This window comes from Thermococcus gorgonarius (genome assembly GCF_002214385.1).
In the GTDB taxonomy this organism is placed as follows: domain Archaea; phylum Methanobacteriota_B; class Thermococci; order Thermococcales; family Thermococcaceae; genus Thermococcus; species Thermococcus gorgonarius.
Genome location: NZ_CP014855.1, coordinates 1,481,244 through 1,534,584 on the forward strand (window position 1 = coordinate 1,481,244; position 53,341 = coordinate 1,534,584).

General features: G+C 52.7%; 64 protein-coding genes and 1 tRNA gene (2 of these 65 only partly in view). 41 read left to right on the top strand and 24 right to left on the bottom strand.

Annotated features, from left to right (window positions below; translation table 11 throughout):
* Positions 1 to 157 carry the beginning of a nitroreductase family protein gene (locus A3K92_RS08260; RefSeq protein WP_088885802.1) on the bottom strand. 383 nt of this gene lie to the left of the window's left edge, so the window shows 157 of its 540 coding nt (coding positions 1–157); it begins with the start codon at positions 155 to 157; its stop codon lies off the left edge, out of view.
* Between the two features lie 223 nt (positions 158 to 380).
* Here A3K92_RS08260 and A3K92_RS08265 point away from each other — a divergent pair, with 223 nt between their 5' ends.
* Positions 381 to 1,355, top strand: coding sequence for an SLC13 family permease (locus A3K92_RS08265; RefSeq protein ID WP_088885803.1), 975 nt, complete (start codon positions 381 to 383; stop codon positions 1,353 to 1,355).
* A gap of 82 nt (positions 1,356 to 1,437) precedes the next feature.
* Here A3K92_RS08265 and A3K92_RS08270 read toward each other — a convergent pair whose 3' ends face one another.
* From A3K92_RS08270 to A3K92_RS08280, 3 genes are all read right to left on the bottom strand, one after another.
* Positions 1,438 to 2,346, bottom strand: a complete 909-nt coding sequence (locus A3K92_RS08270; RefSeq protein WP_088885804.1) for an SDR family oxidoreductase — start codon at positions 2,344 to 2,346, stop codon at positions 1,438 to 1,440.
* 97 nt (positions 2,347 to 2,443) lie between these two features.
* The gene (locus tag A3K92_RS08275; RefSeq protein ID WP_088885805.1) at positions 2,444 to 3,010 is read right to left on the bottom strand and encodes an NADPH-dependent FMN reductase; all 567 of its coding nucleotides are present in this window, start codon (positions 3,008 to 3,010) and stop codon (positions 2,444 to 2,446) included.
* A 298-nt stretch (positions 3,011 to 3,308) separates the two neighbouring features.
* Entirely contained in the window at positions 3,309 to 3,920 is a 612-nt protein-coding gene (locus tag A3K92_RS08280) for a hypothetical protein (protein ID WP_088885806.1), read from the bottom strand.
* Between the two features lie 304 nt (positions 3,921 to 4,224).
* Here A3K92_RS08280 and A3K92_RS08285 point away from each other — a divergent pair, with 304 nt between their 5' ends.
* From A3K92_RS08285 to A3K92_RS08335, 11 genes are all read left to right on the top strand, one after another.
* On the top strand, positions 4,225 to 4,746 hold the full coding sequence (locus A3K92_RS08285) for a ferritin (RefSeq protein ID WP_088885807.1): 522 nt from the start codon (positions 4,225 to 4,227) through the stop codon (positions 4,744 to 4,746).
* 37 nt (positions 4,747 to 4,783) lie between these two features.
* Complete coding sequence (locus tag A3K92_RS08290) at positions 4,784 to 6,391, top strand: polyprenyl synthetase family protein (RefSeq protein WP_198361938.1); 1,608 nt, start codon at positions 4,784 to 4,786, stop codon at positions 6,389 to 6,391.
* A 114-nt stretch (positions 6,392 to 6,505) separates the two neighbouring features.
* Entirely contained in the window at positions 6,506 to 7,975 is a 1,470-nt protein-coding gene (locus A3K92_RS08295; RefSeq protein WP_088885809.1) for a hydrogenase 4 subunit D, read from the top strand.
* Positions 7,975 to 9,852: a complex I subunit 5 family protein gene (locus A3K92_RS08300; protein WP_088885810.1), complete on the top strand. Its 1,878-nt coding sequence runs from the start codon at positions 7,975 to 7,977 to the stop codon at positions 9,850 to 9,852. Before A3K92_RS08295 ends, A3K92_RS08300 begins: the two co-directional genes overlap by 1 nt.
* Positions 9,849 to 10,133, top strand: coding sequence for a monovalent cation/H+ antiporter complex subunit F (locus A3K92_RS08305; RefSeq protein WP_088885811.1), 285 nt, complete (start codon positions 9,849 to 9,851; stop codon positions 10,131 to 10,133). Before A3K92_RS08300 ends, A3K92_RS08305 begins: the two co-directional genes overlap by 4 nt.
* Positions 10,130 to 10,585: a monovalent cation/H(+) antiporter subunit G gene (gene mnhG, locus A3K92_RS08310; protein ID WP_088885812.1), complete on the top strand. Its 456-nt coding sequence runs from the start codon at positions 10,130 to 10,132 to the stop codon at positions 10,583 to 10,585. Before A3K92_RS08305 ends, mnhG (A3K92_RS08310) begins: the two co-directional genes overlap by 4 nt.
* Positions 10,582 to 10,839, top strand: a complete 258-nt coding sequence (locus A3K92_RS08315) for a hydrogenase subunit MbhD domain-containing protein (RefSeq protein WP_014121710.1) — start codon at positions 10,582 to 10,584, stop codon at positions 10,837 to 10,839. Before mnhG (A3K92_RS08310) ends, A3K92_RS08315 begins: the two co-directional genes overlap by 4 nt.
* Positions 10,836 to 11,603 carry a Na(+)/H(+) antiporter subunit B gene (locus A3K92_RS08320; RefSeq protein WP_088885813.1) on the top strand — a complete coding sequence of 256 codons (768 nt, stop codon included), beginning with the start codon at positions 10,836 to 10,838 and terminating at the stop codon, positions 11,601 to 11,603. The genes A3K92_RS08315 and A3K92_RS08320 overlap by 4 nt, the downstream gene beginning before the upstream one ends.
* Positions 11,596 to 11,982 carry a sodium:proton antiporter gene (locus A3K92_RS08325; protein ID WP_088885814.1) on the top strand — a complete coding sequence of 129 codons (387 nt, stop codon included), beginning with the start codon at positions 11,596 to 11,598 and terminating at the stop codon, positions 11,980 to 11,982. The genes A3K92_RS08320 and A3K92_RS08325 overlap by 8 nt, the downstream gene beginning before the upstream one ends.
* Positions 11,979 to 12,482 carry a Na+/H+ antiporter subunit E gene (locus A3K92_RS08330; protein ID WP_088885815.1) on the top strand — a complete coding sequence of 168 codons (504 nt, stop codon included), beginning with the start codon at positions 11,979 to 11,981 and terminating at the stop codon, positions 12,480 to 12,482. The genes A3K92_RS08325 and A3K92_RS08330 overlap by 4 nt, the downstream gene beginning before the upstream one ends.
* A gap of 9 nt (positions 12,483 to 12,491) precedes the next feature.
* Complete coding sequence (locus A3K92_RS08335; RefSeq protein ID WP_088885816.1) at positions 12,492 to 14,078, top strand: proton-conducting transporter transmembrane domain-containing protein; 1,587 nt, start codon at positions 12,492 to 12,494, stop codon at positions 14,076 to 14,078.
* Positions 14,079 to 14,260: 182 nt separating this feature from the next.
* Here the strand turns inward: A3K92_RS08335 and A3K92_RS08340 are convergent, their stop codons facing one another.
* The gene (locus tag A3K92_RS08340) at positions 14,261 to 14,911 is read right to left on the bottom strand and encodes a peroxiredoxin (RefSeq protein ID WP_088885817.1); all 651 of its coding nucleotides are present in this window, start codon (positions 14,909 to 14,911) and stop codon (positions 14,261 to 14,263) included.
* Between the two features lie 239 nt (positions 14,912 to 15,150).
* Between A3K92_RS08340 and A3K92_RS08345 the strand changes: the two genes are divergently transcribed.
* Together A3K92_RS08345 and A3K92_RS08350 are read left to right on the top strand one after the other, a co-directional pair.
* Positions 15,151 to 16,035, top strand: a complete 885-nt coding sequence (locus A3K92_RS08345) for an Mrp/NBP35 family ATP-binding protein (RefSeq protein ID WP_088885818.1) — start codon at positions 15,151 to 15,153, stop codon at positions 16,033 to 16,035.
* Positions 16,036 to 16,166: 131 nt separating this feature from the next.
* A complete protein-coding gene (locus A3K92_RS08350; protein ID WP_157722448.1) occupies positions 16,167 to 17,216 on the top strand; it encodes a hypothetical protein in 1,050 nt (349 codons plus the stop codon).
* On the opposite strand, the gene A3K92_RS08355 is transcribed toward A3K92_RS08350, so the two are convergent.
* Both A3K92_RS08355 and tfe read right to left on the bottom strand, forming a co-directional pair.
* The gene (locus A3K92_RS08355) at positions 17,213 to 17,941 is read right to left on the bottom strand and encodes a DUF2110 family protein (RefSeq protein WP_088885820.1); all 729 of its coding nucleotides are present in this window, start codon (positions 17,939 to 17,941) and stop codon (positions 17,213 to 17,215) included. The two genes, A3K92_RS08350 and A3K92_RS08355, sit on opposite strands and share 4 nt — an antisense overlap.
* A gap of 34 nt (positions 17,942 to 17,975) precedes the next feature.
* Positions 17,976 to 18,572 (bottom strand): transcription factor E, encoded by a 597-nt coding sequence (gene tfe / locus A3K92_RS08360; RefSeq protein ID WP_088885821.1) that lies wholly within the window; start codon positions 18,570 to 18,572, stop codon positions 17,976 to 17,978.
* Between the two features lie 197 nt (positions 18,573 to 18,769).
* Between tfe and A3K92_RS08365 the strand changes: the two genes are divergently transcribed.
* The 4 genes from A3K92_RS08365 to A3K92_RS08380 all read left to right on the top strand — a co-directional run bounded on the left by A3K92_RS08365 (position 18,770) and on the right by A3K92_RS08380 (position 21,770).
* On the top strand, positions 18,770 to 19,321 hold the full coding sequence (locus tag A3K92_RS08365; protein WP_088885822.1) for a [protein ADP-ribosylglutamate] hydrolase: 552 nt from the start codon (positions 18,770 to 18,772) through the stop codon (positions 19,319 to 19,321).
* Between the two features lie 5 nt (positions 19,322 to 19,326).
* Positions 19,327 to 19,695, top strand: a complete 369-nt coding sequence (locus A3K92_RS08370; RefSeq protein ID WP_088885823.1) for a hypothetical protein — start codon at positions 19,327 to 19,329, stop codon at positions 19,693 to 19,695.
* Between the two features lie 117 nt (positions 19,696 to 19,812).
* A complete protein-coding gene (locus A3K92_RS08375) occupies positions 19,813 to 21,255 on the top strand; it encodes an NAD(P)H-hydrate dehydratase (protein WP_088885824.1) in 1,443 nt (480 codons plus the stop codon).
* Between the two features lie 83 nt (positions 21,256 to 21,338).
* Complete coding sequence (locus A3K92_RS08380) at positions 21,339 to 21,770, top strand: translation initiation factor 2 (RefSeq protein WP_232460867.1); 432 nt, start codon at positions 21,339 to 21,341, stop codon at positions 21,768 to 21,770.
* 111 nt (positions 21,771 to 21,881) lie between these two features.
* Here the strand turns inward: A3K92_RS08380 and A3K92_RS08385 are convergent, their stop codons facing one another.
* Genes A3K92_RS08385 through A3K92_RS08395 form a run of 3 tightly spaced genes read right to left on the bottom strand, consistent with a single transcriptional unit; the run spans position 21,882 to position 23,341 of the window.
* Positions 21,882 to 22,439: an ArsR/SmtB family transcription factor gene (locus tag A3K92_RS08385; protein ID WP_088885825.1), complete on the bottom strand. Its 558-nt coding sequence runs from the start codon at positions 22,437 to 22,439 to the stop codon at positions 21,882 to 21,884.
* 9 nt (positions 22,440 to 22,448) lie between these two features.
* Positions 22,449 to 22,754: a DUF211 domain-containing protein gene (locus A3K92_RS08390; RefSeq protein WP_088857323.1), complete on the bottom strand. Its 306-nt coding sequence runs from the start codon at positions 22,752 to 22,754 to the stop codon at positions 22,449 to 22,451.
* Positions 22,755 to 22,756: 2 nt separating this feature from the next.
* A complete protein-coding gene (locus A3K92_RS08395; RefSeq protein ID WP_088885826.1) occupies positions 22,757 to 23,341 on the bottom strand; it encodes a winged helix-turn-helix domain-containing protein in 585 nt (194 codons plus the stop codon).
* Between the two features lie 178 nt (positions 23,342 to 23,519).
* On the opposite strand from A3K92_RS08395, the gene A3K92_RS08400 reads away from it, so the two are divergent.
* Positions 23,520 to 24,929, top strand: coding sequence for an acetate--CoA ligase family protein (locus tag A3K92_RS08400; protein ID WP_088885827.1), 1,410 nt, complete (start codon positions 23,520 to 23,522; stop codon positions 24,927 to 24,929).
* A 30-nt stretch (positions 24,930 to 24,959) separates the two neighbouring features.
* Here the strand turns inward: A3K92_RS08400 and A3K92_RS08405 are convergent, their stop codons facing one another.
* Both A3K92_RS08405 and A3K92_RS08410 read right to left on the bottom strand, forming a co-directional pair.
* Entirely contained in the window at positions 24,960 to 25,892 is a 933-nt protein-coding gene (locus A3K92_RS08405) for a dipeptidase (RefSeq protein ID WP_088886071.1), read from the bottom strand.
* Positions 25,893 to 25,901: 9 nt separating this feature from the next.
* Positions 25,902 to 26,990 carry a tetratricopeptide repeat protein gene (locus tag A3K92_RS08410; protein WP_088885828.1) on the bottom strand — a complete coding sequence of 363 codons (1,089 nt, stop codon included), beginning with the start codon at positions 26,988 to 26,990 and terminating at the stop codon, positions 25,902 to 25,904.
* Between the two features lie 61 nt (positions 26,991 to 27,051).
* On the opposite strand from A3K92_RS08410, the gene A3K92_RS08415 reads away from it, so the two are divergent.
* The 4 genes from A3K92_RS08415 to A3K92_RS08430 all read left to right on the top strand — a co-directional run bounded on the left by A3K92_RS08415 (position 27,052) and on the right by A3K92_RS08430 (position 29,041).
* Positions 27,052 to 27,627 carry a DUF531 domain-containing protein gene (locus tag A3K92_RS08415; protein WP_088885829.1) on the top strand — a complete coding sequence of 192 codons (576 nt, stop codon included), beginning with the start codon at positions 27,052 to 27,054 and terminating at the stop codon, positions 27,625 to 27,627.
* A complete protein-coding gene (locus A3K92_RS08420; protein ID WP_088885830.1) occupies positions 27,576 to 28,046 on the top strand; it encodes a signal peptidase I in 471 nt (156 codons plus the stop codon). The genes A3K92_RS08415 and A3K92_RS08420 overlap by 52 nt, the downstream gene beginning before the upstream one ends.
* Positions 28,047 to 28,156: 110 nt before the next feature.
* Positions 28,157 to 28,684: a cob(I)yrinic acid a,c-diamide adenosyltransferase gene (gene cobO / locus A3K92_RS08425; RefSeq protein ID WP_088885831.1), complete on the top strand. Its 528-nt coding sequence runs from the start codon at positions 28,157 to 28,159 to the stop codon at positions 28,682 to 28,684.
* Positions 28,685 to 28,786: 102 nt separating this feature from the next.
* Entirely contained in the window at positions 28,787 to 29,041 is a 255-nt protein-coding gene (locus tag A3K92_RS08430) for a UPF0147 family protein (RefSeq protein ID WP_088885832.1), read from the top strand.
* Between the two features lie 16 nt (positions 29,042 to 29,057).
* Here the strand turns inward: A3K92_RS08430 and A3K92_RS08435 are convergent, their stop codons facing one another.
* Both A3K92_RS08435 and A3K92_RS08440 read right to left on the bottom strand, forming a co-directional pair.
* On the bottom strand, positions 29,058 to 29,618 hold the full coding sequence (locus A3K92_RS08435; RefSeq protein WP_088885833.1) for an aldolase: 561 nt from the start codon (positions 29,616 to 29,618) through the stop codon (positions 29,058 to 29,060).
* Positions 29,615 to 30,187, bottom strand: coding sequence for a zinc ribbon domain-containing protein (locus A3K92_RS08440; RefSeq protein WP_088885834.1), 573 nt, complete (start codon positions 30,185 to 30,187; stop codon positions 29,615 to 29,617). The genes A3K92_RS08435 and A3K92_RS08440 overlap by 4 nt, the downstream gene beginning before the upstream one ends.
* 77 nt (positions 30,188 to 30,264) lie before the next feature.
* On the opposite strand from A3K92_RS08440, the gene A3K92_RS08445 reads away from it, so the two are divergent.
* The 3 genes from A3K92_RS08445 to A3K92_RS08455 all read left to right on the top strand — a co-directional run bounded on the left by A3K92_RS08445 (position 30,265) and on the right by A3K92_RS08455 (position 32,802).
* Positions 30,265 to 30,342 (top strand) — tRNA-Tyr (locus tag A3K92_RS08445).
* 25 nt (positions 30,343 to 30,367) lie between these two features.
* Complete coding sequence (locus tag A3K92_RS08450) at positions 30,368 to 31,492, top strand: transglutaminase-like domain-containing protein (protein ID WP_088885835.1); 1,125 nt, start codon at positions 30,368 to 30,370, stop codon at positions 31,490 to 31,492.
* Between the two features lie 131 nt (positions 31,493 to 31,623).
* Positions 31,624 to 32,802: a M20 family metallopeptidase gene (locus A3K92_RS08455; RefSeq protein WP_335755190.1), complete on the top strand. Its 1,179-nt coding sequence runs from the start codon at positions 31,624 to 31,626 to the stop codon at positions 32,800 to 32,802.
* Here A3K92_RS08455 and A3K92_RS08460 read toward each other — a convergent pair.
* Positions 32,795 to 33,631: a radical SAM protein gene (locus A3K92_RS08460; protein WP_088885837.1), complete on the bottom strand. Its 837-nt coding sequence runs from the start codon at positions 33,629 to 33,631 to the stop codon at positions 32,795 to 32,797. The genes A3K92_RS08455 and A3K92_RS08460 overlap by 8 nt on opposite strands.
* 89 nt (positions 33,632 to 33,720) lie before the next feature.
* The gene (locus A3K92_RS08465; protein ID WP_088885838.1) at positions 33,721 to 37,839 is read right to left on the bottom strand and encodes an MMPL family transporter; all 4,119 of its coding nucleotides are present in this window, start codon (positions 37,837 to 37,839) and stop codon (positions 33,721 to 33,723) included.
* A 133-nt stretch (positions 37,840 to 37,972) separates the two neighbouring features.
* Here A3K92_RS08465 and A3K92_RS08470 point away from each other — a divergent pair, with 133 nt between their 5' ends.
* Entirely contained in the window at positions 37,973 to 38,470 is a 498-nt protein-coding gene (locus tag A3K92_RS08470) for a PadR family transcriptional regulator (RefSeq protein ID WP_088885839.1), read from the top strand.
* Here the strand turns inward: A3K92_RS08470 and eno are convergent.
* Positions 38,451 to 39,743 carry a phosphopyruvate hydratase gene (gene eno / locus A3K92_RS08475; protein ID WP_088885840.1) on the bottom strand — a complete coding sequence of 431 codons (1,293 nt, stop codon included), beginning with the start codon at positions 39,741 to 39,743 and terminating at the stop codon, positions 38,451 to 38,453. The genes A3K92_RS08470 and eno overlap by 20 nt on opposite strands.
* A gap of 83 nt (positions 39,744 to 39,826) precedes the next feature.
* On the opposite strand from eno, the gene A3K92_RS08480 reads away from it, so the two are divergent.
* Both A3K92_RS08480 and A3K92_RS08485 read left to right on the top strand, forming a co-directional pair.
* On the top strand, positions 39,827 to 40,138 hold the full coding sequence (locus A3K92_RS08480; protein ID WP_335755191.1) for a hypothetical protein: 312 nt from the start codon (positions 39,827 to 39,829) through the stop codon (positions 40,136 to 40,138).
* A 73-nt stretch (positions 40,139 to 40,211) separates the two neighbouring features.
* Positions 40,212 to 41,483 carry a CGP-CTERM-anchored Cys-rich protein gene (locus A3K92_RS08485; protein WP_088885841.1) on the top strand — a complete coding sequence of 424 codons (1,272 nt, stop codon included), beginning with the start codon at positions 40,212 to 40,214 and terminating at the stop codon, positions 41,481 to 41,483.
* Here A3K92_RS08485 and A3K92_RS08490 read toward each other — a convergent pair whose 3' ends face one another.
* The 3 genes from A3K92_RS08490 to A3K92_RS08500 form a co-directional block, all read right to left on the bottom strand.
* Entirely contained in the window at positions 41,484 to 41,750 is a 267-nt protein-coding gene (locus tag A3K92_RS08490) for a ubiquitin-like small modifier protein 1 (RefSeq protein WP_088885842.1), read from the bottom strand.
* Between the two features lie 105 nt (positions 41,751 to 41,855).
* The gene (locus A3K92_RS08495; RefSeq protein ID WP_088885843.1) at positions 41,856 to 42,071 is read right to left on the bottom strand and encodes a TRAM domain-containing protein; all 216 of its coding nucleotides are present in this window, start codon (positions 42,069 to 42,071) and stop codon (positions 41,856 to 41,858) included.
* Between the two features lie 97 nt (positions 42,072 to 42,168).
* Positions 42,169 to 42,627 (bottom strand): hydrogenase maturation protease, encoded by a 459-nt coding sequence (locus A3K92_RS08500; RefSeq protein ID WP_088885844.1) that lies wholly within the window; start codon positions 42,625 to 42,627, stop codon positions 42,169 to 42,171.
* A 111-nt stretch (positions 42,628 to 42,738) separates the two neighbouring features.
* On the opposite strand from A3K92_RS08500, the gene A3K92_RS08505 reads away from it, so the two are divergent.
* Positions 42,739 to 43,479: a hypothetical protein gene (locus A3K92_RS08505; RefSeq protein ID WP_088885845.1), complete on the top strand. Its 741-nt coding sequence runs from the start codon at positions 42,739 to 42,741 to the stop codon at positions 43,477 to 43,479.
* A 42-nt stretch (positions 43,480 to 43,521) separates the two neighbouring features.
* Here A3K92_RS08505 and hydA read toward each other — a convergent pair whose 3' ends face one another.
* The 4 genes from hydA to hydB are packed head-to-tail and all read right to left on the bottom strand — an operon-like array spanning position 43,522 to position 47,603.
* The gene (gene hydA, locus A3K92_RS08510; protein ID WP_088886073.1) at positions 43,522 to 44,808 is read right to left on the bottom strand and encodes an NADPH-dependent hydrogenase/sulfhydrogenase 1 subunit alpha; all 1,287 of its coding nucleotides are present in this window, start codon (positions 44,806 to 44,808) and stop codon (positions 43,522 to 43,524) included.
* A gap of 2 nt (positions 44,809 to 44,810) precedes the next feature.
* Positions 44,811 to 45,614 (bottom strand): NADPH-dependent hydrogenase/sulfhydrogenase 1 subunit delta, encoded by an 804-nt coding sequence (hydD, locus tag A3K92_RS08515; RefSeq protein ID WP_394335174.1) that lies wholly within the window; start codon positions 45,612 to 45,614, stop codon positions 44,811 to 44,813.
* 4 nt (positions 45,615 to 45,618) lie between these two features.
* The gene (gene hydG / locus A3K92_RS08520; protein WP_088886074.1) at positions 45,619 to 46,497 is read right to left on the bottom strand and encodes an NADPH-dependent hydrogenase/sulfhydrogenase 1 subunit gamma; all 879 of its coding nucleotides are present in this window, start codon (positions 46,495 to 46,497) and stop codon (positions 45,619 to 45,621) included.
* 2 nt (positions 46,498 to 46,499) lie between these two features.
* A complete protein-coding gene (hydB, locus tag A3K92_RS08525; protein WP_088885847.1) occupies positions 46,500 to 47,603 on the bottom strand; it encodes an NADPH-dependent hydrogenase/sulfhydrogenase 1 subunit beta in 1,104 nt (367 codons plus the stop codon).
* Positions 47,604 to 47,908: 305 nt separating this feature from the next.
* On the opposite strand from hydB, the gene A3K92_RS08530 reads away from it, so the two are divergent.
* The 11 genes in view from A3K92_RS08530 to A3K92_RS08580 are tightly spaced (at most 6 nt apart) and all read left to right on the top strand, a layout consistent with a single transcriptional unit that may run on beyond the window.
* Positions 47,909 to 48,412: a monovalent cation/H+ antiporter subunit E gene (locus A3K92_RS08530; protein WP_088885848.1), complete on the top strand. Its 504-nt coding sequence runs from the start codon at positions 47,909 to 47,911 to the stop codon at positions 48,410 to 48,412.
* Positions 48,409 to 48,672 carry a cation:proton antiporter gene (locus tag A3K92_RS08535; protein WP_088885849.1) on the top strand — a complete coding sequence of 88 codons (264 nt, stop codon included), beginning with the start codon at positions 48,409 to 48,411 and terminating at the stop codon, positions 48,670 to 48,672. Before A3K92_RS08530 ends, A3K92_RS08535 begins: the two co-directional genes overlap by 4 nt.
* Entirely contained in the window at positions 48,669 to 49,040 is a 372-nt protein-coding gene (gene mnhG / locus A3K92_RS08540) for a monovalent cation/H(+) antiporter subunit G (protein WP_088885850.1), read from the top strand. Before A3K92_RS08535 ends, mnhG (A3K92_RS08540) begins: the two co-directional genes overlap by 4 nt.
* Positions 49,037 to 49,300 (top strand): DUF4040 domain-containing protein, encoded by a 264-nt coding sequence (locus tag A3K92_RS08545; protein ID WP_088885851.1) that lies wholly within the window; start codon positions 49,037 to 49,039, stop codon positions 49,298 to 49,300. The genes mnhG (A3K92_RS08540) and A3K92_RS08545 overlap by 4 nt, the downstream gene beginning before the upstream one ends.
* Positions 49,297 to 49,602, top strand: a complete 306-nt coding sequence (gene mbhE, locus A3K92_RS08550) for a hydrogen gas-evolving membrane-bound hydrogenase subunit E (RefSeq protein ID WP_088885852.1) — start codon at positions 49,297 to 49,299, stop codon at positions 49,600 to 49,602. The genes A3K92_RS08545 and mbhE overlap by 4 nt, the downstream gene beginning before the upstream one ends.
* Positions 49,589 to 50,044, top strand: a complete 456-nt coding sequence (locus A3K92_RS08555) for a Na(+)/H(+) antiporter subunit B (RefSeq protein WP_232460868.1) — start codon at positions 49,589 to 49,591, stop codon at positions 50,042 to 50,044. The genes mbhE and A3K92_RS08555 overlap by 14 nt, the downstream gene beginning before the upstream one ends.
* Entirely contained in the window at positions 50,041 to 50,400 is a 360-nt protein-coding gene (locus A3K92_RS08560) for an NADH-quinone oxidoreductase subunit K (RefSeq protein ID WP_088885853.1), read from the top strand. Before A3K92_RS08555 ends, A3K92_RS08560 begins: the two co-directional genes overlap by 4 nt.
* On the top strand, positions 50,397 to 51,932 hold the full coding sequence (locus tag A3K92_RS08565) for a proton-conducting transporter transmembrane domain-containing protein (protein ID WP_088885854.1): 1,536 nt from the start codon (positions 50,397 to 50,399) through the stop codon (positions 51,930 to 51,932). Before A3K92_RS08560 ends, A3K92_RS08565 begins: the two co-directional genes overlap by 4 nt.
* A gap of 1 nt (position 51,933) precedes the next feature.
* Positions 51,934 to 52,281 (top strand): hydrogenase, encoded by a 348-nt coding sequence (locus A3K92_RS08570; RefSeq protein WP_088885855.1) that lies wholly within the window; start codon positions 51,934 to 51,936, stop codon positions 52,279 to 52,281.
* A gap of 6 nt (positions 52,282 to 52,287) precedes the next feature.
* Positions 52,288 to 52,806, top strand: a complete 519-nt coding sequence (locus tag A3K92_RS08575; protein ID WP_088885856.1) for an NADH-quinone oxidoreductase subunit B family protein — start codon at positions 52,288 to 52,290, stop codon at positions 52,804 to 52,806.
* Positions 52,803 to 53,341, top strand: partial view of an NADH-quinone oxidoreductase subunit C gene (locus tag A3K92_RS08580; protein ID WP_088885857.1) — the 5' portion only. The gene runs 28 nt beyond the window's last position; 539 of the gene's 567 nt are visible here — the first part of the coding sequence; the start codon lies at positions 52,803 to 52,805; the stop codon falls past the right edge of the window. Before A3K92_RS08575 ends, A3K92_RS08580 begins: the two co-directional genes overlap by 4 nt.

The following is a 53,341-nucleotide window of genomic DNA, read 5'->3' on the forward strand; positions in this document are numbered from 1 at the left end:
TGTTGTCAACCACGATGAAGTGCCAGGGCCTCCTGTTGAAGGAGCTCGGTGAGAGGAAGGCCGACTCTAAGAGCTTCTCCACAAACTCCTCTGGAACGGGCCTGTCCTGGAAGCGCCTCACGCTCCTCCTTCTGCGAAGAACTTCGAAGAACTCCATAGCACCACCGTGAAGGATTCTCCAAGGGCTTTAATACCCTTACGCCGCTTCCCATAAGTTCTGGCTACCCGCAGTATCCCATCTCACTGAAAAGCTTTATAATCCGCGTCTGTGTCTCGGAGGCGAGGGGAGATAGTGGCTAAGGGCCTGGCGGAATTCATAAAGCGGGAACGTAGTCCTACTTCTCAGGGACGGCTCGCTCCTCAAAAGGACGCCTGCTCTTATAGACTGGGGCGGGCTTTCACTGATAACCTCGCTTATACTCGTCTCCCGAGGACTCGAACTGTCGGGGGCCTTCGGGAAGCTTTCGCTCCAAATCATTGCCCTCTCCCGCGGTTCGGAAAGGAGGCTCGCCATGATTCTCCTCCCGACCATAGCGCTGTCTTCGGCAATCATAATGAACGACACCGCCATGCTCATTTTCATCCCCTTTATTGTAGCTCTCTCGCGCCTCATTGAGAAAGACATGACGGCTTTGGTCGTCTTTTCGGCCATAGCGGCGAACGTCGGCTCCGCCCTGACCCCGATAGGAAACCCCCAGAACATAATAATCTGGAGACATTACGGCGTTCCCTTCCCAGACTTCGTAGCCTATATACTCCCCTTCGTCCTGCTCTGGTTGATCCTTCTCCGCCTCTTTGCCTTTGTGACCTTCAGGGGTTCCCTCCCCGAAAGAAAGCTCCACCAGGTGAAGGTCCGTGAAGGCCTGCTCTGGAGTTCGCTCTTTCTGCTGATAGCTAACATCGTGCTCGCCCGGGAAGGAAAGGCCCTCTGGACGTTGCCCCTCACCGTGGTGATTCTCTCCCTGGTCGGGGGGGACGTTTTACTCAGCTTCGACTGGGCCCTGGTGTTGACCTTCGCGTTAATCTTCGTGGACTTCGGCGAACTCTCAAGGATTATGGCCTCGCTGGGTTTCCATCCACCTTCGTCCAGGATTGGGCTGTTCATCTCTTCAGCACTCCTCAGCCAGGCGGTGAGCAACGTGCCCGCCACTGTCCTGCTCCTTTCCGCAGAGAACTGGGGCCCGCTCGCCGTGGGAGTTAACGCCGGCGGAACGGGCTTCATGGTGGGCTCGCTGGCAAACCTGATAGCGATAAGGATAGCGCGGATGAGCATAGAGGATTTCCACCGCTATTCGGTGCCGTACTTCCTTCTGATCCTTCTCCTGTCCGCTTTACTCCTCTGGATTCTCCCTTAGGCGGATCGCCCCGTAAGGCAGAGCAGGTGAAAATGAAAGAAGAGAGGTTGCCGGGTTTTAGCTATGGAGCTTTCGAGTGCTATCAGTCCCAGCCTTCAAGGATCTCCTTCAATACCTCACGCACCCCGTCCCTGTCCTTCCTTGCCCTCTCTATGAGCGTCCTTATCATTGAAGCCAGCTCTGTATCCTGGAGGAGCATCTTAATGGAGTCCGCTATCACGTTTTCGTCAATGTATATCATCTTCTTCGTCATTCCGCCGTCTATGACCACGTTGACACCCGTCATCCAGCCGGCTTCGTCGGAAGCCAGAAAAGCAACGAGCGCGGCAACATCCTCCGGCCGCCCGACCCTTCCGGCCGGATGCTGTCCGTGGTCAAGGGGGCTTAACTCAGGTCTTCTTGGGGGTATCTGCCACTCACTCGTGTCTATCCAGCCGGGAGAAACTGCCAGAACCCTTATCCTGTAAGGTGCGAGGCTCATCGCGAGGGCGTGCGTCAGTGCGAGCAATCCCCCCTTGGAAGCCGAATATGGCTCCGTGTTCGGCTCGGACTGGAGTGCCCTCGTAGAGGCTATGTTTATTATCACACCTCCTCTCTCCTTCATGTATCTGACGGCATGTTTGGCACATAGATATGGCCCGGTGAGGTTGACGTCTATTACTCTCCTCCACTCATCGAGCGTCTGGAGCTCCAGAGGTTTTTCGTATCCTATGCCGGCATTGTTCACAAGGACGTCGATTGAGCCAAAAGTTTCATAAACCTTGTCAATGGCTTTGGAAACTTCTTCCTCAACGGAGACATCCGCCTTGAAGAACTTGACCGATAAACCCATTGAAGTGAGCTGCTTCTCCCTTATCCTGCCGGCCTCTTCGTCAACGTCCAGGATGGCCGTTTTACAGCCCTCAGATGCGAGGCGGTGGGCTATCGCCGCGCCTATACCCCTTGCACCCCCGGTTACGATGCAGGTTTTGCCCTCAAATCTACCGGACATTTTAACACCTCCCAAAGCTCTTCCTGCTGTTTAAGGCATTTCCAAGCCCATACTCCTAAAGTATACTTCTCCTTTTAAGAAGGTTTACGCCGTAGGCTTAGAGGTGCTCCTCCTTCTCTCTAAGCTTTTCCCTTACCTCATCCCTTATCGGCCCGAGGGCCCTTGCGTACTTCTCAAGGGTCCTGAAAAGCCGTTCAACTCTCTCTTCGTACTTCTCGTCTCTAAGCTCCTCGCCCTCAAAGATATCATCAACGTTGTAGAAGAGCACCTGGCCAACGGGGAGCATGCGGTAGTTGAGCATCGCGGTTCTAAGCTCCATCAGGAGCCTCGTCCCTCCGGTAACGACTGAAACCGTGACTATCCCAACGGGTAAAGCCTCGTACTCGTCGTAAATCGTGTCGAGGAGTATCTTAAGCTCGCCGGGATAGCTCCCGTTGTACTCAGGTGCAACTATAACCAGGGCATCAGCCTCAAGGATTTTGGCCCTGTAACGCTCCATCTCCGGAGTTACCTTCCAGCGGTGGGTGTAGCAGAGGAGGTAGTCCTTTACATCCATCAGCTCCGCTTCCCAGCCAAGCTCGCTCGCCTTTCTGGCGAGATATCTCGCTACCTTCTCGCTCTTCCGCCCTTCCCTTGCCGTCCCGAGAATTATCTTAACCTTCATACCATCACCGGAGAGGGCTCGTTCAGGGGGTTATTTAAATTTGCTTCCCACATCGGAAAGCACCGAATTTCGAAAGTTCATCCCTCGGCCAGAAGCAGGCCCTGCTCGTTGTAAGCCCTAATTTTCTCAAATCCCGCGTTTTTGAGGACTGAGATAACATCCCTCAGAATCCGATTTTGGAGGTTTATGGCCAGCATCTCGTAGAGAGGTCAATTTACCATTTGAAGATTGCGATTCTCCGCGGTAAAAGACTTTACAGATGAGCCTTCACTCAATAAGACAGAAAAGAAAAAGGAGTTCAGGCGAAGGTAACGCTCCTGTCCTTGAGGGAGCGGTTGAGCAGGTCGGCGTGCTCCAGCGTAACCTGGTACTCCGCTATCTTCTCGAGCTTGATCTCCTTGCCGTCGAGGATTATCTTGTTGACGTAGACCTTGCCCTCGTCGAAGCCGACGGTGTAGACGAAGAGGTCCTTCTTGCTCAGGTACTCCCTGATCTTCTCGTCCTCCAAAGCTTTGGCAAGGCCTCCAGCCGCGAATATCCTGACGTGGACGACGAACGCTCCAGGAACGTCCTTCTCGGCGAACTGCCTGAGTGTCTCGACGAATATCTCCTTGGTCTCCTCGATTGGGGTCTCACCGCCGAACTGGAGAACCGTAACCTGCGGGGCGAACTCCTTCACGCGCTCCGCTACCTCAGCCTCCTTGCCCTTCTCGGCGAGGAAGTGGTAGGTAACGCCTCCGCTGAGGGTTATGAAGGTCGCCTCGGTAGCCGTCGCTATGCTGGAGCAGATTATGTTCCTGCTGGCAACAACCGCGACCTTGTTGAGTCCGAGGTCGGCAAGGGCCTTTCCGACGAGCCTTCCGGTCAAAGCCCTCAGGTAGATCTCCTCCTCAAAGGTTGTCTTCGCCATTTCACATCACCTCCATACCCACTTTTGTGGGTTTGTTCTCGATATTGTCCAATGAAATTCGGAAATATAACTTTTTCGGTTTCCCTAATGAACTTTTATCAGCCGAAATAAATTTTGCTTTTGACAAGATGACAAAAACATGCCTTAATTTGACCACTTTTTTGACATTTTGATTGTACAAAAATGTAAACTTGCCAGAATTTCAATCACTCGCGGTGGTGATGGGCAAAGATTTTAGTCTAGAGTTAAGTTTGATAGATAAACTTATAAGGTTCGAAAACAAGAGTAACCTGAGGTGATGTTAATGCTCAGCGAAAGAATGTTAAAGGCCCTGAACGAACAGCTCAATAAGGAGCTCTTCTCGGCGTACTTCTACCTTGGCATAGCAGCCTACTTCAGGGACAAAAGCCTCGACGGCTTCGCCAGCTGGATGGAGGCTCAAGCAGAGGAGGAACTTGGCCACGCGCTCAGGATATACGACTACATCTTCGACCGCGGCGGGAAGGTCGAGCTCGAGAGGATAGAGAAGCCAAAGCAGGAGTTTGAGAGCCCGCTCAAGGCCTTTGAGGCGGTTTACCTTCACGAGGTCGGCGTTACCCAATCGATCTTCAAGCTTGTTGACCTGGCCAAGGAGGAGAACGACCACGCGACCTACAACTTCCTCCAGTGGTTCGTGGAGGAGCAGGTCGAGGAGGAGGCCAGCACCAAAGCTATCCTCGACAAGCTCAAGATAATCGGCGACCATCCAAACGGTCTCTTCATGCTCGACAGGGAGCTCGGAGCCAGGAGCTCTCAGCTCAGGGCTTTAATAAACCCCAAGGCCTGATTTCCTTTTTCTCATTTTGATGTTCGGAGGTTCCTCAATGCGGGTTTTTCTCCTCGGTGGAAGCGGCTTTATAGGTGGTTACGTTCTCAGGGAGCTTCTCCAGAGGGAGCACGAGGTCGTTGTCCCAACGAGGAGGGACTTAAAGCACGATAAGGTCAGGACGATTAAGATTTCCGGAAGGCCGGAGGAGTACGCCCGGCTCGTGGAGAAACTAAGCCCTGACGTCATCATAAACCTCATTGGAGTCCTCAAAGGCGATTATTTCGTCCACTACGAAATCCCCCGAGCTCTCTCCGATGCCATCAAAGGAACGGGCATCAGATTGATTCAGATGAGCGCCCTCGGTGCCGATGAGAACTCTTCCATAGAGTACTTCAGGAGCAAGGCCCTCGGCGAGCGGGAAGTTAGAAAGCTCGAGGACTACGCGATAGTCAAGCCCTCTCTCGTCCTCGGGCCTGGACAGAGGCTTTTCAAAGAGGCTCTCCGCTGGAGGGTTTTTCCAAATCTTAAGACACCCGTCCAGCCCGTTGACGTTCGAGATTTAGCAAAGCTCCTCGCGGACCTCGCTGAAGGTAATGGAAAGAGCGAGGTCAACGTCTGCGGGCCGGAAGTGGTTCCGCTCGGCCAGCTCGTGAAGCTTGTTGTGGATAAAGCTGGAAAGCGGATTTTCCTCATTTCCCTGCCCGAGTCCCTCTTAAGGGTCATGGGAAAGCTCGATAACTCCCTTTTAATGGCCTTAACTCCCAGCGTCTGCCCGGAAGAGGGAAGCGTTGAACTCGCGAAGAAGATAAGGGAGTACATGATACGGAGTGGAGGGAAGAGGATAAGGCCGAGGATAACTTTGGCGGTTTCAAAGGGCCTCGGCCTCGACGAGGAAGACGCCCTCGACCTCGCGTCTGCCGTTGAACTCATCCACACTGCCAGCCTTATCCACGATGACGTCATAGACCTGGCTGAAAAGCGGAGGAACAGTCCAACGGTGCCCATGCAGTGGGGGCCGGAGTTGGCCGTTCTCAGCGGCGACTTCCTCTTCGTGAGGGCACTCAGGATAATCGCCTCGAAGAGGGTTGAGATGGTTGACTACGTCGCCAAAGTCGTTGAGGACATGGTGAAGGCTGAAATCCTGCAGGAGGCTGTGAGGGGGAGCGTCCACCTCGACATCGAAACCTACTACAAGATAATCGACGGAAAAACCGGTAAGCTCTTCGGGGCGTCCTTTGCGCTGCCCGCTTACTACATCGGGAAACCTTTCTGGAGGGAGCTTGACAGGGCTGGAACCCTCGTCGGCAGAGCCTTCCAGATAGTTGACGACGTTCTCGACTACTTCCCGGGAACCGGCAAGGATCGCTTCAAGGGCTTACTCAACGGGAAGACGACTCTCCCTCTCATACTCTACTCCGAGCGCTACGGCTCCGCAATCGTCCAGAGAACCCTGCTCCAGCCTACGGAGGAGAATCTCCTCGACCTCTTTGAGAGGATGAGCAACGCCGGCGTCTTCAGGGAGGCCATGGAAACGGCGAGGGGCTTCCTGCGGGAGGCGTACGAGTCCATTAGGGCACTCCCCTTTGACTCCTCCGGTGTCATCTCGCTAGTCGATGAATACTTCGAGGGGGTCTTTGCGAAGTTCGAAAAAATTAGCGGTTAGCCTATCGGATTTCACGTATTTGTGCATCCGTTAAAAGGACTTTCGAAAATCGCCGAAAAACTTTAAAAGGTTAATTAGACCAACCTAATGGGTTTAGGTTCAGGGGGGCGGGAGATGATAGGGCTTCTCACTACGCTAACTTTCACGGTTCCACTGATTGGAGGCTTGCTCCTGTTCAGGCTCGACGAGAGAAAGGCAGATGCGGTTATGTTAGGCTCGTTTCTAATCGCTATGCTCCTGCAGTTTAGCGTTTTAGTTGAGTACCTGCTCCACCACAACCACGAGACCGTTCACATCGCCTACATAACCACAGAGAGGCTCGGCGAGGCCTACGGCATTATAGTCGACCCGATGAGCGTTTTAATCGGCACTGTCGTCGCCCTAGCCGGCTTCATCTTCATGTTCTATGGCATGGAGTACATGAGCGGGAGAAACGTAGGACATCCGGTTGGAAAGGGGCGCGGTCTCTTCTACGCCTGGATGACGCTCTTTGAGGGGGCAACACTCGGCTTCATTTACTCCTCCACATTCCTCGGCCTGCTCATCTTCTTCGAGCTGATGGGCCTGGCCTGTTGGGGTGTGGTGAGTTACTACAACACTCCTGCAGGGAGGAGGGCAGGCTTCAAGGCCTTCATAATCCCGAACGTCGGGGCGATGATAGGCTTCTACACGGCCATAGGGATTGGAATAACCCAGCTCCACGATTTAAGCCTCTTCTCGCTCTCCCACGTTTCCGATTCGGTAAAACCCTGGCTGTTTCTGGCTCTGCTCATAGCCGGCTACACAAAGAGCGCCCAGTTTCCGACCTACTCGTGGATTCCCGACGCGATGGAGGCCCCAACTCCAGCGAGTGCATTCCTCCACGGCGCGGCGATGGTCGAGATGGGCGTTTATCTTGTTGCAAGAGTGCTACAGTTCATCGGGACTCTGCCAACGTGGATCTTCTACTTCATGGCCGTGATGGTCTCGCTCACTCTGCTCATCCCGATACTCAACTACCCTGTCCAGAACGACGCCAAGAGGCTTTTGGCTTATTCAACGGTCGCTGAAGCTGGAATAATGTTCGTCGGCCTGACCTTTGCCTCCCTTGGCCTCGAAGTGGGCCTCAAAGCGGCCATGTTCCAGCTCACCACCCACGCCTTCGTCAAGGGATTGGCTTTCCTCACCGCAGGAACCTTCACCTACTCCCTCGGGACCCTCGACATGAGGAAGATCAGCGGTCTAAAGGAGGTTCTCCCGATCAACGCCCTCGCCTGGAGTGTTGCCCTTCTCGGTCTTGCGGGCCTTCCGCCGATGGCCATAGCCTTCAGCAAGGCGGAGCTTTTAACGGGCTTGGATGCCCTCAAGACAACTCCCGTTGCGTGGCTCCCAATCCTCATGGTCTTAGCTGATTCGGCAGTGTTCCTCTGGGTCGGCGTCAAGTGGATAACCCGGAACGTCTTTGGAAAGAAGAGTGTCGAGATGGCCAGTACGCACCCAATAATAACGGCCTCGCTGATAATGCTTATCATTCTCGTCTTCATCGTTCCCTACCTGGCCTATCCTCTCGTCCATGAAATAGGCTTCTTCGGGGGTGGGCACTGATGGAGCCACTCACGATGCTCAACCTTGCCCTCCTCCTTCTCTTCACGGGCGCGCTCGTTGCCCTCTTCAAGGGTGGCAGGATAGCTTACCTCTTCACGCTCTCCGCATCTATCCCCATCTTCCTTGTCTCAATAGCCGGCATTGACGGCTTTAAGGGTGAAATACTTCCCTTCCTGCCGACTGGCGTTGACGTTGACCCCCTCTCCGCTCTCTTCCTGATGGTTCTGGCCTTTCTCACCTTCTCCATATCGCTCTACCTCCTCGATTATAGAGTCAGGGGAGACGAGCGCTACCTCGGCCTCTCCGTCAACATGGCGCTGCTCTCTGCCCTGCTCTTCATCACCACAGACGACCTCGAGAGGCTCACCCTCGCCTACGAACTCTTCGCCGTCTTCACCTTTGTCCTGATTCTCACGTCAGAGACGAAAGGCTCGAGGAAGGCGGCGTGGAGGTACATCGTCTTAACCCAGCTCTTCGGCATAATCCCCCTTCTCACAGCGACCTCCCTGGCTCACGCCGCCGGTGCTTTAACCTTTGAAGAGCTTAGAGCAAACCTCGCGAACCTCCCGGTTGGCCTCTGGGTCATGTATGCCCTCTACCTCTCGGCCTTCCTCGTTAGGGCTGGCGTTTTTCCCTTCCACACATGGGTTGCTAGAACCTACCGCTCGGTCCCTAGTCCCCTCATCCCAGTCTTCATCGTCGGTGAGGGCTTCGGCTTCTATGGCATTCTCAGGATGACGGAGTTCGTCCTTCCGACCTCGAAAACTGTGGGATACGTTATAGCCTCTCTCGGTGCAGTTTCAGCCTTTGCAACGCTCTACTCCTTCCGAGAGATAAGACTCAAGAGGAAGTTCGCCCACCACAGCATAATGGACGTTGGAATCGCTTTCTTTGCCTTGGGTGCTTCTATGGTCCTCGGCGGAACCGCGGAAACGATAGTCCTCATCGGAGCACTCCTCCACATTCTCTACCAAGCCCTTTACAAGAGCGCGGTTTTCTTCGGGCTTGGTGCGATAGAGCACTACGGCGAGGAACCCAACATCTGCTCGATTAGAAAGCTCCTCAAGGGGCACGTGATTTCCCTCCTCATCTCGCTCTCGGTCTTCTCAATGGCGGGCGTTCCCCCCTTAGCCGCCTTCGTCTCCAAGTGGCCGATATTTGAAGGCATAGCAACCTCAAAGGACATTCTCCTCTGGCTCATGATGCTGACTGTGGCCTTCCTCAGCCTATTCCCTATGGCCTCGATACTCCAGATACGGCGCCTCAACAGGGAGCTGTGCAAGAGAGAGGTCGAGAGAGAGGAGATACCGCTCATGATAAGAACGGTCACGGGAATAGTCGCGATAGCTGGCTTCACCGTTGCCGTTTTCCCGCTCCTCATCCACCCATGGCTGGCCTCGGCCATAGAGGAGATAGGCGGTCCGATTCCCGAGACCCCAACTGGAGTCTTCTTTGCTTCCCCGTCTTTCCTGGTGGCGATAACCCTTCTCGTTGCTGCCCCGCTGGCTGGCTGGAGGGTCGGCAGGGTTCCAACGGACAGGGTTAGCGAGCTCCTCCTTATCTTCTATAACATGGGGGACATACTGAAGGAGGCCTTCGGCTTTTTCCTTGACGAGTTCAGGAAAGCTTACATTCGCTACGTTCTCCCAATCATAAAAGTTGTTCCAAGGTACGAACTTCCGCTGGTGAAGGACGTTGACGACGCCTTCGACTATCCCGTGAGGCACCTCGACGAGGCCATGTTCATGCCGCTGATAAGGGCCGTAGAGCGGCTCGCTCGCTGGGGTAAAAGCAGAAACCTCGACATGAACGCGCTCATAGGCGGTTTTGCGGTGGCGATGGCCGTGTTAATAGTCCTGCTGGGGGTGTTTGCATGAACTTTGAGAGTGCCTTCCTAAACGTCCTGTACTTTTCAGCCGTCATCTACGCCTTAGCTTTCATCCTATACGGAATAAGGGCAATCAAGGGGCCGACGACGGCGGACATTATCTTGGCCGTGGACTGCCTCTCCTTTGACATGGCGGCGTTCATGGTGGTTCTCGGCATCTACTTCAAGTCGATAATGCTCGCGAGCGGTGCGATAATCCTAGCCCTCTGGGCCTTCATGCTCGACGTCTACTACACCAAATACGTCCTCTACGGGGAGGTGGAGGTATGATCGAAGAAATCATCTTCATCCTCGGCTCAATCGCGATACTTCTCGGGGCAATATATGACCTCATAGCCGCGATAGGTCTCCTCCGCTTTCCGGATTTCTATATGAGGAGCCACGCCGCTACCGTTGGAACCATCGGGGGTGCCGCTTTACCCGTCTTTGGTGCTGGACTGGTTGCACTCGTCTATCACCCGCTCGGGGAGCAGAGGTTCTTCATGGCGGGAATAGCGTTCACAGTTGGTGCCCTCATACTCCTAATAGCCCCGACCGGCTCACATTCTCTTGTCTCCGCTGTGTACTTCGGAAAGGTCGGCAAAAAGCCCAAGTTAGTGGTTGACCAGCTGGAGGAAGACCTTCCGAAGAGGAGCGACGTTGCTGAACTCGTGAGAGAGCACGAGGAGGTTCCCGGGGAAGAGGAGGAGCCCAAGTTCTCATTCAGGAGGGTTGAGAGATGATAGAGCTTCACCTTCTTATACTGGCAATAGTCGTTTCCTTCGGTTTCGTGTTCAGCTACTTAGCTATGAAGGAGCACGACTTGCTGAAGGCATTAGCTTTAAGCTCTGTCCAGTCCACTTTCTTCGCCCTCGGCTTCTACATCTTAGCTGCTCCGGACATAGTCTTAGCATACCTCGCCATAGCGGTTGGAGCCTACACCGCCCTCGTCATCCTCGCGATAAGCAAGACCGAAAGGTACGAGGTGGGAGAATGAAGCGAGACGTAATAGTTGCTCTTTCATTCCTCATAGCCTTCCTCTTCATAGCCTACGCCGTAACGGCCAGAAACGTCCTCGGCATCGGCGGAGCCGAACTCAGACCCCTCGGCGAGTTCTATTTAAGCCACTCCTTCGCCCACGAAGGCCTGACCAGCCACAGTCCAGAGGTAGTTACTGCCATAGTCTGGAACTACCGCGGCTTCGATACGCTCTTCGAGACCTTCGTGTTCTTCCTGGCCATAATGGGCGCCCTGAGCGTTCTCCGCCTCGATGGAGAGCAACTTAAGCAGGCGAGGGAGCTTGAGGCAGCGATGCCTCACAGGATGATGGACCTTATTGTTAGGGCAACGACCAAGCTGGTCGTGATAATGATCGTCGCGATTTCAGCCTCGATAGCCCTCCACGGCCACCTAACCCCCGGCGGCGGCTTCCAGGGCGGTTCTGCTATGGCGGTAGCAGCTCTGCTCCTCTTCGCGGCCTTCAGCAAGTTCACGCTGGAAAGAAAGGGACTTACACTTAAGCACACTATCTCGGCCTACGCGCTTGGTTTAGCCATTATCCTTGCGACCGTCTTAGCTCCTGTCTTCCTCTACGGTGGCAAAATCCTTGAGATAAACCTCCTGCCGGGAGAGACTGGACTCTTTAACCTCGACGTTGGCGAGTACACCGCTGTCACCTTCGGCTTCCTCACGGTGTTCCTCGTCCTCGGAATCCCGGAGTGGGTCTTCAAAGCTGTTTTAAGGAGGGAGCTGAATGATTAGCCTCCTGCTGGCCTACATCACAATAACGCTGTTCGCCATGATACTATTAGGGATCTACGGCGTCGCTACCCGCTCCAACCTGATCAAGAAAATCATCATGCTCAACGTCATGGGAGATGCGATAAACATGCTGTTCATCCTCATAGGCTACCGCCTCGTCTTCCCGGTCTTCCCGCCCATCTACGAGAGCCACATAACCTTCGAGGAATTTCTGAGCAGGGCAGTTGACCCGGTGCCCCAGGCACTGGTTCTCACCGCGGTCGTCATAGGCATGGCCATGAACATACTCCTAACAACTTATGCGATACAGTTCTACCGCCTCCACGGAACCGTTGATGCGAGGGACATGGCCGAGGTGGTTGGGGGTGAGGATTTATGAACCCGCTCAGGAGGTTCTCTCCGGCGACATTCGTCATAGTCCTCGCGGTTTACCTGTTCTACACTGGCTCAGTGAGCGAGTACGATCTCGTAACGGGATCGATAGTGGCTTTAATCGTTTCCTTCCTCGTCGGCCACTGGCTTGTGAAGAACGAGCTTAAGTTCTTCTCTCCAAGGAGATGGTTCTACGCGATAATCTACGGTCTCCGCTACTTCCTAATCGAAGAGACCAAGACCCACATTGACGTCGCCAAGAGGGTCTTCACACTCAAGGCCAACCCCGGCATAGTGAGAATCCCGCTTGAGGTGGAGAACGACTACGGAAAGGTGCTCGTTGCCAACTCGATAACAAACACCCCGGGAACCATTGTAGTTGACATAAGCGACGACGGAAAGTGGCTCTACGTCCACTGGATAGACGTTTCCACGCTCGACGAGAAGGAAGTGAAGGAGAACGTTGTTTCCTACTTCGAGGACTACGCGAAGAAAATATTCGACTGAGGTGAGAGCATGGAGGTTGGAATAGTCCCGGTCATACCCCTTGGCTTCGCCTTCTTCCTGCCGTTCCTATCAATAGCAACGAGGAAAAACAAAAAAGTCATCGTAGGTTACGCTTTGACGGTCCTCACCACGGCTTTCTTGGCTTCACTCTGGCTCTTTGAAAGGGTTTACTCCTCAAACGAACCCCTCGTCTACGCCTTCGGAAACTGGATAGCTCCGATAGGTATAGTCTTCGAGGTTGACAGGTTCTCGGCAACGCTCGTCCTTACCGCTTCGCTCGGCTTCCTCCTCGCTGGAATCTACTCGGCCAAGTATCTGTCGGAGTGGAACGGTTTAGAGTTCTTCTACACCTTCCTCCTGGGCTTAGAGGCCGGAAACCTCGGCGTCTTCATGACGGGAGATGCCTTCAACGTCTTCGTCATGTTCGAGGTCATGGGGGCGAGTGCGTACGCGATAGTGGGCTTTTACAGGACGAGGAGCGAGGCAATAGAGGGCGCCTTCAAATACGGCGTCAGCGGTGCCGTAGCTACCAGTCTCTACTTCTTGGCCCTGGGCTTCGTCTACGCATCCTTCGGAACGCTCAACATGGCCGACTTAAGTGCCAAGTTCCACGGGATGAGCTTCCCTGTAACGACTAGGCTCTTCGGCGACCCGACGCTCGCCTTAGCCCTCTTCTTTGCACTGACGATCTCGATGGTGATAGTCAAGAGCGCCATCTTCCCGGGCCACTACTGGCTTCCAGACGCTTACCAGGGTGCTCCAATACCGGTTGGAGCGGTGCTGAGCGGCTTCATCGAGGCAGCTGGAATATACGTTTTAGCTAGATACCTCTACACGCTCTTCCACGGCCTTCCATTTGACTGGACCCTCTCGCTCGTCTTCTTCACCCTTGGAGCGGCAACGGCCTTCCTCGGCTCCATAATGATGCTCGTTCAGAAGGATGTGAAGAGGCTCATCGCTTACTCAACGATACTACATATGGGGTACCTTTTCATGACCCTCGGCGTCGGAACCCAGCTGGCCCTCATCGCGATAGACTTCCACCTCGTCAACCACGCCATAGCCAAGATGCTCCTCTTCTTCACGGTAGGGGCATTCATATACCGCGCCGGCACGAGCAGAATTGAGGAGCTGGCTGGAATAGGAAGGGCCATGCCAGTAAACACCTTCCTCTTTGGAATAGCCACGCTAAGCCTCGTTGGAGTGCCGCCGCTCAACGTCTTCTTCGGGAAGATGCTCATCTTCGACGCTTTGATGCAGGTGAGTCCATGGCTGGCCTCTGTCGTTGTTATAACGAGCGCCATAGCGGCGTGGGCCTATTTCAAGGCCTTCCTCTACCTCTGGCGCGGGAAGCCGAGCGAGGGCCACGGACACGGTCACGAGGAGCATGGAGGTAAGGAGAAAGCGAAATGGGACGTTGGGGAAGTCTGGACCTTCAACGCCGTCGGGGTGGTTTTGGCGGCTCTGGTTATCGCCCTCGGCATATTCGCTCCGGTGCTGATAGACAGGGTCTTCCATCCTGCTGCGGCCCAGGCGATGGACTATCAGGGTTACATAGAGGCTGTGAAAAAGCTTGCCGAAGCTGTTCTTCATTAGATGCTTTTGATCTTTCTTTTCTCAAGTCGATAGGTCGGGCTTCGAGGTTTTCCATTCCTCCGGGAACTCGCCTGTGAAAGGAGTTGCATCAAAACTGCAATTGAGTCAAACAATAGGATGTTTGGGGGCGATACTGGAATCAATCTTCAAATGAGACAGAAGAACAGAAAAGGAAGAAAAGCTCACTCGAGCTTCTTGTAGCAGAACCACCAGTCGTAGCACTCGATCTCGCCCTTGGCCTTGGCCTCCTCGCGCTGCTTGACCTCTTCGACGGTGCTGGCCGGTGGGACGATGGCCTTGTCCCCGATGAGCTCGTTGTTGGGCCACTTGTGCGGAAGTGCAACGCCCTTCTCGGTGCTTATCTTGAGGGCCTTGACGAGCCTGAGTATCTCGTCCCAGTCCCTGCCGACCTCGGCCGGGTAGTAGACGATGGCCCTGATGACACCCTTGTCGTCAACGACAAAAACGGCCCTAGCGGTGTTCGTTGAGCCGCTCGGGATCATGCCGAGCTTGTCTGCGAGCTCGCCGCGGTCGTCGGCTATGACCGGGAAGGTTATCTCCTCGCCGAGGTTCTCCTTTATCCACTCCATCCACTTGATGTGGCTGAAGACCTGGTCAACGCTCAGTCCGATGGGCTCGACGCCGAGCTTTCTGAATTCCTCGGCGCGCTTCTGCATGGCGTAGAACTCGGTCGTACAGACCGGGGTGAAGTCGGCCGGGTGGCTGAAGAGCACGAACCACTTGCCCTGCTCGGCGAAGTAGTCCGGGAGTTTTATTACTCCGTGGGTGGTCTTGACCTCAACCTCTGGGAACTTTTCTCCTATGACGACCATCTTTCATCACCTCTCGTTTTTCTGTGTCGTCTTCACTATAAACCTGGTGGGTTCGAATATATAAACCTTTCGGTTTGATATCGTCCAAAATTGAGGATTTAAAAGAACATGAAATAGCCCCTTATCCCGGAATCAAAGGCATCCTAGGCCCTCTAAATACACACATGTGGGTAAGATTGTCCGAATTTTGGACAAAGCTTTTAAAGTTCCAGCCCAATGGAAAGTTGAGGTGGTTTAAGATGACTATCAAAGCTCCAACCTTAAACGTCGGTGGTCTCGGGGCCGATCCACTCACCGAAAGGATAAAAGAAAAGCAGCAGAAGTGGAAGTACAAGGTAGCGGTCTTAAGCGGCAAGGGGGGAGTAGGTAAAAGCACTGTTGCCGTGAACCTGGCAGCGGCATTGGCAAAGAAAGGCTACTACGTGGGCATACTGGATGCCGACATACACGGGCCGAACGTGGCAAAGATGCTCGGCGTCGATAGGGCCGACGTCTTGGCCGAGAGAACGGAAGATGGAAGATTTGAGATGCTGCCTCCAATGACAGACTTCATGGGACAGATCACCCCGATAAAGGTCATGAGCATGGGTTTCCTCGTTCCAGAGGATCAGCCGATAATATGGCGTGGCGCCCTCGTAACCAAGGCGATAAAGCAGCTTCTCGGGGACGTTAAGTGGGGCGAGCTGGACTTTATGATAATCGACTTTCCTCCGGGAACCGGCGATGAGATACTCACCGTCACCCAAAACCTCCAGCTGGATGCGGCCATAATCGTTACCACTCCACAGGAGGTCGCCCTACTCGACACAGGCAAGGCAGTCAACATGATGAAGAAGATGGAGGTTCCCTACATAGCCGTTGTCGAAAACATGAGCTATCTCATCTGTCCGCACTGCGGCAACGAGATAGACTTATTCGGCAGGGGCGGTGGCAAAAAACTCGCCGAAAAAGAGGGTGTTGAGTTCCTGGGTGAGATTCCGATAGACCTCAAGGCGAGAGAGGCAAGCGATGCTGGAATCCCGATAGTCCTCTACGGAGACACGATAGCGGCGAAAGCATTCATGGAGCTTACAGAAAAGCTCGTGAGGAAGCTTGAAGAGATGAAAGGGGAAGAAAAAGAGTAAACTTTTAAAATTTCACCTTTTTTAGTATTTTTAGCGCGGCTCAGACCGGCAGGAGCCGATGCGATGGGGCCGCGCTGGACCAGGCTATTTTCAATAACTTTTTTAACCTTCTTACGAAGTTCAAGCCCAGTATGAGTCAAAAGGGCTCTGTAACAATGCTGGCACTCATTATAGTTACCGCAGTTTTGCTTAGTCTGAACTCCGTAAACGTCCCAAAAGGTGTCGCTGTCTCGGATGCAAATGTAACGTTCAGCCACACTAACTTAATCCTGTTCGGGGGAATATACCTCATAACCGTGGCAGTTTTCACCTACCACTTAGGACGTAGGGGGGAGTATGCAGATGTTTTGTACATCATGGTGGTTTCCCTTCTGGTTCTGTGGGCCTTAAACTCCCAATCAGAGCCAGCCGGACTTCAGGAAGAGTTATCCAACTTGATCGGCAGGCTGAACCTTCACCTGAAACCATCGCCAGAAGGTGTTTTCTATCTTTACGTTTATGCCTCCCTCCTCCTTGCCACATCAACCTTCTACATAGCCCCCCGCCATTCAAGGGAGCTTGGGTTCCTCATATTCGGCATGACGTTCTCAATGCCGCTGTTCAGGGAATTTATAACCTCAACGGAACTCGTTGGAATAGCCGCGTTTTCGATAACGCTCGCACTCTCAAGCTCGTTCTTTTCGTATTCAAGCCCATTAAGGGCCGGTTTAGAAGGGATTTTGCTGGCGATCTCAACGGTGATAGTTTTTTCCGTGAGACCTATAGCAGTACTCATTCCTGTGGCCCTTATCTTGACTTTCCCAAGAAAAAAGAGAAACCTCCTGTACCTGGCCCTTGCCCTCGCGGGTTTTTTGGTTGTGCAGAAAAACGATCTGTGGCTGAGGCCAAACTTTGTCGCAGTTCCCCTTGAGGATGCCATAATTCAACTGCTCCTACCAACGCTGCTTTTTATCTATCTCACAATCGGGAAATCTAGAGCGATAAGAACCGTGCTCAGAAACACTAGGGGCCCAACCCCGTTTTTGATTTTCCTGACCGTGGCTTACGCTGTAGGCTTTGTTTACGATAGAACGATTTTTCCATACCTGCTTCTCCTGATAAGTTCGGTATCAACAAGGATAATCTATCAGGTCAGAAACCTGGAAAAGGGAACAGCAGGGGCGAGGGCAGGGATTTACTAGAACTTTATGGCCCCAAACACCGCGCCCTTAAGATGCGGCCCTATCTCCTTGATTATTCCCGGGGCCTGCGTACCCTTTTTCAGCACTAGGAGTGTCTCCATAAGGCCGAGTTCTTCAAGTCTCTTAACGTCCCGGCCATGGCCCGTCTTCACGAGGGCTTTCTCGACGTTCTCGCTTATCGTCCCAACCACGAATATCTTATCGTGTCCGTCCTCCAGCCACCCTCTAAACCGCTCCAGCCAGCTTTCCTCAAAGGTTAAGTCAACTTCTCTTGCTCCGAACTCAACTCTCGCAACCCTCACCTTAACGGGAAGGTTGTCAACCCATCCAAACTCCCTTATCATCTGCCTAACCGGCTTCTCACCAAAAACGCTCTTGAGGTAGTAGAGGGGAAGAAGGGCATCCTTTGGCCTGGGCCTGAGGATCCCAATGTCAACGTAGGCACCATAGCCTACTTTACCCAGGTCAATAAAGCGGCCAACGTAAACTTCTCCCTCTTTAATGGATCTCAAAGAGTAAGGGATCTCACCGAATTCTTCCCTGACCAAGTTTGCGCTTACCTCTTCGTCTTCTTCGGAGAGAGAAACTTTGACCCAGTTCTTCAGAGTTGCTGACAGCTTCCACTCAACTTCCAGATCTCCCAGCAGAGCCTTGAGTTTTTTGTCAAGCTTCAAAAAACCACTCCTGTCGCCGTAAACCTTCTCTGGAACGACAACTTCAATCATCTTCACCATCCCCGAAGTTCATTAAAAAGACCATTCAAGCTACCGCCTCTGCCTCTTTGGAAGAGGCCTCAACTGATTTATTCTTGCCTTTCTTCGATTGAGATTTCGGCTTTTTGCGGAGACCCAGCTCGATTTCAAGTTCTTCAATACGCTTTTTGAGGTCTTCAACTATTGCACTGTTGTCGTACTCCATCAGGATGTCCCCACAGATCGGGCACTGGAACTGATACTCCATGGCCTCATCAAAAGTCATCCTTGGATGGCCGGGTTTCCCGCACCAGAAATACATCTCACCGGTCTCCTGCTCGAGCATTTTCCTAAGTTCTTCGAGTTCTTTCATCTTTCTGTTTCTGATTATCTCGTCCAGCCTCTTTGTCTCAAGGAACCAGTAGTAATAGTACCATCCAGTTTCCTTATCGCGGATGCGCTTAAAATCAGCCACCCCAACGTCATAGAGCTCGTAGAGTATCTTCCTAACGTTGTTTACCCGAATCCCGGTCATCTCAGCTAATTCCTCGTCAGTTATCTCCTTCTTTTTCTGGAGAGCCTTAACTACCTCAACGGCCTCCTCGCCTCCGATCTCCCTTGCAAGTTCGATGAGCTCTTTGCGCACGCTCTTTCTCCTTGCCACGATGAAACCCTCCAGGCCTTATTCCAGCAGTCACGAAATTCCAATTAGTTTTTATGTTCCTCACAGTATATATAGATTTTTGTCGAAACGACAACGCTGATGTCTTATAGTGTTCATTGGGATTGAGAATACTAACTCCAGGAAAATCAACCACAAAAGGAATAAGTGGCCGGAACTATTCAAAAATGGTGAGGACAATGCTCGAGATAGTTAGGGGAGACATAACGCGCTTCCCTGCCGAGGCCATAGTGAACGCGGCCAATAGGTACCTTGAGCACGGCGGTGGCGTCGCATACGCCATAGCCAAGGCAGCGGCAGGAAACGTCCGCGAGTACATCAGGATAAGCAAAGAAGCCATGAAAGAACAGCTCGGTAAGGACTCGATAGAGCACGGCGAGGTCGTAGTAACGCCCGCATTAAGGCTGGAAAGGTTTGGAATCAAGTACGTCATACATACCGTCGGCCCCTACTGTGGCGGGGTTTGGGACGAAGACAAAAAGGAGAAGCTCAAAAAAGCCATCCTCGGCGCGCTAAGGAAAGCGGAAGAGCTGGGAGTCAAGAGCATAGCCTTTCCGGCGGTAAGCGCCGGCATCTACGGCTGCCCGCTTGAGGAGGTTGTGAAGACGTTCAAGGAAACTGTTGAGGAGTTTGAGCGAGAAGCAAAAAGCGTGGAGAGGGTTTACCTCGTGTTGTACTCGGAAGGAGATTATGAGGGGGCATTAAGGTATCTGGAAGAAAATTTAGGGTGAGACGATTGAAGGAATACATCCGTCTCCTACTCCTTCTGAGGCTCTTCCTGAGGCTTTTTGCCTTTACTTATCCCCTGCTCCTAACGGTTATGTATAACTTCTGGGTCTTTGAGAGACTGCCACTGGCCCTTTGGGTTGTCTATGTGGTCATCATAGCCCTTTGGGAGCTTCTCTCGGGAATTTTCGCGGACAGGCCTTTGCCAATGACTCTCTTGAAGGCTTACGCCGCCTTAACCATCTTCCTTGAGTTTCCCTCCGTCCTTTTGAGTTCTCGCCTTTCCACTGCCTTTGCCTTTCTCCCCTGGGTTTCGCTCTGGTACGGTTCTCTTATGGTCCTGGCGCTCCTGGTTGTCCTGACGTCCAGACGTCGATGATTTTCTTTTCCATTCGTCCTCTTGGCCTTTCCCGTGATTTTCCTCGCATAAACCCCCACGCGTAGGAAAAAGGGTAGCCTTTTATCCTTCCCCCTCCAAGTTAGACCGGTGGTGCCTATGCACATCGAGGACGTCTACATCTGGGACATCAACGCCAAGTGGCTCGGGATTTCTCCACTTCAACTCATGGAAAACGCGGGCTCTGGAGTTGCGAGAGTTATTGAGGAGAAGTTTGGAAGGAACCTTAAGATCGCGGTTTTCTCGGGCACCGGCAACAATGGCGGCGACGGCTTTGTCACTGCCAGACATCTCAGCTTCGAGAACGAGGTTACCCTCTTTCTCGTGGGTGATGAAGCTAAGATAAGGAGTGAAGAGGCGAGGCACAACTGGGAGATACTCAAGAGCCTCGACTTCGTGGAAATTAAAGTCCTCAAGGACTCCTCGTACATAAAGTCTCTCGACCTTTCCGGCTTTGACGTCATCGTCGATGCACTCCTAGGGGCCGGCACGAGGGGTGAACCTCGCGAGCCCATACGCTCCGCGATAGAGAAGATCAACGAGTACGCGGGGAAAGCCAGGATCGTCAGCATAGACCTGCCAAGCGGTTACCCCTCGAAAATCCGCGTCAAAACGGACTTCGCTGTGACGTTCCAGTGGGACAAGGAGGAGTATGAGGGCTTTGAGCGAATTGTGGTTAAAATAGGCTATCCGAAGGAGCTCTACCACCTCGTTGGCCCCGGCGATGTAAAGTTCGTGCTGAGGAAGAAAGGCCAGCACAAGGGGCAGAACGGGAAGCTGCTCGTGATAGGTGGAAGTGAGGACTACTTTGGGGCGCCTTACTTGGCATCAAAGGCCGCTTCCTACATCGTTGACCTCGTTTACCTTGCGATGCCAGAGTATTCAGCGAGAAGGATAAGCGACCCCGACTTAATTCTCCGCCCTGTCGAGGGGAAGAACTTCAGGCCGGAGTACGTTGAGGGTTTGATTGAACTTGCCAAGAGGGTTGATGCCGTGGTGATAGGGCCTGGAATCGGTCTCAGGGAGGAGACCAAAGCCTTCGTCCGCGAGTTCGTTAAGCGCTGTGATAAGCCGCTCGTTATAGACGCCGACGGGCTGAAAGCCATTGCAAAGGACTTAAGCGTTCTCAGGGGCAAGACCTTTGTCCTAACCCCCCACGCCGGCGAATTCAGGGTGTTATTTGGCTCGTCGCCTGAAGGCTCACTAACGGAGAAGGCTGAACTCGTGATTAAAAAGGCCAGAGAAATTGGCGGTGTGATACTACTCAAGGGCCCCTACGACATCATAAGCGACGGAAAAACCTGGAAGTACAACAAAACCGGCAACAGGGGAATGACCACCGGAGGAACGGGGGACGTCTTGGCGGGCCTCGTAGGTGCTCTGCTCGCCCTCGGAAACGAACCTTTGAGGGCCGCATCGGTTGGAGCGTTCCTCAACGGCCTCGCAGGGGACATGGTGAAGGAAGAGCTGGGGGAGAACTTTACGGCTTTAGAGGTTGTTAAAAAGGTTCCAAAGGCCGTGAGGTGGGTGGAGGAGTTCTGAAGGAGCACAGGGGCCACGATTATGGGTTACTATGGCTCCGTTATTTTTAAATACTTTTGCGGTATAATCCACTGGGGGATACAATGATGAGGGAGTACCTTCACAACAGGAAGTTTCTCCGTAATTTCCTTACCCGGTTGGTTGCGGCTGAGGTTCTGGTAGTGCTCTTCGGAAAGTATGGCCCAGAGATTGGTGTAAAGTTCGGCATTCTGTGGTTGCTCGCCATGACCCCCTTCATTTTGTATCTCTACCGCGAAGAGTGGCAAAAGTTCTCCAAGGTGTACTCTCCAAGGGAGGCCGACAGAATAGCTACTAACCTCCTGATGGTGCGCTATATGATAGGATTCATACCGATAACGGCCGCACTGCTGGGAAGGTGGTTTGATGGAAACCTCATCGTACTCGGCTTGACAGGTTTTCTCTTTGCGCTTCTGGCTGCAAAGCTCCTCACAGATGCCGGTTATCCCCTCAGCAGGGAGGAAAGAGAGAAGATACTTAAGGCGCAGTTCGCATGACAGTGGTTGTGATGGGGGCTCTAGGGATCAGAGGCCCCTTCTGTCCTATTTCTCCGCTGGTGTTGGCCCTCTTCGGTGGGCACTTTGGATTCTTTTTAGAATAAAGAGAGTTTAAAATCTGATGAGAGTTTTAACTTCCCTGGCCTTTTCACAGAGCTCGCAACTCTGGAGGAACACGAGCATATTCAAAAGGTGAAAGAGCTCAACCTCGGTTAGGTCAACATCTGCCTCAGAAATTCTCTTTATTATTGGCTGTGATCTAATTTCGATCTCGTCTAAAACTTCCTTTGCAATCTTCTCCAGCTTTTCCCGATCCCTGATTTTAAAGCCGGCCCTTTCGAGTATCTGGACGAGTTTCCTAGCCTCTACCTGTAGATAAGCCTGTCGGAATTCCGCTATGCTCTCATCGGGTTCGACCTTTATGAGAAACATCCTCGCCGTCCTGCCATAAATCTTTTCGTTGCCGTGAGACTCAACTTCCTCAACGAGACCCTCAGATTCGAGAGCCTTAATATGACGGTAAATAGTTGTTCTATCCTTCCCAATAGCCATGCTAAGCTCGTTAATGCTCATCGGACGCTCCCTGAGGAGAGTGAGAATTTTAAACCGGGTCGGCTCCGAGAGTACCTTAACTGTTTCAGGGTTTGTTATTATGAGGACCTCTTTCATATCTGACCCTCAATACTCTTCCAGTTTATCCTGGGGAGTCTCTTCTTCCTCCACTATTCTCTTCCCGGCAGCCACCATGTCGATGCTGTGCACCACGCCGCCGAACTCCTCTATTGTCTGGACTATCTCGTCGTAGTCCAAGTTGTCCCCAACAACGGTTATCTTAACGTTCTCCGTTTCCTTATCGATTTCAACGAGGGTTATGTTAACTCCCTCGACACCCTCAAGCTCGCTCAGTCCGAGTGCCAGTTCAGTAACGATTGGCTGGTGGGGCTTGAGAACGTCGAGAACGAGGAGCCTTATTCCCTTTCCCATCCTTACTCATTCCTCCTTTTGAGTATCTCCCCGAGTTCCCTAAGAAGGTTCAAAACCTCTCCGTCCCGGCCCATCCTGGCCATGGCCAGCCACTCTATCGCGTGGATTATGTCCTCGTCGGAGAAGTTCTTTAATTTCTCCTCGTTGGCCTCTATCTCCTTTGAGATCTCCGTCTTGTACTCGTGTTCCTTCTTGAGGAGTGCGTCCATCACGTTGAGCAGCTTTTCTTCATCAAACTCATAACCTAATGCCTTGAATATCTCAAGCTTTGTTTTCAGCCTTGAGCGGGCGAAGTAGCGGAGCTCCTCGTCACCGAGGTATAGGTTGATGTAGAAGGCATCCGCAGTTCTGCCGTAGTACTTCTCCACGAGGTTGCCCTTCATCTCCGTCCTCTTGACCTCTACTAAGCCAGCCTCCTTGAGCTTCTCGATGTGGTGGTATATCGTCTGGGGTGTCTTCCCCAGTATCTCGCTCAGCTGTGATATCGTCATCTCCCTGTTTCGAAGCAACTGAAGGATCTTCCTCCGTGTATCTTCAAGCATGAGTTTTATTATATCTGGATCGGTAACGACTTTCACCTTTGCCATTGGCACCACCAATTTAAACGCTCTAATTTCCTTTTTAACGTTCCGGGATTTAACTCTTTTGCTTCCTTTAGCATCCGGCAATTTTATATATGTAAACCTCAACTGGAGAGGGATATAAAATCCAGCCCCAGGAACCCTTAAAAACATAACTCAAAAAAGTCGGTGGAGGTGGTAGGGTATGGAAAAGCCGAATCTGGACTTTCTGTTCTATCCAAAGAGTGTTGCCGTTATTGGTGCTTCCCACGTCCCTGGAAAAGTTGGAAACGCCATAATGCGCTCCATAACGCTTCGCTACGATGGGAAGGTCTACGCCGTCAACGTCAAAGGCGGTGAAATTGAGGTCAACGGAAGGAAGTTCCCGGTTTACAGAAGCATAAAAGATGTCCCGGATGAAGTTGATGTTGCAGTCATAGCGGTTCCGGCAAAGTTCGTCCCAGATGTCATAGACGAGTGCGGTGAGAAGGGCGTTAAAGCCGCCGTTGTCATCTCAGCTGGCTTTAAAGAGGCTGGAAGAGCTGACCTTGAGGAAGAGCTCGTGAGACGGGCTAAGAAGTGGGGAATCCGCGTCGTCGGCCCGAACTGTCTCGGCGTCACAAACCTTGAGAACGGCTTCGACTGCAACTTCAACCCGCCTGAGAGGCAGGCGAGACCGCCCTTCGGAAAGGTTGCTTTCATGAGTCAGAGCGGTGCCTTTGGGGCGGCAATCCTCGACTGGGCCGCGAGTCACAAGATAGGAATGAGCAAGTTCATCAGCCTCGGCAACATGGCAGACCTCGACGAGAGCGACTTCATGGCATACCTCGGCGACGATCCGAAGACCGGCGTTATCACTGCCTACATTGAGGGGGTAAAGGACGGCAGGAAGTTCTTCAACACGGCCAAAGAGGTCACCCTGAAAAAGCCCGTCGTGGTGCTCAAGAGCGGCAGAACCGAGGCCGGAGCAAAGGCCGCCGCGAGCCACACAGGTTCTCTCGCCGGTTCCTACAGGATATACCAGGCGGCTTTTGAGCAGGCTGGCGTTCTGGAAGCGAAAAGCATGCGCCAGCTCTTCAACTACGCCAAGGCTTTGGCCATGCAGATGCCAGCAAAGGGCAACCGCGTGGCTATAGTCACGAACGGTGGCGGAGCTGGCGTTATGATGAGCGACGGCCTGCTTGAGCGCGGAATGAAGCTCGCCGAGCTGAGCGAAGAAACCAACGAGAAGTTCAGGAGAGATATCGAGGCAGGAAAGCTCCCCGAGCACATGAGCTACAGGAACCCGATAGACGTCATCGGAGACGCTCCATCCAGCAGGTACGAGATAGCCATGCGCTACGCTCTGGAGGACCCAAACGTTGACGTTCTGGTGGTCATAGCGCTCTTCCAGAGTCCGGCTTTGGATGAGGGTATCGTTGGGGCCATGGAGAAGATGAAGGTCTACGGCAAGCCGATAGTCTTCGTTGCTCCGGGTGGGGATTATCCACACAAGATGGCCAGGAACATCGAGCTCAAAGGAATCCCGGTCTACGAGACGGTCGAGGATGGGGTTGACGCCGTCTATGCCCTTGTTAAGTATGGAGAATGGTTGAGGGAGAACGGAAAAATTTAATTCCAATTTCCTTTTTCCCTACGACATTATTTAGCCAACGACCTTTTCAAAGACCCTCTCAAAGTTTTTGAAGGTTATTCCCTCTATTTCTCTTCTGCTAAAGTTCTCCTCGAGTTTCTTGAGAAGGTTGGGTATGTCGCTTTCATCCCTCAGTCCAACAACGCTCCTTCCGCTCCATCCCGGGAGATAATAGACAAAATCGAAGCCAAGGCCAACGTGTTCATAGCCCAGAAGATCAACCATGTAGGCAATGTGGCCAACGTATTTTTCCAGCGTGGGGTTATTCCGATCCACAAAGCTGAATATGGCCACTGCCCCAACGACACCATCCCTCTCAGCTATGGCCTTTAGTTGCTCATCGCTTAAGTTCCTAGGATGATCGCAGAGAGCCCTTGCGTTGGAATGGGAGGCGATAACAGGGAACGAAGTAACATCCAGAGCGTCCCAAAAGCCGGCCTCGTTTATGTGACTCAAGTCTATGAGAATTCCAAGTTCCTCAGCTTTACCAACGACTTCGACTCCAAAGTTAGTCAGACCCCCGTTGGTTCTTTCAAAGACTCCGTCGCCTATCTGGTTCCTTAGGCTCCACGTAAGAGTAAGAACCCTGAGTCCGAGGGAGTAGAACACCTCAAGGAGGTCCAGGCTCTCAATGGGCTCCCCTCCTTCAAGACCAACCCACAAAGCAACCCTGCCAGATCTAATTATCTCATTCATTTCCGAGACATTTCTCGCTATTTCAAAACTCTCGCTTTCGTGGACGTCTGCCCTAAGCCTGTTAAGGGCCTCCAGAGCATACCTTAGAGCCCACGGTCTTTTGTCGGGTGGCGTCCAGATCGATGTAACCCTCGACCGGATATACTCACCAAAGAATCTCTCGTAGTTCCGTTCAAGGACGAAAGCCTGTCCCTTACCCCTTTCCTCCCATAGGAAGGTGGGAATATCAGAGTGAGCATCAAAAATCATGGAGTCCATCTAGAACTCCTCCTCAAGCTTTTTCTTCAGTTCAGAGATATTCTCAACGAGATCCCTCCTTTTCTTTGGATCAGACACTAGAGCTGCCACTTCAAAAGCCTCAGAGAAATCTTTTCTCTCGGCCAGCTTCAAAGAGATAGTCCTCAGTGCCTCGTCCCTCTTCGCAGGATCGGCTATCTTCATAGCAAACTTAAGGGCCCTCTCCAGCTCATCCATGTCAGTTAGTATTACCGCTGCCTTCTGGACGTTCTTCTCGGACAGGCCGATTCTGTCAAAGAGCCTAAAAGCAACTCCCAGTACGTCCAGGTATTCAGGGGACCCGACCTTTTTCGCCCAGGAAGAGACCTCTAAAAGGGCTATAAATAGATCCTGGGGATCTTCAATTGACTTTTCGAGAAGGGAAACAACGTACCGATAACGTCCCTCCAGAAGGACCTTTCTTATTTCAGGAGTTCCAAAGAAGTAGACTGTTTTAGCCAGGTTTAGCTTTTTCTCGGCATCTGCAGCCTTCTGGCTCACGTAAAGTTTATCGAATATGTCGTAAGCTATTTTGTAGAATTCTATGGCATCTCTTGAGTGAAGGAAGTCAGCAGTGTTCTCTATGATGCTGGCCACCTCTATTAGGAGGTCTATTTTACTCCTATAGTCAATGTTGGCTGAAACTGCTAGCTCGAAGGCATCGTTGAACTGAGCCAAAGCCTCCTCAAAAAAGCCGGATCTGGCCAGATAGTGGGCTAGAACGCATATTCCCAGGACCTGCTCACGGATGTCCTTTATCCTGGCTATTTCGTCAATTGCAATCTCAAAGAACTCATTTGCGGTATCGTAATCCCCAAGAAGAGAGTAAACGTGGGCTATCTTCGAGGAGAGGTACGCTCTATCGTAAGGATCCTTTATCTTTCTTAACAGTTCAACTGCCTCCTCAAGCGCCTGGTGCTGTGCTATTCCATTAACGCCATTCGCTTTAATAGCTATTTCAAGGAGAGCATCCGCCCGATCAAACGGATCTTCGAGTTTTCTAGCTTCCTCAAGTGCCTCATCAAAGAGACCCTTCGATGCAAGAAGAAGTATGTTGTCAAGTTTCTCCATCGCCCTCGCCTTAAGAATTTTGGAAGGGAAAGTTTATAAAATTCCCGGAAGGGGGAGTTTTATGCTAACACTGGCCCTGTACAACACTTACGACACAAGAAGGCTTCACGAAGCCCATCTCAGGGCAATAGCAAGGGCTGGACCCGTAGCGTATGCCTTCGACTTTCACCTGGCTCTGGTGGGATTTCCACTGGAAGGAAAGCCCACTGATGTAGCAGAGGAAATAGCCAAAAATACCACAATAGGAAAAGGAGGGAAGTACCTGCTGGAACTCGCCCAAAACAACAAGTTTCACCTCCTCGATTTTCCAAAAGGGGGATTTCCTCCTCAGTTCGGGATCCCAGTAGCAACCACGAGAAAGCCCTCAGAAGAAAAGAAGATAACTCCACTCGAAGTCGCCGAGAGGTCTCTTAGGGGAGAAAGCTTCATACTCCTAGTTGGCCTGGGGAGACACGGGCTACCAAAGGAAACGTTTAAGTTGGCACGATACCATATGGACATAACCGGAAGGGGAGTAAGCCTTGAAACCTGCACGGCCATAGGGGCGATTCCCTCCAAAATAAGAACTCTGATGGAGGCCCTGCAATGGAAGACGGATGGGCAAAAGAACTGGCGTGGATACTCATCTCGATTATAATAGTGGCCGGAATAAACTACGGCCTCAAGATCGTTATGAATACAGACTCCCCGCTCGTCATAGTCATAAGCGGTTCTATGGAGCCCGTGTTTTACAGGGGCGATGTAGTGCTTCTCAAAGGCGTGTCCCCCGACGACATTAAGGTTGGCGATGTGATAGTATACAACGCCCCCATGTATGCTTATCCAATAATTCACCGAGTTCGGGAGATAAAAACGGTTGAGGTAAACGGGCATGAGGAAAAGTGCTTCGTTACATGGGGGGACAACAACCCAATTCCGGACTGGGGGGAGTACAGGCTCTACCCAACGCCCAACGGCGGAGTTCCCTGTGTGCCTGCCTATGCCGTGGATGCCAAGGCTGTTATGGTGTTCCCCAAGATAGGGGTAATACCCCTGTGGATCAGGGAGCACATGTAAGAGGAAACGGGATGATGTGAGGGTAGGTGGCTGAGGGATGATGACCTAATCGGCCCCTGACCGGCTAGAAACTACTAAAAACCTGGGATTGCATTTAAGGGGTACAGCATATGGGCTGGAAGGACAAACTCGGATTGGTTCACATATACACCGGAAACGGCAAGGGAAAGACAACGGCTGCCCTTGGTCTCGCCGTCAGAATGCTTGGTTCGGGGGGAAGGGTCTTCATAATACAGTTTATGAAGGCCCCTAATGTTTATGGTGAACAGAAAAAGATAGCCGAGTGCGGGGCAGTTATCGAATCCTTCGGTCTTCCAAAATTCGTCCACGGGAAGCCGGAGAAGGAAGATATAGAGGCCGCAAAAAAGGCACTGGAGCGCGCCAAAGAAATAGTTTCCAGCGGGGAATGGGATCTGGTAATCCTGGACGAGATATGCGTTGCCCTCGGTTTTGGAATGCTGGAATTGGAAGAGGTTAAAAAACTCATAGAGAATAAGGCAAAGAACACTGAAATCGTTCTCACCGGTCGTTACTGCCCGGAGGAGCTCTTTGAGCTTGCGGACTACGTAACTGAGATGAGAGAAATAAAGCATCCGTACCAGAGGGGGATTATGGCAAGGAAAGGGGTGGAGTTTTAATTCGGAGATTTCGACGATCAACCGAAAAGCTTTTTAGCTAAGAACGATTAAGATAAGCTGGGAAAGTTTTAGTAACAATTTTTTAAGAAAGGAGGTGAGATCATGAGTAGCGAGCTGATCCAGCAGATAGTTCAGGTTCTCAAGGAGCAAGTTGTTCAGGATACCGTTGTTCCCAGAAACATTAGAAGGGCCGCCGAGCAGGCAATAGAGGTTCTTCTGGATGAGAACAAGGATCCCTCGGTTAGAGCCGCCGATGCCATAGCCATTCTTGAAGAGATAAGCGAGGACCCGAACATGCCAATGCACACTAGGACAATTATCTGGGAAGTTCTCGGGGCACTTGAGCAGGTTAAGTGAGCTTTTTCTTTTTAGATTACAAACTATTTCGAGTCAGGTACCACAGTTTGGAGCTTTCCTCCACCAGTTCTGCCTTGTAAAAAGCTTCTCTAAGTGTTCTCCCAACGGTAACTACACCATGCCGCTCCATTAAAACAGCGTCCACCTCGCTAAGCCCTTCGGCAACGGATTTAGCCAGTTCAACGCTTCCTGCAGGCTTAAACGGGATCACCGGAATTCTGCGAAGATAAATTTCAGCTTCAGGAGTTATTATGGGGAGTTCTTTCTTTAGAATGGAAGACGCGGCTATCGCGTAAGGTGGATGAAGATGAACCACGGCACGTACTTCGGGTCGTTTCTTGTATACCTCCAGATGAAGCCTGTACTCACTCGATGGCCTAACGGGGCTCAGGACTTTTCCGTCCAGGGTAATGGAGGCTATCTGGCCGGCAGTCATATCATCCATGACCGATCCAGTGGATTTTATCAGGACCAAGCTTCCAGTCCTGACGCTGAGATTGCCGCCAAACGCTGCTGTCAGACCCCTCTCATGCGCTTTTCTTGAATACTTTATAAGCTGGAGCTTTAGACATCTCATTTTCTCACCACCTTTATTTCGTACCCGCAGTCGAGACAAACGGCCCGATCGTTCTTCCATCTCAGCTCTCCACCGCACACTGGACACGTGTCGAGCTTACCACTTTTGCTCCACCTCTCGTACGTCTCACCATCGATTACTAAAACCACTCCACCCTCTTCTTCATTCACTTCACCCAAAACGGGATTGCTGAGGAGTTCTCCCGTTTCAGCATCGATTATAACGGGCTCCAGACCGATGTTCCCTTCATACTCTATGTCGTTTGCCGGAAGAATCTCCAGAATGAGGGCGTTCAGTTTCCTATCGCGGTAGACAACGATCTCCAGAGCGTCACTGAGGTCGCCGCTTGAAGAGATAACGTCAATCACGAGACTCTCCCTGGGAATCAGCAGGGCAATTAAATCTCTGGACCGATAAACACCTATTCCACCCCTGAGACACAGCTCCTCCAGTCCGAGGTTTTTCAAGATATCCCCAACTTCATCACCGGAAGGCAACCTCAGGGTGGATAGCATTATCTTCATTATCTTTTCTGCGAGCGAAATCGCCAGTGCAACTGGCTCCATCATGATCCCCACCATCCCCACTCATCAGAAAAATTTATAAACCTCTCCCAGACACTAAAGGACGGGCTGAACTGTAGGGTCCCGCGGTAGCCTAGCCTGGGAGTGGCGGCGGACTGTAGATCCGCAGGTCCCCGGTTCAAATCCGGGCCGCGGGACCACCAGAATTCTTCTTGGTGGGACATAATGGGGTCACGCGTGTTAAAGGCCATTTCCCTGATTTTGATTGGACTGGTTGTTTTCGTTGGTCTGGATATAGCTTACAACGATGGACAGCTTTCAAGGAGATACCTTCCGCCTCAGATTTTCAATCTCTCCAAAGAAGCAGATGATGCAATAAGAGGGAAAATACTGGGCGAACTCACTGGAGACCCAATAGAAGAGGCACTGGAAAAACACCTCAACAACAGGAGCGAGATCCAAACCGTTGAATATCTAACAGATGAACTCAAAGGTTCCAATATACTCGAATCAGCGTGGAATATCCTTAGATGGGAAGATGAACACATATCTTATGACTTTTCCAGGCGTGAACCCCTAATGAGACCGATTCCACAAATCATCACGAGCGGGAGAGGTATCTGCGGGGACTACACTCTGTTAACCCTGGCTATTCTGATTCAAATGAACTACACCGAGCTCTATGCCATGGCCATAACGTTCAACGAGTCCGATGTGGGGCACCTAACGGCTGTCATTAAATACGGCGGAAAGTTTTTGGTCGTTGACCAGCACCCCCCGGTTATGGATCTGGGCTCATACTACTGGTACTGGAGTGTTTACAGATTGGAGTACCTAAACGAAAGTCCACAACACATTAAAACCGCAACACTCTACAGAATCACGGTAGAAAACAGCAAAAAGATAAAGGTCGAAAAAGCTGGAGAACTGGAAGCCGGCGACTTTCTGAAAGAAGACTATAGTATCAGAGACTTAGACCTTGAGAGGGTAAAGACCAAGCTTCTTTCTAGGTTCAAAAGAGATTATGGATTGATTGAGGATCCCGGCCTGCAAAAGTACGGGGAAAACGAGGCGGTTCCTCCACGTTATTCGCGTCTCTACGTGTTCAAGGCCACTTTTCCAGGATATGCAGAATTCTACTTTCCCGAAGGGGAAGACTGCTTTGTACAGGATCTCTACGAAAAGTTGAGAAATCATGAGAAACTGAAGGACATTCTCCCCAGCTCAAAGGCAATCTGGATAGATGTAACAGAAAGCAAGGGGTCCCTGGTTATAGGGCTATATACAGCAACTCGACTGGATATTTTCCAACTTTTGATCAAATCTTTGGGATTATTTAATTCCCAATAGTTTATTTACAAACTTTGCAAACCAATAATAGAACTTTTCCAAGATTTTCATAACATACCTGGATAATTCCTAAAACAAAACCATCTAAATCTAGAAAAATATTTAAACATTAAGTTCTAGATATGTATTTGGTGAAGAGCGTGGAGGAAGAGCTACTGAAAAAATTGGTTTCAATACCTTCTCATTTCGAGAGCACCAGTGACATTTCAAACTTCGTGGTATCTTTTCTTGAAGAGCACGGACTAAGTGTTGAGTACCAAGAGGTGGAAAGTTTTGGCAGCAATGTGGTATCCCGCATCCCTGGGAAAAGGCTCACAGTCATTCTCAACGGCCACATGGACACCGTTGGGATTTCCCATGGATGGACAAAAAACCCCTGGGGCGAGATTGAAGGAGATAAGTTCTACGGTCTCGGAAGCGCCGATATGAAAGGTGGACTGGCAGCCTTAATCTCCGCTTACATTGAGATATCAAAACTTCCCAGAAAAAAAAGACCCACTGTGATTTTCACGGCAGTGGTTGATGAAGAAGGCTATTCCAGGGGAACCTGGAAACTGATAGAGAGCGGACTGGCTAAGAACGCCGATGTAGTGTTTATAGCAGAACCGACAAACGAGAAAGTCATGCTCGGGGCAAGGGGACGCTTTGTGATAAACTTAAAAGCTAGAGGGAAAAAAGCCCACGCAGCACGCCCTGAAAAGGGAATAAACGCCATAGAACAACTTGGCATGCTCGTTTCAAACCTTCCAAAGATAAAGACCAAAAAACACAGATACCTGGGAACAGGTTCTTACTGTACCCTTCAGTTCACGGGGAAATCAGACGGTCTCAGCGTGCCTGATTACGCAGAAGCTATCGTAGACAGACACATCGTCATTGGTGAAGACTGGGAGAGGGTAGAGAACGAGATAGAGAGGCTTGTGAAAAAACTCGGCATAAAGGCAGAGATCGAAATCTCAAAGTTTCCACGGCCAACCCCCGAAATGTTGCCATACACGGTAAGAGAAAACAGCAGGTTCGTATCGCTAATGAAGGCTACCTACTACGTCCTCTTTGGGGAGGAACCTCAAATAACCTACGGACAAAGTGTTGGGGACTTCAATTACTTCGGAGCTTACCTCAGGGTGCCCACAATAGTGTTCGGGCCGAGAGGGGCAAACTGGCATTCAGCTGATGAATGGGTAAGCCTCTCCTCAGTGAGAAGGGTGAAAATGGTCTACACCGAATTGCTCCAGATCCTCGGAAGCAGAAAGAGGTTCAATGAGCTTTTGGAGATCAAAGAACGAAAAACAGAAAACGCTGTCACATAACGCAGCACTCATAGATTATCTCGACGTCTCTGATGCTTTTTGCCCACTCGATTATCTTTCTCGGCGGGTTCGTCAGCCTGTCTACCCCAACCAAAACCGCCCCCCTGTCAAAATCGAGCCTCCACCTTCCGAGTGGCCGCATGCAACCTATGCTTAGCTCACCCTTAAAGCACTCTCTGGCGTATTTCACGACCTTCAGGCTCTCCTCCACGCTCGGTTTTGGGACGTTCTCCATCTCGGTTCCCTTCGTCGGAATGAGCACGTCAAGGACGAGGACGTCTATCGGATAGCTCAGCAACAGGTCTATGGCTTTGTATTCCCAGTGGATTTTTCCAAAGTCCAGGCCGATGGTTATGTGGGGTGCAACCCTTATTCCGTTCTCCGTGAGCAGGTCGAGGATTCTGAGGTAGTCTTTCACGGTCTTGTCTATTTTGTAGACCCGCTTTATCACATTGTCGTCGCCGACGAAGTCGAGGGAAACAACATCAACCCAGCGGAGCCACTTCAAATCGTTCTCGTCTATAAAGCCGACGTGGGCGTTGAGCTTGAGGTTGGTTCTCCTCTTTATCTCCCGGATTTCATCGGCGTAGAAATCCAGCGGGACCTTCAGCCTTCCGTCCATCCCGCCGCTCAGCAAACAGCCGGCGTAACCCTTTCTGGAAAGGTCGAGGCAGTAATCCAAAAGCTCTCCCCGCTCCGGCTTTCTCATGCCCTCAAGGTAGTGTTTCCCACAGTGGGCGCAGTTTAAAGCGCAGGCGCTGCCGGTGACGGAGATAGATGGAAATTTGATGCCGGGGATGTAGATTTTGAGCTTTTTTCGTTCCGTCATCTGGAACACCGGTCGAGTTCCTCTTTTGGCATCTGGAGAAAAGTTGGGAAAAATATAATGGTTTTGGAACAAAAATGGGAAGAGGGAAGTCACTTCTTTTCTGCTTCCCCGCGGTTCTTGAACAGCGGCCACCAGGCCTTCTCGCTAAAGAGGCTCATGAAGGCCGGGCCAATGAGGTAGACCGCCATCGTCGCCGTCAGGAGTATTCCGGCCGCCAATGCGAAGCCCATCTCCCTCGTTCCCCACGTGCTGCTGAGCATCAGCGCACCGTAGGTGCTCGCGAGAACCACTGCCAAGCCTATGACGAGGATGTCCATCGTTCCGGCGGCAACTATCAGCGCCTCGTCTGGTTTCCTGCGCTCGAACTCGTCCCTTGCCTTCACGAGGTAGAAGCTGTTGTAGTCTATGCCGACTCCCATGAGCACGACGAAGACCATCAGCGGCAGGAACCACATGACCTCCTGCCCAAAGACCTTCTCGAAGAGCCACGTCGAGACCCAGATGCTCGTCATGACACCGAGGAATATTGTGATCATCGTGGAGGCCACTGCCGGCAGTCCCTTGAGGGTCGGTATGAGCGAGAGGAACATGAGCACTAAGGCCACTGGGATTATCCTGTGCCAGAAGATGTCGTTTATCCTGTCGGTTAGGTCCATTGAGAGCGCCGCGCCTCCTCCAACAAGGCCGGCCTTGATCCTCGGGTTCTTCTCGGCAACTTCCCTAACGTAAGTCCTTAATGCTTTCACGAGGTTCTTGGCCTCCTCGTCGGTCGGTCTGTACCTGCTCTCGACCTGAAGCAGTACCTTGTCACCCTTTGAGGAAATGAATCTGTCGCCGCCGAGGGCCTTCACCGCCGAGAGGGTTAAATTGCTGACTGGCTCTCCATAGGGCCTGGTCGGTGAATAGACGGCTTTAACACCACCCATCGTGGCTATGTGGGCGGTTATTTCGTCTATGAGCTTGAGGTCGTCGTCGCTAACGTTGCCGCTGAACTCGATTATCACGTAGTTGGGCGACATGAGCGACGCGCCGAGCTTCTCCTCGCTGAGCGTCATGAACTTGAGGGTATCGCTGTCCTCAGGCAGGAAGAGGCTCATATCGTGGGTTCCCTTGAAGGTCACGAAGGTGTAAGTTGCTGGAGCCGCTATGAGGAGCGCTATTATGAGGACCACCTTGGCGTGCTTGACCACCCACTCGGCAATCCTGCTCCTCTCGTGGACGTCCAAAGCGCTGGCGTGCCTGATGTGCCTCGGCCACCAGAACCAGCTCTTGTCGCCGATGAGGGCGGTTATTGCCGGGATGAACGTTAAGCTCGCGATGAGGACCGAAACGACCGCGAGCGGTGCTATTATGCCCATCTGCTGGAATATCGGGAACTCCCAGGCGAGGACGAATGAAGCGAAGGCTATGATGTCTGTGAAGGCGCTGGCCAAAACTGCATCCTTGGCCCTCCTCAGAGCCTCAGCGACGGCCTTCTCGTGATCGTAGCCCTCTGCAATGTACTCCCTGAAGCGGTGGACGTAGTATGTCGAGTAGTCTATACCGAGACCGAGGGCCGTCGTGATAGTCAGCATCTGCGCCCAGCTTCCGATGTCGATTATTCCTCCCCTCGCCAGGAGGTAGGCTATTCCCAGAGCGGTCAGGGCTGAGGTCGCAACTCCCGTAAACGGCAGGAAAGTCGCGAGGAGGGCCATTCCCATGAGTATGAAGAGAACCACGAGCGCCATTATCATGCTCGCCCTGGTGGTGACGCTGTTGTCCTTTCGGCCGTACTCTGTCATCTCATGCGCCTCAACTGGCGTTCCGCCGAGGGCGCCCTCAGCCTCCGGGAAGTACTTCCCTAACTCCTCAAGGGCTATCTTCTTGACAAGGGTGGCGTTTTCTGCCCTGTACCTGTAGATGTCCTCACTCGGCCCGGGCCTTCCGCGCGGGACGAAGGTTATGAGCATCGTAGTGTTGTCGTCGCTCTTGAGCATGCTCAGGTATGTTCCAGCCTTCTCCAGCACCGTCGGGAAGAGTTCCTCGGCTAACGGCTTGACGTCGTCCCTTGTCATTGCATTCGGCCTGTCCTTGAACTCGAAGGCTATATCAACGAGCTTCGAGGAGTCAAAGGCTATCTCGATGCCGTACGGGTTGTTCTTTGCGTAGGAATCTACGAACGACCTCACCGTCTCCTTGACGAGCTTTGCTATCTCCTCCTCGCTCATGGGGTAGTTCTTAACTATCGTCTCGGTCAGGTTGAGGAAAACTCCTCTGAACTCCTCGGGAACGCTGACGTTGGCGTTCTCCATCTGCTCCCTGGCCCCTTCGAGGAAGAGGTTCTCGGCCAGCTCCCTCGGGTCTGCGCCTTCGTAGAGTTCCTTCACAATCTCCGAAACGTTGAACTCCACATTTCCGCCCATGCCGGAGCTAAGCGCGGAAACGACCTCTATGGTAGCCTCTTCAAGCCTCTCACCGCTTATTATTCCCTGGGGGTCTTCGGTGGCGGTTTTAACGATTATATCGGCTATGGCTTCAGCGTTTGGAACGCCCGCCTTGGACAGCTGCTCACCTGTTCCGGCCTTGAGCATTTCAAGGGCGACCTTATCGAGAACCTCCGGGCTTCCGTTGCTCTCGTATAGCTCCTTCAACAGGTTCTCTTCAACGCTCAGGCCCATCTGGGCCGTTATGGCCTTGAGGACTGAGATTGTGGCTTCCTCAAGAGCAGCCGGGTCTTTTGAGAGAACTCCGGTGGCGTTCTCGTCGTAAGTCAGAACCGCATCGACAATGAGCGGGGCGAACTTGGAAGCCTCAGCTGGAAGGTTCTCCGCCATGCCAGAGAGGAGAATGCTTCTCTCAAGCTCCTTCGTCGGCCCGGTCTTTAAAAGCTCTTTCAGAACTTCTTTAGCGTTTGGAAGTCCCGAGAGCGGGTTGTTTGGGGCATTACCAATGAGCGAGAACGCAACCTCAACGGCAGCGTTCTCAACGGCCTCAGCACTTGGGTTTGGTCCGAGTGAAATCGCCGTCTCGACTATTCCGGAGAAGGTCTTTGCATCGATGGTTCCAAAGCCCTCAACCTCAACCGTCTGGCTGCTCTGGGCTATTATCTCAGGAAGGCTCTGAAGGGCCGACGTGGCTATCTCAGAGACAGCTTGGGTAAGCTCCTCCGGGCCCATGCCCTGGAGGGCATACTCGCTTCCGGCTTTTTCGTCGAAGGCCTTAACTCCAAAGTAGAAAGCTTTTCCGTAGGCCTCGACGAGGGGAACCTGTTCCGCCGGCGAGCCGGCTTTGACGATGCCCTCCGTAACGTTGGCGAGGAACGCGTCGGTTATAGCTTGAGTCCCCGCTCTGGCATAGACCGGATAAACCGAGTTGAAGACCGCGTAGACGAACTCCGGCGTTGTTCCGGTCTGGCTGGCTATGGCCTGCGCCTCGGCCTGGGTCAGGTTTCCTCTATCATAGGCTCCGCTCGCGAGTATGGCCTTGTGAACGGCTATCACTCCCATGTAGGTATTCCCGTAGGTCGCGTTCAGCGTGTAAAGTCCCTGGTTTAGCTCCGCCAGCGTGGAGTTGAGGGACTTGAGCATTTCCGCTGTTGAAGTGAGGTTTCTGTGAAGGACAAAGTAGGCCAAGTCGGTCTGATTGAGCGCGTCCCTGAGGAGAACCGTCTGGTTGTAAAGGTCAGTAACGTTCTGCTTCAGAGCTAAATAACCCTGCGCGGCACCGATGAGGCCGTTTTTGACCATCTCGGTGGTGTTGTCGAGCTGGTAAACCGCGGCGAGAAGCTGGCCAAAGCCCTCGTTCGTCTGGACCGCGGTTGTGTAGAGAAGTCCCGTAACGTTCGCTGTCATCCTGGTTATGTTCAGCGTGAGGTCGTACGTCATGTTCCATAGCTCATCGAGGGCATCGTAGTAAGAGGTCACGTTGTCGGCGTATTTGCCTTCAACACGCTCCTTGAAAGAATAGTAAGCTTCTCTCGCCCTCTCGTCGTTGACGCTTATGTTCGTGATGAGCAGGTACGTCAGGTTCTCGTTCCGTGCCTCTGAGAATTCCTCGGAGATTATGTCCTGAACCTTTATGGACTCTATGTTGTGGGACACCATTTGCTCCTCGCTGTAGTTGGTAACCTCGCTCAGCTTCGCCGCGAGGGGGGACATCAGGATTATCACGACTATCCACGCGAGGAGCACGAGCTTCGCGTGCTTGGCTATCCACTCGTTCCAGGCCATCGCGACACCCCCAAAGGTTTTTAAGTCATTGTCATGGATATGTTGATTGTAAATCTATCTGATTCAAATATGTTTGATTCAGACATATATGGGTCGGGCTGAACTTATAAGCCTTTTGCCCGGTGGTGAGAGAATGGCGGATTCAAACCTTGTGAGAAACCTCTACACAGTGCCCATGAAAAACATGATACTCCTTATCATCGGCTTAAAGGGGGAAGCCCACGGCTACGAGATTCTGAAAGAGATAGAGAAAATGACCTTCGGTAACTGGAAGCCGAGCCATGGCAATCTCTACACCATGCTCAACAAGCTGGCAGAGGAAGGGCTGGTAGAGCCGAGGGAAGAATACCGGGGGAAGAGGAGAATCGTTAAGTACGCGCTCACCGAGAATGGGTGGCTCTACCTGAGGGAAGCAAACGAACTCGCCCTGAAGTCCCTGTATCTGGCCGTTCAGTACCATGAGAGGCTTCGCGAGAAGCTCAGGAAGATGGGCTACGGGAAGGAGATAGCCGCCACAGCCATAGACAGCTACATAGAACTGTTGGATGGCATCATCAACATCCTAGAGGAGAAGAAAAGGGAGCTTAAAGAGCTGAAGAGGGAAAAAGAGCTCAGAGAAACGGGTTCCTGAACTTCCTACCCGGATAGACCGCTATTCCCTCAAGCTCCTCTTCTATCCTTATCAGCTGGTTGTACTTGGCGTTCCTGTCGCTCCTCGCTGGGGCACCGGTCTTTATCTGGCCGGCGTTGAGGGCAACTGCAAGGTCTGCTATTGTAGCGTCTTCAGTCTCACCGCTCCTGTGGGAGACAACGACGCCGTAGCCGGCCCTGAAGGCGGTGTAGGCGGCATCGATGGCCTCGCTGAGGGTTCCTATCTGGTTGACCTTGAGGAGGAGCGCGTTGGCGGCGCCCATCTCTATGCCCTTCCTTATCCTCTTCGGGTTGGTGACGAAGAGGTCGTCGCCGACGATCTGTATCTTATTTCCGAGCTCCCTCGTTATCATGGCGAAGCCTTCCCAGTCCTCCTCGTGGAACGGGTCCTCAATTGAGACTATCGGGTAGGTGCTGACCAGCTCCCTGTAGAGCTCCAAAAGCTCGCCCCTGTCGTACTCCTTTCCAGAGACGACGTACTTGCCCTTGTCAGGGTGGAAGAACTCGCTTGAAGCAGCGTCGAGGGCGAAGGCTATCTCGTCGCCGGGCTTGTAGCCGGCTTCTTCAATGGCCTCAATGAGAACTTCCAGCGGCTCGGTTACCTCCTTCATCGGCGGGGCAAAGCCGCCCTCGTCGCCGACGTTTATGGCGTTCTTACCGTAGCGCTCGGCGATGACCTTCTTGAGGACGTGGTATGTCTCGGAAACCCACCTTATTGCCTCCCTGAAGGAGTCGGCGCCGACGGGCATGATCATGAACTCCTGGAAGTCGAGCTCGTTGCCCGCATGAACGCCGCCGTTGATGACATTGCTCATAGGAACGGGCATGACGTAGGCGTTGGTTCCTCCGATGTACTGGTAGAGCGGAAGGCCCAGAGCGTTGGCGGCCGCCTTTGCAACGGCCAAGGAAACGCCGAGGATAGCGTTTGCACCGAGGTTGCTCTTGTTCTCGGTTCCGTCAAGCTCGAGCATTAGCATGTCGATGTCCCTCTGCCAGGTGACGTCCATTCCTATGATTTCGGGTGCGATTATCTTGTTGACGTTCTCAACGGCCCGCCTAACGCCCTTTCCGTGGTACCTCTTCCCGCCGTCGCGGAGCTCAAGGGCCTCATGGGTTCCGGTTGAAGCCCCACTCGGAACGGCCGCTCTGCCCATACTTATCGGCGTGTAGACCTCGACTTCAACGGTTGGGTTTCCTCTGCTGTCCAGTACCTCCCTCGCTATAACGTTCGTTATCTCAAACGGGTTCTCCATACCAATCACCTCGGGTGATATTGTTCGCGATTGTATAAAGGTTTCGGGATGAGCTTTTAAACCCATCTTGCCAACAATCTTCGATGCCAATGAACTGGAAGAAACAGCTCAGAGAGGAGGGTTTCCTTGAGTTCAAAGGCTTCAGGATAGAACTCACCCTGGACAACACGTTCATGGATCTCGACTACATTCCCAGGATAGCGGTCTTCTGGGAAGGGGATGGACACTGGCACGTTCTCAGAAATCCGATACCCAAGGGGAGAACACTAGAAGAAAACTGGGACAACGCGGTTGAAGTTCTTGAAAGGATTATCAGGGGAGAAGAAAAGCCCAACTTTGAGAACCCGGATGTAGAAAAAGCCTTCGCTGAAGCCATTAAGGCCCTCAAAAGCTGATCGCTTCAAATTCCTTTGAAGCAGTAGAGCACGTTATATACCCAAATGGCCTATATTAAGTAAGGTGTGGATCATGGGAAAACTTTACGGCGGCTTATTTGGAGTGATCCTGATGGCCCTGATGCTTGCTTCTCCACTTGTCCATGCCTGTTTTAACCCGAGCGATATGTATGCCGTTGAGGTTATTCTGAACAAGCCCGGGATAACTTACAATCCTCAGGCAAGTGTTCCAAGTGTTCTAACTGTGGGAAACCGAACTTTCCTCCTGAGAGTGTGGAATGATAGCGAAGGGATCCATATACGAGTGGAAATCCCAGAGAAGAGAGAGCTCGGAGCCTACTGGAGCTACTCGGGTGCGCTGGTCCTCACCAAAAACAACCTCAGCGAACTCACAAAGCTAGGCTGGATTGGAACGTCAGTTACCAAAAACGGTTCGAGTGTTAACGTCTTTAAAAAGGGCAACGTGACGCTCAAGATCATCTTCCCTGAGAAGGAGTGTAGTTCAGATTCGGACTGTGCCACTGGCGGCTGTTCGGGAGAGATATGCGCACCCAAAGAGGAGGTCGAGAAGATCGTCTCGCCGTGCGTCTACGCCCAATGGTACGAGTGCTTCAGGTTAACCAGCTGCGGCTGTGTGAACGGAACCTGCTCGTGGAAGCCGAACCCTGCCTTCGAGAAGTGCTTGAAGGAGCACGGAGTCGACCCCAGTAAGGTTATACGGGCTGGAACCGCGCGCGTTGAGGCAACGGGACCGAACCCAGAAGAGCTCGATAGGGCGTTGAGGGAGTTCTTCAGAACTGTGGGCATAAACTGCACGAGGTTCACGCTCATATCGGGCTCAAACGAAGGACCTGCGTACAGCCCGGAGGAAGTGAGCGCACCAGAGGTTCTGAAAGCCGCGCTCGAAGAGCTCCTGGAGGAAGGGATCATAGAGGGACTGAGCGAGAAAGATATCGAGGACATATCAAGAGTCGCGAACTGGGGAAAAGCCGGCTGGAACTCCCACATAGGCTGGTACGAGACCAAGAATGGAACCTACGCATGGATACCCTACGACGAGAGCAAGGATCCCCAGCTTGTAAGGTGCGGAGGAAGTCCCGGGGCAGAAAACGCCTCTACCGGCTGGGTGGGACCACCGGTTCAGAGCAATGGCTCTTCATCTGGTGGAGCAAGTCCTGGAACCGGCGTTCTCAATCCGGGTAGCGGAATCAACATGACACACGAAAACCAGGCGGCAGAGTCCTACGAACCGAAGACGAACGCCGGCGGATTAAGAACAATCTGTGGTCCGGCTTCTCTGATCGGGCTAAGCCTAATTTGGCCCATGGTGAGGAAAAAGAAGTGATCAGCCACCACTTACCGGCGGAAAGAGGGCCACGATATCACCATCTTTCAATATTTCGTCGAACCTCACGTAACGGCCGTTTCTGGAGACGTTGACATCGGCGAGATCATCGTCCTCGGCGAAGACCTCATTTTTGAGGACCGGATGCAGCTCCTTGAGCTTTTCAATGAGATCCCTGACAGTAGCCCCCTCCGGGAGTTCTACCTCTTCCTCACCCTTCCCAACCAGGGAGCGGTATCTGGCGAAGTATCTTACCGTGACCTTCATAATCCTCACCAAAACAGGGTCGTGAGATGCCTTAAAAAACGTTTTCAAAGAAGTTTAAAAAGAGTTTAGATGCCCTTAAAGGGCGTGAGAAGTGAGACCAAACCATCAGATAACTTGTGCAAATGCAAACTTCCTCTTAACTGAGTTGATAACGATATCAACTTCGTCTCCAACTTGAGTGTTCGGGACGAATATAACGAACCCCTTTATCTTGGCGATGCCATCACCGCCCTTTCCGAGGCTCTCGATCTTAACCCTGTATCTCTCCCCGACCTTAACGGGGGCTTCCTGTCCATATCCACCAAATCTATCTCCATACATATCCAACACCAACTCTTTCAACTTTCAGGGCTCCCTCGAAAGACTCCGAGAAGAGTCCCAATAGTGGGTTGGTCGGAGGGTATATAAAGGTTTGCATTCACTGACCCGGAGCAAAGGCTATTTTTTCGACAAGCTCTACGACCTTTGGAATCGCTCTCTCAACCTCATCGCTCAGCTCCATACCGAGGTCTATCTCCTTTGCAACAACGCCAATGAAGTGGATATCCACCTTTGCGAGCCTTTCATCGAGCGCCATCAGGAGCTTGAGCCCGTCTATCGCACCCATGAAGTGGGCGCTCCTTATCTCGGCCTTCAGCTTCTCGAATACCTCATCTCCCCGGAGGTGGATTATCTCGCCTGGCTTCAGCTTATCGCTCAAAATCGCGTCAATGATGATAATCCTATCTTCCCCGCCGTAGTGGCTTGCGAGCCTGAATATATCGGTCCCAACCTCGAGGACGTTGTAACCCTTCTCGAGCAGGATTCTGCCTGCCTTAAGCCCAACGCCGTCGTCCCTCATGAGTTCGTTTCCCAGGGCGAGGATTAGGGTTCTCATGCGTTCCCCTCACTAGCTTTTTAGAGAACGTTTATGAAGTTTGCCAAAATCTTTATATATACGAGCCGCAGTTGTTAAAGTAGTATAAACTTGGGGATGAGGTGTGTTCCAATGGTAAGGAAGATTGTCGCCCTGGTTCTCATTCTGACCGTTTTCTCGGCTGGATGTCTCGTGCAGATTGGGAGTAAGCCTTCAGCTTCACGAGGGTTCTCCGTCAACGTAACGGCGGCTCCCTTTAACGTTCCCGTCAACATAACGGCCGTTATGGTTAACGTCAGTGTCAACTTCGTAGGCTACCGCCACTTAACCGTCCACTACTCCTATCCCGTGATATTCATAAAGGTCGGAGGGTCTGTTTACAACGTCTCGACCTTCAGGCTCTCGAACGACGTTTACATGGTCCCCTCGTACTCGATTCCCGCTTACGAGCACAATGAATCCGGCGTGCCTCTTTCACTGACAGCGTTCCTGAACAACGGTTCAATAGTCCTCGTGGACATAGAGGTCTCTGGCGTTCCCAACGAAACTGTTGATATGGTCGTCAACTACGAGGTCGAGAAGAACGGAACTCATTACGTTGTGAGGCCCCTTGGCTGGTCTTTGGAGAAAATAACCCTCTGGGGCGAGGTGTTTAACCTTGCTATGGAGTTACACGAGCCCATTCAGATTGCCAACGCACCCGCGGTCAGGTTCGTAAACGGCACCTATATTGTTCCTTCCGTATGCAAGGTCAAGAATGGGAACACTGTTGTCAGCTATAAGTATTCGATTGGGGATGTTTACATAGTTGGGCCCGCAGGAAGGGGCTTCGTTGGCAAGGTTTACTTCCCGTGTGAGAAGATGAGTGAGTGATTTTCCTTTCTCTTTATAATTATCGTCAAAAAAGTTGAGAGGTCAAAGCCTCGCCACGTGCACCGAACAGGAGATGCACGGGTCGTAGGCCCTAACTACCATTTCCGTGAGGAGTTTGAGCTTCTCCGGGTCGTCGTTGTAGTGCTTCTCCGCCATCATCCTGACGTGTTGCTCCATCATTGCCAGGTTGAACGCTGTCGGCGTTATGATGTCCGCGTAGGAAACCCTTCCGTTCTCAACGTTGAGAGCATACACCAGCACTCCGCGCGGTGCTTCCGTCGTGGAAACGCCGAAGCCGTCCCTTATCTCGACCTCGTCCCTGGCCTTGATGGGCCACTTCGCCAGGGCCTCGTCTATGAGGTCTATCGCCCTCTCCGTGAAGTAGACGAGCTCGAGGGCTTGAGCTAAGTTGTTGGCGAATGGGTTGGTTGCTCTAAGCAGGTCTTTGTGGGCCTCGTAGAGCTCCTTAGCCTTCCCGTAGAGAAGCGAAGCGTTATTGACGAGGCGCGATATGGCTCCAACCATGAAGGGCTTTTCTCTATAGACGCTGTGCTTGGCGAAGCTGTGTTCAACCACGAACTCCTTTATGTGCTCCTTATACTCTTCACTCGGGAACTCGTTGCCGTCGCTCGCCTTGAGGTAGTCGCCGTAGATTCCATAAACATCATTTCTCGGCTTCACAGCTATGTGGGTTATCGGCCCCTCAACCTCCTCGTACTGCTCCAGCTTGGTGAAGAGCTCGAAGGTGTATTCAGCCTTCGGAAGGGCTTCCTTAAGGCGCTTCTTCATCGTCTCGAGGACGCTTTTGTCAGGAAGCTTTCCGAAACCGCCCATTATTGCGTTCTCTTGGTGGATTGCTCTGCTTCCTAGCTCGTCCATCATCCATGAGCCGAGGTTTTTGAGGTCGAGCGCTATGCTGATTTCTTTCTTGTATTCCTCAACCATGTGGAGCGGTCCTGAGTAGCCGAGATAGTCCGGGAGCACCAAGAGGTAGAGGTGCAGGGCGTGGCTCTCTATCATGTCTCCTATGTAGAGAACCTCCCTCAAAGCCTGTATCTCCTCGCGCGGGGTGAAGCCGACGGCCTTTTCCGCCGCTTCAACCGCGGTGAGCTTGTGGGCAACGGAACAGAAGGAGCATATCCTCGGGTAGATTGCAAGTGCCTCGTCGACCTTCTTGCCGAGGGATATCGCCTCGAAGAAGCGTGGCCCCTCTATGATGTTGAGCTTGACCTCCTTGACGCCGTCGTCGCCGACGACTATCTCAACTCCTCCTTTGCCTTCAACCCTCGCTATGTGGTCAATGGTGATTGGAAGGTAGACGTTCTTCATGCTCATTCTTTCACCTCCTGGAAGACCTTCTCAACCATTTCCTCGAGCTTCGGGTTGTGGGCGTTGAATATCTTCATGCGCTCAAGGATTTCCTCCTTGGTTAGACCTTTCTCCTTGAATACCCTCGCGAGGGAGTCGAACCAGGCAACGTCATAGCCTATCGCTCCCCTGCAACCTATACATGCTATTCCGTAGGCGGGACAGCGGGCGTTACAGCCAGCCCTCGTGAGCGGGCCGAGGCAGGGTTCTCCCTTCTCAAGGAGCACGCAGGAGTTCCCGTTCAGGCGGCACTCAAGGCAGACGGGATAGTCAATGTCCTCGGGCCACGAGCCTATTAGGAGGGTTCCGAGGGCGTAGATGAAGTCCTTTTTCTCCGGCGGACAGCCGTAGATTTTGTAATCGACCTTGATGTAGTTCTCCACTGGCTCGGCCATCTTCGGCTGGAACTTGACCTTTCCGTCACCGTAGACGGTCTTCCATAGCTCTTCAAGGTCTTTGTCTTTCTCCCAGCTCTGGACACCGCCCTGAGTGGCGCAGGCACCGACAGCAACGACTATCTTCGCGTTCTCGCGGATTTTCTTAACCAGTTCAATCTCCTCCTCCGTCGAAACGCTCCCCTCGATGAGGGCTATGTCAACGGGCTCGACTTCCTTGCTGTCCCTTTCGAGCATGTACCAGCAGACGATTTCGACGTTCGGGATGAGTTGAAGGAGCTCGTCCATCATGGCGAACTGGAGCTGACATCCGTAGCATGAGGTGAGGGCGTAAAACCCGATGCGAACTTTTCCGTTTCCTTCCATCTCCATCACCTCAGTCCAGCAGTCCCGGGGTCGATACTATGTCGAAGTACGTGAAGACCGGGCCGTCCTTGCAGATGTACTTCCAGCTGGTGCTCGTTCCGACGTTGCAGTGGCCGCATTTTCCTATTCCACACTTCATCTTCCTCTCAAGGGTTACGTAGATGTTCTCTGGCCTGTAACCGTAGTTGATGAGCGCCTCGAAGACAGACTTGTACATCCTCGGCGGGCCACATATGGCCACTGCCGTGTTCTTCGGGTTGGTGTTCGCCTCAGGAATGAAATTCTGAGGCCTTCCGTGTAGGCCGGGCCAGTCGGGATCGCGCGTAACGCTCTGGATTATCTTGACGTTCTCAGCTTCAGCTAAGTCTTTCATCGCCTCAAGCTCCTTGTAGAAGAGGAGGTCCTTCCCATAGCGGGCGGTGTTGATAAAGGTTATGTTGCCGTACTTCCAGCGGTTGTCCATTGCATAGAGGAAGACGCTCCTGAGCGGTGCCGTTCCGAGGCCAGCGGCTATGAGAAGCAGATCCATGCCCTCCCACTCATCAACGGGGAAGCCGTTTCCATAGGGACCGCGGACGAGGACTGTATCACCGGGCTTGAGCCTGTGTATTACTGTGGTAACCCTCCCGGCCCTTCTGATGCACAGCTCGAAGAAGCCCCTCCTCATCGCTGATGAACATATGCTTATCGGCACTTCTCCAACTCCGGGGATTGTAAGCTGGACGAACTGTCCAGGCCTGAAGGTCCAGTTTTCGGCGAGTTCGGGGTCTTCGAAGCGGAACAGGAAGAGCTTCTCTGTTTCGGTGAGCGGGTAAACCTTGAGCACCTTTACCCTGTGAAGGGTGTAAGGATTATCGTTGGGCATCATTATCTCCTTCGGGAGAACCATGCTCACAGCTCATCCCCCCTTATCTTAGTGGCGTAGGCGAATCCCTTCTTCGGAATCTCTTCGGTTATTTCAGGCGGACAGGACTTCTCCTCAAGCCCCATTATCGTGCGCAGGTTCCTGACAAAGCTTATGCCAGCCGGACAGAAGGCAGTACAGCGGCCACAGCCGACGCAGTAGCTTATACCCAGCTTCTCGTTGTAGGAATTCTTGCAGAGGTATCGGTTCCTGAAGCGGGCCTTCTTTGTCGGCCTGAAGTTGTGCCCGCCGGCGACAAGCCCATGGCTCCTGAACTGACAGGAGTCCCAGCGCCTCTCACGGTAGCCAGTGTTTCCGTCGAGGTTTACTATGTCCTGCACCTCGTAGCAACGGCAGGTTGGGCAGGTTGTGTTGCATATCCCGCACGCGAGGCAGATGTCAGCCTGCTCGTCCCACATGGGGTGCTCCATCTCGAGCTCAAGGAGATACCTGAGGTTGCTCCAGTCCTCGTGGTACTTGAAGGCATTACTCCTTTTGTTCTCGAAGTCGCGGAAGTTGCATATGTCCTCCGTCGTTACTTCCTCAAAGAGCTTGATGTTCTTGTCCACTATCCTGTGGCCGGTTGGTGTTCCAACGCGGACGAGCCATCCATCCGGAAGCTCGTGGAGGAAGAGGTCGAAGCCGTCGTCTGCAAAATCTGTCTCCCTGAGGTTGCAGAAGCAGTACTCATCGGGCATACAGCTTATTCCGATGATGATGCCCTTCTCCCTACGAGCCTTGTAATACTTGTCTGGGAGTTCGTCAAGGTAGATAGTGTCGAGAATCTTCAGCCCGTGAATGTCGCAGGCGTGGACTCCGAAGAGCACGAAGGGCTCGACGTCCTCAAGGACCTCTTTGTATTCGGCTTTCTTTATGTCGAACTCAAAGAGCTTCTCCCTCGGCTTGAAGAAGAACTTCTTCGGCGGCATTATCGTCCTGTTGTAGTGGAACTCGACATTCCTGACGTCGTCTATCTCCCTGAAGTCGTAGAACTTCTCTGAGATCTTAACCGGGGCATAGAGCTTACCCCAATCCTTGAGCCTTTCGAGGAAGGTGTAGGTGTTCTCGGCCGGAAGCTTAACGTACCTCAAACCAACCACCTCCTATGAACATAAGCGTACACGTGCACATTTCCGTTCCCTCAATAGAGACTCGGCTGAGGACTAAAAAAGCATTTTTAAACCCGAAAATTGTAAACCAAAGGTTGAAGATCGCATTTCCACGGAGAGAAGCGCGGACAAAACTTCTTAGGATACCCTAACTCACATAAACCTTTGGTTTACAACGGTCAGTTTCCTACCTTTTTTTGCCAAATTGAGCTTTGGAAAAGCGTTTTAAGTCGCGAGGGGAACTTATCATTGGGAGTAGCTAAAAACCGGAAGTTGGAGGTGGTAGTTTGCCTTTCATTGTCGCATTTATACTGAGCTACCTGCTGTGGCTTGTACTGACTGCAGGGACGAACGGCCTGCTCTGGAGCACGCAGGAGCTGATAGCTGGACTGATATTTTCGCTGATAGTGGCCTATGCGACGAGAGATGTCATCGGCGAAAAGGCAGGAAGGTTCCTGAACCCGGCAAAGTGGATCGGCTTCATAGCCTATTCACCGGTCCTCTTCTGGGGAATGGTCAAAGCTAATCTCCAGGTTGCCTGGCTCGTCATAACCGGAAAGATAAGGCCCGGCATCGTCAGGGTTCCCGTTGACCTCGAAAACGACGCTCAGTACACGATACTGAGCAACTCGATAACCCTAACGCCAGGAACGCTGACGGTGGATGCGTGCCCGGAGGAGAAGGCCCTCTACATCCACTGGATAAAGATACCAGAGGGAATGGAGAGGCCTGAGAGCTCCGAACCCGTTGCCGGGCCCTTTGAGAAGTGGGCGAGGAGGCTGGGAAGATGATGGAGCAGGTTTTCTTCTACGCGGCCCTGATAGTCATGGTAGCGGGCTTCATCTCGATGCTGAGGATAATGCTCGGGCCGAGCGTCCCGGACAGGGTGGTTGGCGTTGACACGCTGAACACCCTCGTGGTTGCCGCAATGATACTGCTTGGAGCAGCCTACGACAGGACGATCTACATCGACATCGCCATCGTTTACGCCCTGCTGAGCTACATAGGGACCCTCGCCGTAGCGCGCTACCTCCAGGGGGGATTGTCGTGAACTGGGTCGATTACCTCATCTATGCTTTCCTCGCGATCAGCCTGACATTCAACGTGCTGGGAAGCATCGCTTTGCACCGCTTCCCAGATGTTTACACGAGGCTCCACGGCGCGACCAAGTGCACCACCTTCGGAACTATATTCGCGGTCTTGGCAGTCTTCACCCACGCCCTCTACCAGCTCCACGTTACCGGGGACTCGAAGTACCTCCAGATGGCGCTCCACAGCGTCGTCGCTCTGATAGCACTTCTCCTGACGAACCCAGTCGGGGCACACGCTATAGCCAAGGCGGCCCATTTAAGCGGCTACAAGCCCGCAAAAGCCGTCGTTGACGCCTACGAGGAGAAGCTCGGGGGTGGAAGAGAATGAACGCCCTTACCCTTGACATGACGATTCAGGCGATAGTACTCATCGGAGTCCTCATTACGGCCTACCTCACGATTCGCTCCAGGGATTTGCTGGTTGCGGCCTTAATGTCAGCCGCGATGAGCCTGCTCCTCAGCCTCGAGTTCTACAGCCTCCACGCTCCCGATGTTGCCATAGCTGAAGCCGCGGTCGGCGCTGGTGTTGTAACAGCCCTGGTCGTCTACGGAATAGCGAAAACCGAGAGATGGGAGGGGAGAGAATGAAGAGAACGCTCGCGTACCTATCACTTCTGTTCATCCTCGGGGTCCTCCTCTACGTGGCTAATCCAAACTACGGCCTCAAGTTCGGGCCGGGCGGAGAGGAGTGGAAGGCCCTCCGCTACACGGACGACTACTACATCACCCACGGGCTTGAGGAAGTCGGAGGAACCAACATCGTCACGGACATAGTCTTCGACTACCGTGGCTACGATACCATTGGAGAGGCGACGGTTCTCTTTACCGCTATAGCCGGTGCGGTTGCCCTTTTCAGGCCCTGGAGGAGGGATGGGGATGAGCACCACTGACGGCGACATGGGGGTTATAGTGAGAACCGGCGCGAGGGCCACGATACCGCTCATAGGCATATTCGGTGCCTACATAGTCGCACACGGCCACCTGACTCCGGGAGGCGGCTTCCAGGGTGGAGCGACCATAGCTGGAGCCGGAATACTCTTCCTGCTGGCCTTCGGCCTGGGTGAGATGAAGAGGCACTTCAACAAGAACCTCTACTCGGTCCTTGAGGGAATAGGCGGCCTGGCTTTCCTCGGCGCGGCGATGCTCGGAATCGGCACGGCATTCTTCTACAACGTCCTCTGGCACAACGGCCCGTTCTTCAACGGAAAACCCGGAACTCTGCTCTCAGCCGGTTACCTGCCGATAATGAACCTCGCAGTTGGCCTGAAGGTCTTCACCGGTCTGGTCAGCGCGATGGTCGGCCTGGCCCTTTACAGGAGGTGGAGGAAATGATACAGTTCCAGTTCATAACCGCTTTCCTGCTCATAGCGCTTGGAATCTATGCCTTCCTCGCAAAGAGGAACCTGCTCAAGCTGATCCTTGCTTTGGACATCATAGACTCCGGCATTCACCTGTTCCTCATAAGCCTCGGCTACAGGATAGAGCTGAACGAAGTTCCGACGGCGCCGATTTACACCGGCTACGAGACGCTGAAAAGCCCGATGGTCGGCCCTCTGCCACAGGCCCTCGTCCTGACGAGCATAGTCATCGGCGTCTGTGTGCTGGCCCTCGCCGTTGCCCTGACCGTTAATGCCTACCGCCACTACGGAACCCTTGACGTGAGAGCTCTCAGGAGGTTGAGGGGATGATGGTCCTTCCGTACCTCATAATCATCCCGCTCTTAGGAGCGTTCTCGATGCCGATAGTGAGCCTAGCGGGAAGAAAAGCGAGGGAAGCCTGGGCCGTCCTGATAAGCGGTGCAACGCTTGCCGTTGGTTCGTGGGTCTTCTACCATGTCTACGAGAACGGGACAATCCTCTACACCCTTGGCGCTAAAAGCCCGCTCGGCCAGGGCGTTAACTTCCCGATAAGGATAGTCTGGGAGGTCGACCTGTTCGGTGCCCTAATGATGCTGATGGTTACCCTCGTCTCCTTCATGGCAGTAATCTACTCCATCGGCTACATGAGACACGACACCGGGCTGGACAAGTACTACACGCTCATAATCATCCTCGAACTTGGAATGCTGGGTATAGCGATAACCGGAGACCTGTTCAACTTCTACGTCTTCCTCGAGATAATGAGCATAGCCAGCTACGCCCTCGTTGCCTTCAGGAACGACACATGGGAGGGGATTGAGGCCGGAATCAAATACATGTTCGTCGGTTCCCTGGCCAGCTCCTTCATTCTACTCGGCATAGCCCTCCTCTACGGCCAGTACGGGACGCTGACGATGGGCTACTTAGCTTTAAAGCTCTCCCAGAACCCGACTGTTACGGCCAAAGTTGCCCTGGCCCTCTTCATCGCCGGCCTGCTCTTCAAGAGCGGTGCTTCACCGGTCCACATGTGGCTTGCCGACGCCCATCCAGCCGCTCCAAGCTCGATTTCAGCAATGCTCTCTGGCCTGGTCATCAAGATAGGAGGCCTCTACGCTTTGTCGAGGATAGCCTTCAGCATCTACGGGGCGAGCGTCAGCGTGAAGACCGTCGGATGGCTCATCATAATCTTCGCCTGCATAACGCTGATCGTCGGCAACGCTATGGCGGTAATCCAGACGGACATGAAGAGGCTTCTCGCTTATTCCTCGGTCGGGCAGGTGGGCTACATCCTCCTCGGCCTTGGAATAGGCTTGGCCGCCTACGGAAGCCAGACCGGCGAGGTAGCTCTGGCCGGAGCGATATACCACACATTCAACCACGCGCTCATGAAGGCCCTGCTCTTCCTCATAGCGGGAGCGGTGATACACCAGCTCGGCACGAGAAACCTCAACGAGCTTAGCGGTTTGGCAAAGACCATGCCAAAGACGACCTTCGCCTTCCTCATCGGAGCGGCGGCAATAGTAGGAATGCCACCGCTTAACGGGTTCGCGAGCAAGTGGCTTATCTACGAGAGCTCGGCCCTCTTCAACCCGGTTTTAGGCGCGATAGCGATAATAGGGACGGCCTTCTGTACCGCCGCCTATGTCAGGGTTCTCTACACCTTCTTCGGAAAGCCGGGTGAGAAGGTCATGGAGGCAAAAGACCCAGGGGCGAGCATGCTCTGGCCGATGATAATCCTCACAATAGCGATAATCGTCATGGGCCTCTTCCCGTGGCAGATAAGCGACAAGGTCATGATTCCAGCGGCAAAGGCCCTCGAAAACCAGCTGTCATACATAGCCACGCTTATGGGGGGTGGTTGAAGTGTTCGGCTACTGGGATGCCCTTTACTTCGTCTTCGCCTTCATCATCGGCCTAATCCTTGCTTACCTCCTCGACCAGTGGGCGAAGAGGAGCGGAATGGGAACGAGAGAAACCGGTCCCGGGGCGAAGATATTCATCAGCGGTGAGGACCCAGACAGGGTTATTCCGGGCTTCGAGCACCTGGAGGGCAACTACACGGGAAGGAACGTCATGTGGGGCCTAACCTACGCCCTCAAGAACTTCTTCACCGCGCTGAAGAGGGAGCACACCGGCCTGCTGACGGACTACGCGAGCTACCTCGTGATAACGGCGGCCTTCGTCATGGGAGTTCTCCTAATCTGGGGGTGAAGCGAAATGGCGATAACCGTTCCTGCCAACAGTTCAAATTCATCAGAGCGCGAGAGGCTTGAAAAGAGGATAGCCCAGCTCTGCAGGTTCCTGGGCAGGTCGCCCTGGGTCTTCCACATCAACAGCGGCTCCTGCAACGGCTGCGACATAGAGATAATAGCGGCTTTAACTCCACGCTACGACGCCGAGCGCTTCGGTGTAAAGCTCGTCGGCAGTCCGAGGCACGCGGACATACTCCTTGTTACAGGCCCGGTGACCAACCAGAGCCTTGAGAGGGTCAAATTGGTCTACGAGCAGACTCCAGAACCCAAGATGGTGATAGCCGTTGGAGCGTGCCCGACAGGTGGAAGCGTCTTCTACGAGAGTCCATTCACAAATGCACCCCTCGACAGGGTCATTCCCGTTGACGTTTACGTTCCTGGTTGCCCTCCGAGGCCCGAGGCAATACTCCAGGGAGTCGTTTTAGCCCTTGAGAAGCTGGCTAAAATCCTGAAAGGGGAAGTCCCGGAGGTGAGTGAGGAATGAATGATAATCCCGTTACCGAAGCAAACGAGGTTAAAGAGCCAACCAAGGCCGAGAAGGTCGCAAAGGCTATAGCAGAGCGCTTCCCCGAGGCAGAAGTTCAGGTAAAGACCAACAAGTGGGGGAGGCAGAGGGTCTGGGTGAGAATCCCGAGGGAAAAGTACAGGGAGCTGATGGAGTTCGTAAAAACGCTCGACGGCGAGGCCCACTACTCGATAGGCATCGAGCAGGACTGGGGGGACGAATTAGGCTTCCTCAGCCACCTCCTGATTTACTACGACGACGCCCCGGCGGTTTCCCTAATAGTAGATGTCCACGCGCCGAAGGACGACCCGGTGATTCCAGACATCAGCGATATTTTCCCGATAGCGCTCCAGTTCGAGAGGGAAGGTATGGAGATGGTCGGGCTGGACTTTGAAGGGGCACCTGACAAGAGGAGGCTCTTCCTGCCGGACGACTTCCCGGAGGGAATCTACCCGCTCCGTCTGGACGACAAAGGAATATCAGAGGATATGGTCAAGAACGCAGGCCATCCCTA

Coding starts and splice junctions, on each gene's coding strand:
- A3K92_RS08440 (WP_088885834.1), bottom strand. CDS start 30,187: ATGATGGAGCCAGTTGCACTGGCGATTTCGCTCGCAGAAAAGATAATG.
- A3K92_RS08535 (WP_088885849.1), top strand. CDS start 48,409: ATGATGGAGCAGGTTTTCTTCTACGCGGCCCTGATAGTCATGGTAGCG.
- A3K92_RS08495 (WP_088885843.1), bottom strand. CDS start 42,071: ATGTATGGAGATAGATTTGGTGGATATGGACAGGAAGCCCCCGTTAAG.
- A3K92_RS08505 (WP_088885845.1), top strand. CDS start 42,739: ATGGTAAGGAAGATTGTCGCCCTGGTTCTCATTCTGACCGTTTTCTCG.
- A3K92_RS08390 (WP_088857323.1), bottom strand. CDS start 22,754: ATGGGAAAGGGAATAAGGCTCCTCGTTCTCGACGTTCTCAAGCCCCAC.
- A3K92_RS08275 (WP_088885805.1), bottom strand. CDS start 3,010: ATGAAGGTTAAGATAATTCTCGGGACGGCAAGGGAAGGGCGGAAGAGC.
- A3K92_RS08555 (WP_232460868.1), top strand. CDS start 49,589: ATGAGCACCACTGACGGCGACATGGGGGTTATAGTGAGAACCGGCGCG.
- A3K92_RS08280 (WP_088885806.1), bottom strand. CDS start 3,920: ATGGCGAAGACAACCTTTGAGGAGGAGATCTACCTGAGGGCTTTGACC.
- A3K92_RS08375 (WP_088885824.1), top strand. CDS start 19,813: ATGCACATCGAGGACGTCTACATCTGGGACATCAACGCCAAGTGGCTC.
- A3K92_RS08560 (WP_088885853.1), top strand. CDS start 50,041: ATGATACAGTTCCAGTTCATAACCGCTTTCCTGCTCATAGCGCTTGGA.
- A3K92_RS08285 (WP_088885807.1), top strand. CDS start 4,225: ATGCTCAGCGAAAGAATGTTAAAGGCCCTGAACGAACAGCTCAATAAG.
- A3K92_RS08335 (WP_088885816.1), top strand. CDS start 12,492: ATGGAGGTTGGAATAGTCCCGGTCATACCCCTTGGCTTCGCCTTCTTC.
- A3K92_RS08270 (WP_088885804.1), bottom strand. CDS start 2,346: ATGTCCGGTAGATTTGAGGGCAAAACCTGCATCGTAACCGGGGGTGCA.
- eno (WP_088885840.1), bottom strand. CDS start 39,743: ATGGAGAACCCGTTTGAGATAACGAACGTTATAGCGAGGGAGGTACTG.
- A3K92_RS08365 (WP_088885822.1), top strand. CDS start 18,770: ATGCTCGAGATAGTTAGGGGAGACATAACGCGCTTCCCTGCCGAGGCC.
- A3K92_RS08405 (WP_088886071.1), bottom strand. CDS start 25,892: ATGATTTTTGATGCTCACTCTGATATTCCCACCTTCCTATGGGAGGAA.
- A3K92_RS08490 (WP_088885842.1), bottom strand. CDS start 41,750: ATGAAGGTCACGGTAAGATACTTCGCCAGATACCGCTCCCTGGTTGGG.
- A3K92_RS08485 (WP_088885841.1), top strand. CDS start 40,212: ATGGGAAAACTTTACGGCGGCTTATTTGGAGTGATCCTGATGGCCCTG.
- A3K92_RS08355 (WP_088885820.1), bottom strand. CDS start 17,941: ATGATTGAAGTTGTCGTTCCAGAGAAGGTTTACGGCGACAGGAGTGGT.
- A3K92_RS08300 (WP_088885810.1), top strand. CDS start 7,975: ATGGAGCCACTCACGATGCTCAACCTTGCCCTCCTCCTTCTCTTCACG.
- mbhE (WP_088885852.1), top strand. CDS start 49,297: ATGAAGAGAACGCTCGCGTACCTATCACTTCTGTTCATCCTCGGGGTC.
- A3K92_RS08470 (WP_088885839.1), top strand. CDS start 37,973: ATGGCGGATTCAAACCTTGTGAGAAACCTCTACACAGTGCCCATGAAA.
- A3K92_RS08415 (WP_088885829.1), top strand. CDS start 27,052: ATGCTAACACTGGCCCTGTACAACACTTACGACACAAGAAGGCTTCAC.
- A3K92_RS08290 (WP_198361938.1), top strand. CDS start 4,784: ATGCGGGTTTTTCTCCTCGGTGGAAGCGGCTTTATAGGTGGTTACGTT.
- hydG (WP_088886074.1), bottom strand. CDS start 46,497: ATGGTTCTCCCGAAGGAGATAATGATGCCCAACGATAATCCTTACACC.
- hydA (WP_088886073.1), bottom strand. CDS start 44,808: ATGAAGAACGTCTACCTTCCAATCACCATTGACCACATAGCGAGGGTT.
- A3K92_RS08380 (WP_232460867.1), top strand. CDS start 21,339: ATGATGAGGGAGTACCTTCACAACAGGAAGTTTCTCCGTAATTTCCTT.
- A3K92_RS08400 (WP_088885827.1), top strand. CDS start 23,520: ATGGAAAAGCCGAATCTGGACTTTCTGTTCTATCCAAAGAGTGTTGCC.
- hydD (WP_394335174.1), bottom strand. CDS start 45,614: ATGGAGATGGAAGGAAACGGAAAAGTTCGCATCGGGTTTTACGCCCTC.
- A3K92_RS08465 (WP_088885838.1), bottom strand. CDS start 37,839: ATGGCCTGGAACGAGTGGATAGCCAAGCACGCGAAGCTCGTGCTCCTC.
- A3K92_RS08330 (WP_088885815.1), top strand. CDS start 11,979: ATGAACCCGCTCAGGAGGTTCTCTCCGGCGACATTCGTCATAGTCCTC.
- A3K92_RS08395 (WP_088885826.1), bottom strand. CDS start 23,341: ATGGCAAAGGTGAAAGTCGTTACCGATCCAGATATAATAAAACTCATG.
- A3K92_RS08500 (WP_088885844.1), bottom strand. CDS start 42,627: ATGAGAACCCTAATCCTCGCCCTGGGAAACGAACTCATGAGGGACGAC.
- A3K92_RS08480 (WP_335755191.1), top strand. CDS start 39,827: ATGCCAATGAACTGGAAGAAACAGCTCAGAGAGGAGGGTTTCCTTGAG.
- A3K92_RS08345 (WP_088885818.1), top strand. CDS start 15,151: ATGACTATCAAAGCTCCAACCTTAAACGTCGGTGGTCTCGGGGCCGAT.
- A3K92_RS08385 (WP_088885825.1), bottom strand. CDS start 22,439: ATGAAAGAGGTCCTCATAATAACAAACCCTGAAACAGTTAAGGTACTC.
- A3K92_RS08430 (WP_088885832.1), top strand. CDS start 28,787: ATGAGTAGCGAGCTGATCCAGCAGATAGTTCAGGTTCTCAAGGAGCAA.
- A3K92_RS08340 (WP_088885817.1), bottom strand. CDS start 14,911: ATGGTCGTCATAGGAGAAAAGTTCCCAGAGGTTGAGGTCAAGACCACC.
- A3K92_RS08565 (WP_088885854.1), top strand. CDS start 50,397: ATGATGGTCCTTCCGTACCTCATAATCATCCCGCTCTTAGGAGCGTTC.
- A3K92_RS08325 (WP_088885814.1), top strand. CDS start 11,596: ATGATTAGCCTCCTGCTGGCCTACATCACAATAACGCTGTTCGCCATG.
- A3K92_RS08410 (WP_088885828.1), bottom strand. CDS start 26,990: ATGGAGAAACTTGACAACATACTTCTTCTTGCATCGAAGGGTCTCTTT.
- A3K92_RS08460 (WP_088885837.1), bottom strand. CDS start 33,631: ATGACGGAACGAAAAAAGCTCAAAATCTACATCCCCGGCATCAAATTT.
- A3K92_RS08450 (WP_088885835.1), top strand. CDS start 30,368: ATGGGGTCACGCGTGTTAAAGGCCATTTCCCTGATTTTGATTGGACTG.
- A3K92_RS08350 (WP_157722448.1), top strand. CDS start 16,167: ATGAGTCAAAAGGGCTCTGTAACAATGCTGGCACTCATTATAGTTACC.
- A3K92_RS08575 (WP_088885856.1), top strand. CDS start 52,288: ATGGCGATAACCGTTCCTGCCAACAGTTCAAATTCATCAGAGCGCGAG.
- mnhG (WP_088885812.1), top strand. CDS start 10,130: ATGATCGAAGAAATCATCTTCATCCTCGGCTCAATCGCGATACTTCTC.
- A3K92_RS08420 (WP_088885830.1), top strand. CDS start 27,576: ATGGAAGACGGATGGGCAAAAGAACTGGCGTGGATACTCATCTCGATT.
- cobO (WP_088885831.1), top strand. CDS start 28,157: ATGGGCTGGAAGGACAAACTCGGATTGGTTCACATATACACCGGAAAC.
- A3K92_RS08435 (WP_088885833.1), bottom strand. CDS start 29,618: ATGAGATGTCTAAAGCTCCAGCTTATAAAGTATTCAAGAAAAGCGCAT.
- A3K92_RS08305 (WP_088885811.1), top strand. CDS start 9,849: ATGAACTTTGAGAGTGCCTTCCTAAACGTCCTGTACTTTTCAGCCGTC.
- A3K92_RS08315 (WP_014121710.1), top strand. CDS start 10,582: ATGATAGAGCTTCACCTTCTTATACTGGCAATAGTCGTTTCCTTCGGT.
- A3K92_RS08295 (WP_088885809.1), top strand. CDS start 6,506: ATGATAGGGCTTCTCACTACGCTAACTTTCACGGTTCCACTGATTGGA.
- A3K92_RS08545 (WP_088885851.1), top strand. CDS start 49,037: ATGAACGCCCTTACCCTTGACATGACGATTCAGGCGATAGTACTCATC.
- A3K92_RS08320 (WP_088885813.1), top strand. CDS start 10,836: ATGAAGCGAGACGTAATAGTTGCTCTTTCATTCCTCATAGCCTTCCTC.